The sequence below is a fragment of the Stenotrophomonas sp. GD04024 genome, from assembly GCF_029837545.1.
Classification (GTDB): domain Bacteria; phylum Pseudomonadota; class Gammaproteobacteria; order Xanthomonadales; family Xanthomonadaceae; genus Stenotrophomonas; species Stenotrophomonas forensis.
Genome location: NZ_JAOEDV010000001.1, coordinates 108,234 through 151,861 on the forward strand (window position 1 = coordinate 108,234; position 43,628 = coordinate 151,861).

General features: G+C 66.9%; 45 protein-coding genes (1 of these 45 only partly in view). 32 read left to right on the forward strand and 13 right to left on the reverse strand.

All coding sequences use genetic code 11. The features are described 5' to 3' along the window. Positions 1-821, forward strand: the 3' portion of a protein-coding gene (locus N7590_RS00625) for an FMN-binding glutamate synthase family protein (RefSeq protein ID WP_164240764.1). Its footprint begins 802 nt before the window's first position; 821 of the gene's 1,623 nt are visible here — the last part of the coding sequence; its start codon lies off the left edge, out of view; it ends in the stop codon at positions 819-821. A gap of 102 nt (positions 822-923) precedes the next feature. Continuing rightward, positions 924-1,385, forward strand: coding sequence for a GNAT family N-acetyltransferase (locus N7590_RS00630; RefSeq protein WP_164240765.1), 462 nt, complete (start codon positions 924-926; stop codon positions 1,383-1,385). 92 nt (positions 1,386-1,477) lie between these two features. Here the strand turns inward: N7590_RS00630 and N7590_RS00635 are convergent, their stop codons facing one another. Further along, positions 1,478-2,725 carry a TIGR03862 family flavoprotein gene (locus tag N7590_RS00635; RefSeq protein ID WP_164240766.1) on the reverse strand — a complete coding sequence of 416 codons (1,248 nt, stop codon included), beginning with the start codon at positions 2,723-2,725 and terminating at the stop codon, positions 1,478-1,480. Then, a complete protein-coding gene (locus N7590_RS00640; RefSeq protein WP_053449332.1) occupies positions 2,712-3,146 on the reverse strand; it encodes an FKBP-type peptidyl-prolyl cis-trans isomerase in 435 nt (144 codons plus the stop codon). The genes N7590_RS00635 and N7590_RS00640 overlap by 14 nt, the downstream gene beginning before the upstream one ends. Positions 3,147-3,216: 70 nt before the next feature. Between N7590_RS00640 and N7590_RS00645 the strand changes: the two genes are divergently transcribed. The 4 genes from N7590_RS00645 (at position 3,217) to N7590_RS00660 (ending at position 6,420) form a co-directional block, all read left to right on the forward strand. Then, positions 3,217-3,582: a DUF6164 family protein gene (locus N7590_RS00645; protein WP_164240767.1), complete on the forward strand. Its 366-nt coding sequence runs from the start codon at positions 3,217-3,219 to the stop codon at positions 3,580-3,582. A gap of 300 nt (positions 3,583-3,882) precedes the next feature. Further along, entirely contained in the window at positions 3,883-4,650 is a 768-nt protein-coding gene (locus N7590_RS00650; protein WP_053449333.1) for a sulfurtransferase, read from the forward strand. Between the two features lie 208 nt (positions 4,651-4,858). Continuing rightward, a complete protein-coding gene (locus tag N7590_RS00655; protein WP_164240768.1) occupies positions 4,859-5,854 on the forward strand; it encodes an LLM class flavin-dependent oxidoreductase in 996 nt (331 codons plus the stop codon). 68 nt (positions 5,855-5,922) lie between these two features. Further along, positions 5,923-6,420 (forward strand): pyridoxamine 5'-phosphate oxidase family protein, encoded by a 498-nt coding sequence (locus N7590_RS00660; protein ID WP_053511135.1) that lies wholly within the window; start codon positions 5,923-5,925, stop codon positions 6,418-6,420. 92 nt (positions 6,421-6,512) lie between these two features. On the opposite strand, the gene N7590_RS00665 is transcribed toward N7590_RS00660, so the two are convergent. Together N7590_RS00665 and N7590_RS00670 are read right to left on the reverse strand one after the other, a co-directional pair. Next, on the reverse strand, positions 6,513-7,172 hold the full coding sequence (locus N7590_RS00665; protein ID WP_053511133.1) for an exopolysaccharide biosynthesis protein: 660 nt from the start codon (positions 7,170-7,172) through the stop codon (positions 6,513-6,515). After that, positions 7,156-8,460 (reverse strand): hemolysin family protein, encoded by a 1,305-nt coding sequence (locus N7590_RS00670; RefSeq protein WP_053449337.1) that lies wholly within the window; start codon positions 8,458-8,460, stop codon positions 7,156-7,158. Before N7590_RS00670 ends, N7590_RS00665 begins: the two co-directional genes overlap by 17 nt. Before the next feature lie 292 nt (positions 8,461-8,752). Between N7590_RS00670 and N7590_RS00675 the strand changes: the two genes are divergently transcribed. After that, complete coding sequence (locus N7590_RS00675) at positions 8,753-9,379, forward strand: DUF47 family protein (RefSeq protein ID WP_006431321.1); 627 nt, start codon at positions 8,753-8,755, stop codon at positions 9,377-9,379. 13 nt (positions 9,380-9,392) lie between these two features. After that, positions 9,393-10,514: an inorganic phosphate transporter gene (locus N7590_RS00680; protein ID WP_006431323.1), complete on the forward strand. Its 1,122-nt coding sequence runs from the start codon at positions 9,393-9,395 to the stop codon at positions 10,512-10,514. Between the two features lie 335 nt (positions 10,515-10,849). Here the strand turns inward: N7590_RS00680 and N7590_RS00685 are convergent, their stop codons facing one another. The 3 genes from N7590_RS00685 to parE form a co-directional block, all read right to left on the reverse strand. After that, positions 10,850-12,346, reverse strand: a complete 1,497-nt coding sequence (locus N7590_RS00685; protein WP_164242670.1) for a S10 family peptidase — start codon at positions 12,344-12,346, stop codon at positions 10,850-10,852. A 109-nt stretch (positions 12,347-12,455) separates the two neighbouring features. After that, positions 12,456-13,034 carry a GNAT family N-acetyltransferase gene (locus N7590_RS00690; RefSeq protein WP_164242671.1) on the reverse strand — a complete coding sequence of 193 codons (579 nt, stop codon included), beginning with the start codon at positions 13,032-13,034 and terminating at the stop codon, positions 12,456-12,458. Positions 13,035-13,202: 168 nt separating this feature from the next. Beyond that, positions 13,203-15,092 carry a DNA topoisomerase IV subunit B gene (gene parE, locus N7590_RS00695; protein ID WP_006431439.1) on the reverse strand — a complete coding sequence of 630 codons (1,890 nt, stop codon included), beginning with the start codon at positions 15,090-15,092 and terminating at the stop codon, positions 13,203-13,205. A 171-nt stretch (positions 15,093-15,263) separates the two neighbouring features. Between parE and N7590_RS00700 the strand changes: the two genes are divergently transcribed. The 10 genes from N7590_RS00700 to truD all read left to right on the forward strand — a co-directional run bounded on the left by N7590_RS00700 (position 15,264) and on the right by truD (position 23,157). After that, positions 15,264-15,497: a hypothetical protein gene (locus tag N7590_RS00700; protein ID WP_053511464.1), complete on the forward strand. Its 234-nt coding sequence runs from the start codon at positions 15,264-15,266 to the stop codon at positions 15,495-15,497. Positions 15,498-15,897: 400 nt separating this feature from the next. Then, the gene (locus N7590_RS00705; RefSeq protein ID WP_053449340.1) at positions 15,898-17,562 is read left to right on the forward strand and encodes a CTP synthase; all 1,665 of its coding nucleotides are present in this window, start codon (positions 15,898-15,900) and stop codon (positions 17,560-17,562) included. 89 nt (positions 17,563-17,651) lie between these two features. Next, the gene (kdsA, locus tag N7590_RS00710; protein ID WP_006431480.1) at positions 17,652-18,482 is read left to right on the forward strand and encodes a 3-deoxy-8-phosphooctulonate synthase; all 831 of its coding nucleotides are present in this window, start codon (positions 17,652-17,654) and stop codon (positions 18,480-18,482) included. After that, on the forward strand, positions 18,479-18,826 hold the full coding sequence (locus tag N7590_RS00715) for a hypothetical protein (RefSeq protein WP_164242672.1): 348 nt from the start codon (positions 18,479-18,481) through the stop codon (positions 18,824-18,826). Before kdsA ends, N7590_RS00715 begins: the two co-directional genes overlap by 4 nt. Continuing rightward, positions 18,826-19,155 (forward strand): hypothetical protein, encoded by a 330-nt coding sequence (locus N7590_RS00720; RefSeq protein WP_053511463.1) that lies wholly within the window; start codon positions 18,826-18,828, stop codon positions 19,153-19,155. Before N7590_RS00715 ends, N7590_RS00720 begins: the two co-directional genes overlap by 1 nt. A gap of 96 nt (positions 19,156-19,251) precedes the next feature. Continuing rightward, a complete protein-coding gene (gene eno, locus N7590_RS00725; protein ID WP_164242673.1) occupies positions 19,252-20,544 on the forward strand; it encodes a phosphopyruvate hydratase in 1,293 nt (430 codons plus the stop codon). Positions 20,545-20,548: 4 nt separating this feature from the next. After that, positions 20,549-20,902: a cell division protein FtsB gene (gene ftsB / locus N7590_RS00730; RefSeq protein ID WP_006431483.1), complete on the forward strand. Its 354-nt coding sequence runs from the start codon at positions 20,549-20,551 to the stop codon at positions 20,900-20,902. Next, the gene (gene ispD / locus N7590_RS00735) at positions 20,899-21,597 is read left to right on the forward strand and encodes a 2-C-methyl-D-erythritol 4-phosphate cytidylyltransferase (RefSeq protein ID WP_053449344.1); all 699 of its coding nucleotides are present in this window, start codon (positions 20,899-20,901) and stop codon (positions 21,595-21,597) included. The genes ftsB and ispD overlap by 4 nt, the downstream gene beginning before the upstream one ends. A gap of 34 nt (positions 21,598-21,631) precedes the next feature. Further along, positions 21,632-22,129 (forward strand): 2-C-methyl-D-erythritol 2,4-cyclodiphosphate synthase, encoded by a 498-nt coding sequence (gene ispF / locus N7590_RS00740; protein WP_014646702.1) that lies wholly within the window; start codon positions 21,632-21,634, stop codon positions 22,127-22,129. Next, positions 22,126-23,157, forward strand: a complete 1,032-nt coding sequence (gene truD, locus N7590_RS00745) for a tRNA pseudouridine(13) synthase TruD (RefSeq protein WP_053511462.1) — start codon at positions 22,126-22,128, stop codon at positions 23,155-23,157. Before ispF ends, truD begins: the two co-directional genes overlap by 4 nt. Before the next feature lie 70 nt (positions 23,158-23,227). Here truD and N7590_RS00750 read toward each other — a convergent pair whose 3' ends face one another. Next, positions 23,228-23,767 (reverse strand): Smr/MutS family protein, encoded by a 540-nt coding sequence (locus N7590_RS00750; RefSeq protein WP_049458012.1) that lies wholly within the window; start codon positions 23,765-23,767, stop codon positions 23,228-23,230. 209 nt (positions 23,768-23,976) lie between these two features. On the opposite strand from N7590_RS00750, the gene surE reads away from it, so the two are divergent. The 5 genes from surE (at position 23,977) to N7590_RS00775 (ending at position 27,514) form a co-directional block, all read left to right on the forward strand. Next, complete coding sequence (gene surE, locus N7590_RS00755) at positions 23,977-24,756, forward strand: 5'/3'-nucleotidase SurE (protein WP_008266466.1); 780 nt, start codon at positions 23,977-23,979, stop codon at positions 24,754-24,756. Next, the gene (locus tag N7590_RS00760; protein WP_164242674.1) at positions 24,753-25,430 is read left to right on the forward strand and encodes a protein-L-isoaspartate(D-aspartate) O-methyltransferase; all 678 of its coding nucleotides are present in this window, start codon (positions 24,753-24,755) and stop codon (positions 25,428-25,430) included. Before surE ends, N7590_RS00760 begins: the two co-directional genes overlap by 4 nt. Before the next feature lie 18 nt (positions 25,431-25,448). After that, the gene (locus N7590_RS00765) at positions 25,449-26,063 is read left to right on the forward strand and encodes a YqaA family protein (protein WP_008268526.1); all 615 of its coding nucleotides are present in this window, start codon (positions 25,449-25,451) and stop codon (positions 26,061-26,063) included. Beyond that, positions 26,060-26,845, forward strand: coding sequence for a peptidoglycan DD-metalloendopeptidase family protein (locus N7590_RS00770; RefSeq protein ID WP_164242675.1), 786 nt, complete (start codon positions 26,060-26,062; stop codon positions 26,843-26,845). The genes N7590_RS00765 and N7590_RS00770 overlap by 4 nt, the downstream gene beginning before the upstream one ends. 180 nt (positions 26,846-27,025) lie before the next feature. Beyond that, positions 27,026-27,514, forward strand: coding sequence for a hypothetical protein (locus tag N7590_RS00775; protein WP_164242676.1), 489 nt, complete (start codon positions 27,026-27,028; stop codon positions 27,512-27,514). Positions 27,515-27,541: 27 nt separating this feature from the next. Here N7590_RS00775 and N7590_RS00780 read toward each other — a convergent pair whose 3' ends face one another. Further along, a complete protein-coding gene (locus N7590_RS00780) occupies positions 27,542-27,916 on the reverse strand; it encodes an Mth938-like domain-containing protein (RefSeq protein WP_053449348.1) in 375 nt (124 codons plus the stop codon). Positions 27,917-27,928: 12 nt separating this feature from the next. Continuing rightward, positions 27,929-28,234 (reverse strand): ribosome assembly RNA-binding protein YhbY, encoded by a 306-nt coding sequence (yhbY, locus tag N7590_RS00785; RefSeq protein WP_164242677.1) that lies wholly within the window; start codon positions 28,232-28,234, stop codon positions 27,929-27,931. Positions 28,235-28,299: 65 nt separating this feature from the next. Here yhbY and rlmE point away from each other — a divergent pair, with 65 nt between their 5' ends. The 9 genes from rlmE to N7590_RS00830 all read left to right on the forward strand — a co-directional run bounded on the left by rlmE (position 28,300) and on the right by N7590_RS00830 (position 41,868). Next, positions 28,300-28,932, forward strand: a complete 633-nt coding sequence (gene rlmE, locus N7590_RS00790) for a 23S rRNA (uridine(2552)-2'-O)-methyltransferase RlmE (protein WP_006431652.1) — start codon at positions 28,300-28,302, stop codon at positions 28,930-28,932. Between the two features lie 69 nt (positions 28,933-29,001). Further along, the gene (gene ftsH / locus N7590_RS00795; protein ID WP_014036751.1) at positions 29,002-30,936 is read left to right on the forward strand and encodes an ATP-dependent zinc metalloprotease FtsH; all 1,935 of its coding nucleotides are present in this window, start codon (positions 29,002-29,004) and stop codon (positions 30,934-30,936) included. A gap of 102 nt (positions 30,937-31,038) precedes the next feature. Further along, positions 31,039-31,224, forward strand: coding sequence for a hypothetical protein (locus N7590_RS00800; RefSeq protein ID WP_164242678.1), 186 nt, complete (start codon positions 31,039-31,041; stop codon positions 31,222-31,224). A 752-nt stretch (positions 31,225-31,976) separates the two neighbouring features. After that, positions 31,977-34,442 (forward strand): GH92 family glycosyl hydrolase, encoded by a 2,466-nt coding sequence (locus N7590_RS00805; protein ID WP_279934969.1) that lies wholly within the window; start codon positions 31,977-31,979, stop codon positions 34,440-34,442. A 96-nt stretch (positions 34,443-34,538) separates the two neighbouring features. After that, positions 34,539-35,588: a LacI family DNA-binding transcriptional regulator gene (locus N7590_RS00810; protein WP_049434977.1), complete on the forward strand. Its 1,050-nt coding sequence runs from the start codon at positions 34,539-34,541 to the stop codon at positions 35,586-35,588. A gap of 60 nt (positions 35,589-35,648) precedes the next feature. Then, on the forward strand, positions 35,649-36,962 hold the full coding sequence (gene fucP / locus N7590_RS00815; protein ID WP_006439404.1) for an L-fucose:H+ symporter permease: 1,314 nt from the start codon (positions 35,649-35,651) through the stop codon (positions 36,960-36,962). 7 nt (positions 36,963-36,969) lie between these two features. Continuing rightward, positions 36,970-37,965 carry a carbohydrate kinase gene (locus tag N7590_RS00820; protein ID WP_279934971.1) on the forward strand — a complete coding sequence of 332 codons (996 nt, stop codon included), beginning with the start codon at positions 36,970-36,972 and terminating at the stop codon, positions 37,963-37,965. After that, a complete protein-coding gene (locus N7590_RS00825; protein ID WP_164242874.1) occupies positions 37,962-39,188 on the forward strand; it encodes an AGE family epimerase/isomerase in 1,227 nt (408 codons plus the stop codon). Before N7590_RS00820 ends, N7590_RS00825 begins: the two co-directional genes overlap by 4 nt. A 61-nt stretch (positions 39,189-39,249) precedes the next feature. After that, positions 39,250-41,868, forward strand: a complete 2,619-nt coding sequence (locus tag N7590_RS00830) for a glycoside hydrolase family 2 protein (RefSeq protein ID WP_164242875.1) — start codon at positions 39,250-39,252, stop codon at positions 41,866-41,868. A 51-nt stretch (positions 41,869-41,919) separates the two neighbouring features. On the opposite strand, the gene mtnC is transcribed toward N7590_RS00830, so the two are convergent. From mtnC to mtnB, 3 genes are all read right to left on the reverse strand, one after another. Beyond that, positions 41,920-42,615 carry an acireductone synthase gene (gene mtnC, locus N7590_RS00835; RefSeq protein WP_164242876.1) on the reverse strand — a complete coding sequence of 232 codons (696 nt, stop codon included), beginning with the start codon at positions 42,613-42,615 and terminating at the stop codon, positions 41,920-41,922. 3 nt (positions 42,616-42,618) lie between these two features. Beyond that, positions 42,619-43,176, reverse strand: a complete 558-nt coding sequence (locus N7590_RS00840; RefSeq protein ID WP_164242877.1) for an acireductone dioxygenase — start codon at positions 43,174-43,176, stop codon at positions 42,619-42,621. Between the two features lie 92 nt (positions 43,177-43,268). Next, positions 43,269-43,628 (reverse strand): methylthioribulose 1-phosphate dehydratase (gene mtnB / locus N7590_RS00845; protein ID WP_279934974.1); only part of this gene is annotated, 360 nt, incomplete at its 5' end.

Here is a 43,628-nt window from a genome sequence, read left to right on the forward strand (position 1 = left end):
TGGGCGTGGACTGCGTGTCGCCTTCGCGTCACTCGGCGTTCTCGACGCCTGTCGAGCTGCTGCAGTTCGTCGCGCGGCTGCGCGAGTTGTCCGGTGGCAAACCGGTGGGTTTCAAGCTGGCCATCGGCCACCCCTGGGAATGGTTCGGTATCGCCAAGGCGATGCAGGAAACCGGTCTGCTTCCCGACTTCATCGTGGTCGACGGTGCCGAGGGCGGCACCGGTGCGGCGCCGGCCGAGTTCGTCGACCACGTCGGCGTGCCGATGCACGAAGCGCTGCTGCTGGTGCACAACACGCTGGTTGGCCTGGATCTGCGTGAGCGCATCCGCATCGGCGCGGCCGGCAAGATCATCAGTGCATTCGACATCGCGCGCACCATCGCACTGGGCGCCGACTGGTGCAATGCCGGGCGTGGCTTCATGTTCGCGCTGGGTTGCATCCAGTCGTTGAGCTGCCACACCGACAAGTGCCCGACCGGTATTGCCACCCAGAACCCGGCGCGCTGGAAGCATCTGGACGCACCAGACAAGGCCACGCGCGTGCACAGCTACCACGAGCACACACTGCATGCCTTGAAGGAACTGCTGTGCGCGGCCGGCCTGAACGATCCGGCCGAACTGGGGCCTGAGCACATCCTGCGTCGCGTTTCGCCGGTCGAGATCCGTTCGCTTGCCTCCTTGTACCGCTACCTGGAACCGGGCGAGCTGCTGCACAAGGTGCCCGACCACGCGGTGTTCCATGCGTTCTGGGCCGATGCGCGCAGCGACTCGTTCCAGCCGCCGCCGAAGATCCAGGCACTGCGCGCCAGCAAGTCGCGGTAGCTGCCGTTGTAGAGTCGAGCCATGCTCGACTGCACTTTGGTGAGAGATCCCGATGTCGGATGGAACCGCAGTCGAGCAAGCTCGACTCTACGAGGAGATGTCATGCAGTTCAGAACAGGCACGGCCGATGATGTAGCCACGCTGTGGGCGCTGCGCACGCGGTGCGTGCGCGAGACCTGCAGCAGCCATTACCCGCCGGAGGTGATCGCGCCCTGGTCGGCCTCGCCACCGCCGTCGCAGTACGCGCGGCTGCTGGGGCAGGGCGGTTGCGTGGTGGCCGAAGATGCGCAGGGCGCGCTGCTCGGCTTCGGCGTGTTCGATACCGATGCCAATGAAGTCGATGCGTTGTTCGTTGATCCGGACCGGGGCGGCAAGGGAATCGGCCAGGCCCTGATGCAGCGCCTGCTGGCGATGGCCGACCGTGAGCGTGACGTGGTGCTGTCGGCCTCGCTCAATGCCGTGCCGTTCTATCAACGGCAGGGCTTCATTACCGTGCGCGAGGAAGCCTACCCGCATCCCAGCGGCGTGGCGCTGGCCTCGGTGAGCATGCGCCGGCCATGGTGAGCGCCCGGCAATTGCAGAGTCGAGCCATGCTCGACTGCTTTATCGCCTGAATCAAATGCAGTCGAGCATGGCTCGGCTCTACAGTTCGGGCGTCACCGCCCGGCCAACCATCCGATCACACCTTCCGCCGCACGCAGGCCGCTGGCGTAACAGGCAGTAAGAAGATAGCCGCCGGTCGGGGCCTCCCAATCGAGCATCTCGCCGGCACAGAACGCGCCAGGCAAGGCCCGCAGCATCAGGCCATCATCCAGTGCATCCAGGCGTACGCCGCCGGCCGTGCTGATCACTTCGGCCATCGGTCGTGGCCGCAGCAGGCGCAGCGGCAGGCGCTTGAGCGTGGAGGCCACGGCAGGCAGATCGTTGCCGGCCTCCTTGCCGAGGATCTCGAACACCAGCGCCGCCTTCACCGCATCCAGGCCGGCCTGCCGGCGCAGGTGCTCGCCGAAGCTGCGGCCCTTGCGCGGGCGAGACAGGTCGGCCAGCAGCCGTGCCTCGTCGCGGCCCGGCGCAAGGTCCAGCCAGAGCATGGCGTGGCCATCGCGGTTGATGGTCTCGCGCAGGTCAGCCGCCAGCGCGTAGATCAGGCTGCCTTCGATACCGTACTCGCTGGCCACGCATTCGCCCTGCAGCGACTGCGGCTGTCCGGCCAGGTCGATCCAGTGCGCGACCACCGGCTTCAACGGTGCGCCGGCATTGCGCTGGGCGAAGAACGGGGTCCAGTCCACGTCGAAACCGCAATTGGCCGACTGCAGAGGCGCAATGTCCACGCCACGCGCCTGCAGAGGCGCGACCCAGGCGCCATCACTGCCCAGCTGCGGCCAGCTGCCGCCGCCCATTGCCAGTACGGTGGCATCGGCGTGTACATCGATCTCGCCTGCTTCGGTGGCGAAGCGCAGCGCGCCGTCGTCGTTCCAGCCGATCCAGCGATGGTTGGCATGCAGGCGTACGCCTTGTTCCTTCAGCCGGCGCACCCAGCCGCGCAGCAGTGGCGCGGCCTTGCGGTCGACCGGGAACACGCGGCCGGAGCTGCCCACGTAGGTCTCCACACCGAAACTGGCGGCCCACTCACGCAGCGCCTGCGCGTCGAAGCCGTCCAGCCACTGGCCGACGGCAGCCGCCTGCTCGCGGTAACGGCTGTCGAACAGCGGCCGCGGATCGGAATGGGTGAGGTTGAGCCCGCCCTTGCCGGCAATCAGGAACTTGCGGCCGGGCGAACCCTTGGCCTCGTACAGGTCGACGTCCAGCCCGGCCGCACGCAGGCGCTCGGCGGCGAACAGGCCGGCCGGGCCACCGCCGATCACGGCGACCCGACACTGCGCTGCGGTATTACGGTTTGACATCGAGCAGCTCGACGTCGAACACCAGCGACGAGCCGGCCGGAATCGGACCGACCCGGCGGTCGCCGTAGCCGTAGTCCGGGGGGATCATCAACGTGCGCTTGCCGCCGACCTTCATGCCGGCCACGCCTTCATCCCAGCCGCGGATGACCTGGCCGGCGCCGAGTGCGAAAGTGAACGGTTCGCCACGGCTGACCGAGCTGTCGAAGGTCTTGCCGTGCTTGGTCTCGGTGCGGTTGTCGTAGATCCAGCCAGTGTAGTGCACGGTGACCTTGCTGCCGGCGACAGCCTCGGCACCGGTGCCGGGCACGCTGTCGATGCGCTCGAAGGTGGTCAGGGTGCCGCCCGGCGGCGGGCCGGAGGGCCCGGTCGAGCAGCCAGCGGCGGCGAGGGACAGCAGCAGGGGAAGCAGCAGGCGGCGCATCGGGCGTCTCCGGAAGGGCGCAGGGCGAGGGCGGCAAGGGTAGCGCATCGGTGCCGGGTATCATGGGGGCATGGCAAAATTCCTGCTCAATCTGCGCAACGTCGGCGACGACGAATATGCCGATGTCTGCACCCTGCTGGATCAGCATGGCATCGCGTGGTATCGCACCGAACCCAGCCCCTGGGGCATCTCCAACGGCGGCCTGTGGCTGCGCGAGGATGCCGATCATCCGCGTGCGAAGGCGCTGATGGCCGAGTACCAGGCCGCGCGCGGCGAGCGCGTGCGTGCAGAACGCGAGCAGGCGCTGCGTGATGGCACGGCGGAGACCTTCGGCAGCCTGTTGCGGCGGCGCCCGGTGTTCGTGGTGCTGGTGCTGCTGGGGATGGCGGGCGCGGCGGCGCTGGTGCTGCTGCCGTTCATGCTGTTGCGGGGGTAAAGGGGGCTTCCGGCCGGGTTGCACCCGGCACCCGGTGCCCGGTATCCGGTAGTGCCGGCCGCTGGCCGGCAACAGCAAAAGCAAAAGCTGGATTCCGTGGGATGGTGCGGCGGTGTGGGCAGGCGGGGGACGGCAAAAACTGCTCCTGCGTGCCTCGTAGAGCGCCATCCATGGCGCTCTGCGCCCCCGCCTGCCCACACCGCCCCGCCCCTGACAGGTTCATGAGCTTTGTAGATCCACGCGGTGCGTGGATGAACGGGCAAGTCTGCTCCTGGGATGGTCTGGCGCTAAAATGGCGGGATGATCGCCAATACCGCCGCCTACCATTTCGCCGTCATCGACGCTCCCCAGGTCCTGTGCGACCAGCTGCTGGCGCGGGCCGAGGCGGCTGGGCTGCGGGGCACGATCCTGGTGGCGGGCGAGGGGCTGAACCTGTTCCTGGCCGGTGCGCCGAAGTCGGTCGAGGGCTTCTATGCGGCGCTGCACGCCGATGCGCGTTTTGCCGATATGCGGGTCAAGACCAGCCTCAGCGAGCACCAGCCATTTGCGCGGCTGAAGGCCAAGGTGAAGGACGAGATCATCAGCTTCCGCCGCGATGACGGCCAGCCGCTGGAGTACCCGCGCGCTCCGGCGGTCGATCCGGCCACGGTGCAGCGCTGGCTGCGGCAGGGCCACGATGACGTCGGCAAGCCGGTGGTGATGCTCGACACCCGCAACCTGCAGGAAGTGGAGTACGGCACCTTCAAGGATGCGCTGGTGCTGCCCATCCACAAGTTCACCGACCTGCCCGAGGCGCTGGCGCCGCACCGCGAGGCGTTGAAGGGCAGCACCGTGGTCAGCTTCTGCACCGGCGGTATCCGCTGCGAGAAGGCCGCACTGTGGATGGTCAACGACGGCATGGACAACGTGCTGCAGCTCGACGGCGGCATCCTCGGCTATTTCGAGGACGTCGGTGGCGAGGGCTACGAAGGCCGCTGTTTCGTGTTCGACGAGCGCGTGGCGCTGGATGCCGAGCTGAAGCCGATGGTCGACCAGCCACTGCCCGAGCCGCGCCCCAGCGCGTTCTGACTACACATTGGTAGAGCCGGCCGCTGGCCGGCTGCAAGGGCTGTCTGTCTGCCGGCCAGCGGCCGGCACTACCCGACACGCGTGGCGCCCCGGGCCATGTCCGGCGGGCTCTGAACCCATTCCGCAGGAATCAGCATCCCGCCACCGTCACTGGCCGCCGCGCCTGGCCGACCCCATGCATGGGAAATCCTGTGACGGAAAACCGCTGATGATCCCGTTGTCGATTCTCGACCTGGCCCCGGTCTGCGAGGGCAGTGACACCACCGCCGCCTTCGCCAACATGCTGGAACTGGCCCAGCACGCCGATGCGCTGGGCTACCGCCGCTACTGGCTGGCCGAACATCACAACATGCCCGGCATCGCCAGCGCGGCCACGGCCGTGCTGATCGGCCACGTCGCCGGTGGCACCAAGCGCATCCGCGTCGGTGCCGGCGGCATCATGCTGCCCAATCACGCGCCGCTGCAGGTGGCCGAACAGTTCGGCACGCTGGCCTCGCTGTATCCCGACCGCATCGACCTCGGCCTGGGTCGGGCGCCCGGCACCGACCAGCCCACCGCACGCGCCCTGCGCCGCTACTTCGACAGTGCCGACCAGTTCCCGCAGGACGTGCGCGAGCTGCTGCACTACTTCGAGCCGGTGCAACCCGGCCAGGCCGTGCAGGCGGTTCCCGGCGGCGGCCTGCGCGTACCGACCTGGATACTGGGTTCGAGCCTGTTCGGTGCGCGCATGGCCGCCTCGATGGGCCTGCCGTACGCGTTCGCCTCGCATTTCGCCCCTGACGTGATGGACGAAGCGCTGGCGGTCTATCGCCGCGAGTTCCGCCCCTCGGCCACGCTGAAGCAGCCGCACGCGATGCTGGCGCTGAACGTCGTTGCCAGCGACAGCGAAGCCGAGTCGCGCCGCCTGTTCACCAGCCAGCAGCAGAGTTTCGTCAACCTGCGGCGTGGTCGCCCCGGCAAGATCCCGGCACCGATCGATGACATCGAATCCTTCTGGGAGCCGCACGAAAAGCTCGGCGTTGAGCGCGCGCTGGCCTGCACCGTGCTGGGTGATCCGCAGCAGGTGGCCGAGGGCATCGCAGCGTTTGTCGAGCGCCACAGGCCCGACGAACTGATGCTCACCGCCAACCTGTATGACCACCGCGCACGCCTGCGTTCATTCGAACTGGCGATGCACGCCTGGCATGCCCGCCACGCGGGCTGAACACTTGCGTCACGGGCTGTTGCAGCCACACCGCGTCTGATGGGGGCTCATCCCAATGGAGCTCCCCCATGGCCGATTCCCGCGCCGAACACATCGCCCAGCTGGCCGAACTGATCAAGGACGTGGAGGTGGCGATGTTCACCACCACCGGGGTCGATGGCCGCCTCTACAGCCGGCCGCTGGCCACCCAGCAGGTCGCCTTCGAGGGTGCCCTGTGGTTCGTCATCACCGCCGACAGCCCGAAGGTGGCCGAGATCGCGCTCGATCCGCGGGTGAACGTGGCCTATGCCTCGCCTTCCAAAAACACATATGTGTCGGTGTCCGGCCGCGCTCGCGTGGTGGATGATCGCGCGAAGATCGAGGAACTGTGGTCGCCTGCAATGAAGCTGTTCTTCCCTGGCGGCAAGGAGGATCCCAACCTGCGCCTGATCCATGTGCGGGCCGATTCGGCCGAGTACTGGGATGGCCCGGGTACGCTGCTGGGCAAGGCGCTGACGTTCGTGTTGTCGGCGGTGCAGGACGAACCGGGACAGTTGGCCGACAACGGATTCATCGACCTGCGCTGATGACCGATGCCCGGTACCGGTAGTGCCGGCCGTTGGCCGGCAATCCAGCAAACGTGGCAGCCGGCCAGCGGCCGGCTCTACCGGGTTCCGGTTCAGAACCAGCGCTGGAACAGCTCCACCGTGTAGCCCACCAGTTGCCCGGAACTGAAACCAAAGAACGCGATGGCCGCCAGCGCGGCAATCCAGTTGAACAGCATCAGCGCGCCATCGCGTTCCAGCAATGCCAGCGCGAACAGCAGCAGCTGGAAGCCGAACAGGAAGTTGGTGAACGGGATCGGCAGCGAAAGCAGAACGCCCAGCAGCACCAGCAGCAGGCCGGTGAACGCGTGCGCCGGCAGCGGGGTCAGCAGCTGCGGCAAGCGCGGTTTCAGCATCTTGTCCAGGCGCCGCAGCGGGCGGTCGATGCGGTCGAGGAAGCGGTGCATGGTGCCGCGCTTCGGCCCGCGGCGGGCGATGAAGCCGGGCAGCCAGGGGCGGCGCAGGCAGCACAGCATCTGCAGGCCGATCAGGATCACCAGCGGGCCGCTGACCGCGCCGCCCATGCCCGGGATCGGGATGAACGACGGCAGGATCGCCACGAACAGGAATACGCCGAACGCGCTCTGTTGCAGGTTGCACAGGATCTGGCCGAGCGGCATGTGCTCGGCCGGGTCGCCGGAGGCGAACATTTCCAGCAGGGTGCGGATGCCCTCGTTGCGGTAGGCCGGGCGCTCGGCGCCCGGACCCTGGCCGGCCTCAGGCGGTAAGCTCATCGGCCTGCTCGTCGGACAGCGTGCGCAGCAGCAGTTTGTCCACCCGCGCACCGTCCAGGTCGACGACCTCGAAGCGCCAGCCGGCCCAGTCGAAGTATTCGCCGGCGTGTGGGATGCGGCCGAAGTAGTGGATGCACATGCCGGCCAGCGTGTAGTAGTCGCCGTCCTCGGCATCGGGCAGGTCGTTGCTGCCGATCAGCTCGCGCAGGTCCTCGATCGGCAGCGAGCCATCCACCAGCAGCGAGCCGTCCTCGCGGGTCACGACCAGCGCATCCTCGTCGGCGTTCTCCACCGCCTGCAGGCGACCGACCACGGCCCCCATCAGGTCGCTGATGGTCACCAGGCCCTGGATCTCGCCGTACTCGTCCACCACCAGCGCCATCGACTGCTGTTCCTCGCGGAAGATCTCCAGCAGCTTCATCGCATGGGTCGATTCGGAAACGTACAGCGGCTCGCGCAGGGTCTGGAACAGCGCGGTGTCGCCGCGCGCCATGCGCGTGGCCAGCGACTTCAGCTCAAGCACGCCGACCACGTCCATGTCGTTGTCGCGGTACACCGGGTACCGCGAGAACTCATGCTCGGCCATGATTTCCAGGTTGCGCTCCAGCCCGGCCTGGGTGTCGAGCCAGGCAATGCGGTTGCGCGGGGTCATCAGGCTGTCGGCGGTGCGGTCGCCCAGGCGCATGACACGGTTCATCATGTCGCGCTCGTGGGCATCGATCACGCCGGCCTCATGGCTTTCGGCCACCAGCATGCGGATCTCTTCTTCGGTCACCGAGGCGACTTCATCCTTGCCCAGGCCGAACAGCCGCAGCACCAGCTGGGTGGTCCTGGACAGCAGCCACACGAAGGGAAGGGCCAGTTTGGCCAGCCAGCTCATCGGCATCGCCACCAGGCCGGCAATGGCCTCCGAACGGGTCAGCGCTAGGCGCTTGGGAACCAGTTCGCCGAAGATCAGGGTGATGAAGGTGATCAGGCTGACCGCCAGCGCAGTGCCGACGTTGCCAGCGTAGGCAAAGCCCGGCATCAGGCCCTGGATCCAGCCGGCGAAGGCCTCGCCCAGCGCTTCACCGCCGAGGTAGCCGGTCAGCACGCCGATCACGGTGATGCCGATCTGCACGGTGGACAGGAAGCTCTCCGGCTTTTCCGACAGCTCCAGTGCCTTGGCGGCCCGCTTGGAGGTGGCGGCCATCTGCTTCAGGCGGCTCTTGCGCGAGGTCATGACCGACATCTCGGACATGGCGAAGAAGCCGTTCAGCAGAACAAGCGCGAAGACAATCAGGATCATTTCAAACACGGGCGTCGTCCCCGGTTGGTGGCAGGGAGGGCGGGTGCTTGCGATGGCGGCTGGCGCTCAGGAGCGGGGTCCGGCGCGGCGCTGGGGGATAAGGGTCGTCGTCCATAAGGTGCGCCCGAAGGCGCGCTGGCATCTTAGCAAAGGGGCGTGGCAGGGTGGCAACTGCCTGTTCAGGTTGGGCGGGCCAAGGCCCGGAAAGGGGGCAGGGATACCCGAGATGGTCATCTAGCCGTCATAATTCCATCTGGTGCCGTCCTTCCCGCGACGGCTGACAGGTTTCTCAATGTTCTCTCTGCAGACCATTTTCGGTTCCGGCAAACAGTTCTACACCCTGCTCGATGAGGCTGCCGTCGCGGCTTCCGACGCCGCCAAGGCGCTGCATTCCATGCTGCGCGAGGCCGACCGCCAGCCGGCGCTGGACGCTTTCAAGCTGGCCCGCCTGCGCGAACGCGCGGCCTCGGACAAGATCAGCCAGGCGCTGGTGGACAGCTTCATGACCCCGATCGAGCGCGAAGACATCGAAGCGCTGGGTTCGGCGCTGTACAAGATTCCCAAGCAGATCGAGAAGTTCGCCGATCGCTATTCGCTGGCCACGACCCACCTGGAGCACATCGACTTCGCGCCGCGCGCGGCGATGCTGGAGCAGGCTGCCAGTGTGGTGGTGGAGATGGTGGCGGACCTGCGCCACATGAACCTGGACCGGATGACCGCGCTCAACGAGAAGCTGCGCTCGCTGGAGAACGAGGCCGACCGGCTGATGCTCGAGCTGTACCGCGACATCTATTCCGGCCGCCTGGACAACCTGCAGATGTTCCTGCTGAAGGAATTCTTCGAGATCCTGGAAAAGGCCATCGACCGCTGCCGCGAGGCGGGTGTGGTGGCATACCAGATCGTGTTGAAGAACAGCTGACGGACGCCGCCGCATGTTGACCCTTGTCCTGGTGGTGATCCTGGCCGCGCTCGTCTTCGAGTTCATCAACGGCTTCCACGACACTGCCAACTCCATTGCCACCGTGGTGGCGACCAAGGTGCTCTCGCCCGGCTGGGCGGTGATGCTGGCCGCCTTCATGAACCTCATCGGTGCACTGACCGGTACCGCGGTGGCGCTGACCATTGCTTCGGGCCTGCTCAACACCAACGTGGTCGACGTCACCCCGCAGGTGATCCTGTGCGCCCTGCTGGGCGGCATCATCTGGAACCTGATCACCTGGTGGAAGGGACTGCCGTCCTCGTCCTCGCACGCGCTGATCGGCGGCCTCTGCGGCGCTGGCCTGGCCGCTGCGCACAACAACTGGGACGCGCTGATCTGGTCCGAGCGCCTGGGCAGCTGGGCGCAGAACAAGGGCCTGCTGTGGAAGGTCTTCGTGCCGATGATCACCTCGCCGATCGCCGGCTTCCTGCTTGGCATCGTGGTGATGGTGCTGCTGTGGGGGCTGATCGCCGGCCTGGCCAAGATCGGTGGTGCCATCGGCCGCCTGGCCCGTCCACGCATCGTCAACGCGTTCTTCGGCAAGGCACAGATTGCCTCGGCGGCCTACATGGGCTTTGCCCACGGCCACAACGACGCGCAGAAGACCATGGGCATCATCGCGATGACCCTGATCGGTGCCGAAGCGACCGGCGCACTGAACGACCTGCCGTCGTGGCTGGCCTTCATGCACCCGGACGCCCATGCCGGTGACGGCATCGCGATGTGGATCGTGCTGACCTGCGCCGTGGTGATGGCCGCCGGTACCGCTTCGGGCGGCTGGAAGATCATCAAGACCCTGGGCCACAAGATGGTCAAGCTGCATCCGATCCACGGCTTCGCCGCGGAAACCAGCTCGGCCACCATCCTGACCCTGGCCGCCCACTTCGGCATGCCGGTCTCGACCACCCACAGCATCTCCACCGCGATCATGGGCGTCGGCTTCGCCAAGAACCCGCGTTCGCTGAAGTTCGGCGTGATCGAGCGCATCGTCTGGGCCTGGATCCTGACCATCCCGGCCGCCGGTGGCTGTGCCTACCTGATCCTGAAGCTGTTCGAGCTGTTCGGCTGGACCTGAGGCCAGCAGCCCGATAAACGAAAAAGCCCGCCGGCATCCGGCGGGCTTTTTTCATGGGCGGAGAATTTTTCCGCTTCCATCGTGTCGACCAAGGTCGACACCCACCAGCAACAGACGATCAACCACCCACCGACAGCTGCAGCAATCTGTCAGCGGCGGGGTGGGGTGGGGTTGCAGGACCGTTGGCGCCATGGATGGCGCCATCGAGCCCCCATGGATGGGTTCACGGCGTGTCCTGCAACCCCACCCCACCTCGCCAATCCACGGAAACCCAGCTTTTGCCGTTGCCGTTGCCGTCAGCGGGTGCCGGGCCGCAGGCCCGGCCGGGAACTCCCTCAGTTACGCTGGAACAGCGCCTGCACATCCCTGCGGAACGCCGCCTGGCTGTCCGTCCGGCTGTAGAACATGTGCCCGCCCGGATAGCTGCGCACCTGCACGCGATCCGGGTTGCTGCCCATCGCCGGCATCTGGTCCACGGTCAGGATCGATCCCATGAACGGGCACGACAGGTCGTTCCAGCCATGCACGATCAGCACCTGCAGATGCGGATCGATCGCCACCGCCTGCCGCAGCTGGGTCACCGCACCCTGGCGCAGCTCGCCATTGCGGTCCCACAGCCGGTTCACGTCGTAGTTCAGAGCCTGGTAGCGCGCATCCACCTTCCAGCCGACCACGCGGGTCACGAAGTCGACCATCGCCGTGGTGGTTGGCGCGATGATGCTGTCCAGCAGCGGATCATTGGCGCGCTGCTCCGGATCGTTCGGGAACGGATCGAATGCGGTCACGTTGGAATCGTAGCGACTGCCGAGCGTGCCCTTGTCGCGGAACACTTCGCGCAGGTAGGCCTGGGTCTCCAGGCGGCCGCCGGCGCGACGCACGAACTGTGGGTCGAGCCCGGTCAGCTCGGTCACCCGGCGCAGCATCGCTTCGGTCGCCTGCGGATCGCTGCGGCCCTTCATCAATGCGGTCGCGTAGTCGCCACGCGTGTACTCGACCACTTGGCGCATCGCTGCATCGGTCAGCCTGCCCTGGCGTTCAAGGTGCGCGGCGGCAATCGACGGCAGCGTCTGCATCCAGGCCATCGGCGAGACATCGGCGTTGTCTTCCAGGGTCGGGCTCAGATAGGGCGAGACCAGCACCAGGCCGTTCATCGCCACGCCCAGCCGGGTCTGCAGGAAGTGGGTGATGCGCGGACCGCGATAACCGCCATAGCTCTCGCCGGTCAGGTACTTGCGTGAGGCCATGCGCTGGTTGCGCAGCAGCCAGTCGTAGATCGAGCGCGACAGGTACTCGATGTCGGCGCTGGGGTTGTACAGCGCTTTCTTGGCTTCGTCATCGCCGATGCGTGCACGGCTGAAGCCGGTGCCGACCGGATCGATGAACACCAGGTCGGTGAAGTCCAGCCAGGTACCCGGATTGTCATGCAGGGTAGCCGGCGCCGAGGCGCTGTCGCCCTCCGAACCGAAGGTCACCACCTTGGGCCCGATCGCGCCCATGTTGAGGTAGACCGACGACGCGCCGGGCCCGCCATTGAGCGCGAAGGTCACCGGCCGGTCCTTGCCCGGCATCGTGTAGGCGGTGAACACCACGTCGGCGATCACCTTGCCCTTGGCATCGCGCACCGGCAGGGTGCCGACGGTGGCGGTGTAGTCCAGGGTGCGGCCGGCCAGGTGCATGCTCTGGCGTGCCGACGCATCGGCCGGCAGGGCGGGCGCTTCGGTCTTGTCGTCTTTCGGATCGGGCTTGGCCTCGGCGTCGGGCGCGGCCAGCACGCTGGCCGGGGCGATGAGCAGGCCGACGCAGAGCGCGGCGATATGCAGCAGGGACTTCATGGCACCGTTTCGGCAGCGGAAGGGGGTTCCGATGCTAGGCCGGGGAGGGCCGCGCCGTATGTGTCCAAAGGCATGTCCGCAGGCTGCAGACTCCAGCAGCCAGATTGGGTCAAGCGGGCAGGGCGGCAGCCGCGTCGTCGTCGGCCAGCAGGCCATAGACGGCCGAGTCGGCCAGTTTGCCCTGGATGCGCCAGCGCTGCCGCAGCACGCCCTCGCGGTGGAAGCCCAGCCGCTCCAGCACGTGTGCCGAGGGCGCATTGCGCGGGTCTATCTCGGCTTCGACCCGATGCAGGCGCAGCGTGCGGAACAGATAGGCCAGCACCTGCTGCAGCGCCTCGTGCATGTAGCCCTGGCCCTGCTGGTCGGGCGCCAGCAGGTAACCGATCTCGGCGCGCGCGGCGTCACGGTCCACGGCGAACACCACGCAGATGCCGAGCAGCGGGCCGTCCATGGATTCGCGCACGGCCAGCTTCAATTGGGTGCCGATGGCATGGGCGGCAAGATCGTCATCGATCTGTTCGCGCGCCTCGGCCGGTCGTGTCCAGGCCGGGTGGTTCCACCAGCGCATCACGTCCGGGTCCGACTGCAGCACGAACAACGCGGCAGCGTCGTCGCGGCGGATCGGGCTCAGGACCAGTCGCGCGCTGTGCAGCGGCAGGCCGGGGAACAGCAGCGAGTGGCTGGCCAATACGGTGGTCCACGCGGATGGACGCGCATTATGGCGCCGCCGGGTTTGCCGATGGGGGCGGGATGAGTCCGGCCGCCAACCGGTAGTGCCTGCCTCCAACTGGTAGTGCCGGCCGCTGGCCGGCAACCTCGACTGCCGGCCAGCGGCCGGCACTACCAGAGGATGGCGTCAGACTTCCAGCGAAGCCAGGTCGCCCTTGGTCTCCAGCCAGCCCTTGCGGTCAGACGCGCGCTTCTTGGCCAGCAGCATGTCCATCAACGAGCGGGTCTGCTCGCCATCGTCCACGGTCAGCTGCACCAGGCGGCGCGTATCCGGGTGGATGGTGGATTCACGCAGCTGCGGCGGGTTCATCTCGCCCAGGCCCTTGAAGCGGGTCACGTTGATGGCGCCCTTGATCTTCTCGCGTTCGATCTTGTCCAGCATCGAGCGCTTTTCTTCCTCGTCCAGGGCGTAGAACACCTGCTTGCCCACGTCGATGCGGAACAGCGGCGGCATCGCCACGAATACGTGGCCGGCATCGACCAGCGCCGGGAAGTGCTTCAGGAACAGCGCGGTGAGCAGGGTGGCGATGTGCAGGCCGTCGGAGTCCGCGTCGGCCAGGATGATGACCTTGCCGTAGCGCAGCCCGCTGATGTCATCCTTGCCCGGGTCGCAACCGATGGCGATGGCCAGGTTGTGCACTTCTTCCGAGGCCAGCACGCTGTTGGAGGAAACTTCCCAGGTATTCAGGATCTTGCCGCGCAACGGCATGATCGCCTGGAAGTCCTTGTCGCGGGCCTGCTTCGCGCTACCGCCTGCCGAGTCACCTTCCACCAGGAACAGCTCGGTGCGCGACAGGTCCTGGCTGATGCAGTCGGCCAGCTTGCCGGGCAGCGCCGGGCCCTGGGTGACCTTCTTGCGGACGACCAGCTTCTCGGTCTTCAGGCGCGCGCTGGCGCGTTCGATGGCGATCTGCGCGATCTTCTCGCCCAGCTCCACGTTCTGGTTCAGCAGCAGGCTGAAGGCATCGTGGGCCGCGCCCTCGACGAAGCCGGCGGCCTGGCGCGAAGACAGGCGTTCCTTGGTCTGTCCGCTGAACTGCGGGTCGGTCATCTTCAGCGACAGCACGAACGACACGCGGTCCCACACGTCTTCCGGGGCCAGCTTGACGCCGCGCGGCAGCAGGTTGCGGAAGTCGCAGAACTCGCGCAGCGCCTCGGTCAGGCCGGTACGCAGGCCGTTGACGTGGGTGCCGTGCTGCGCGGTGGGAATCAGGTTGACGTAGCTTTCCTGTACCAGTTCACCTTCCGGCAGCCAGGCCACGGCCCAGTCCACCACCTCGGTGTCCTTCTTCAGGTTGCCGACGAACAGGTCGGCCGGCAGTGATTCGCGTTCGCCCAGTTCCAGTTTCAGGTAATCGCGCAGGCCGTCCTCGTAGTACCAGGTATCGACTTCACCGGTGGCTTCGTCGGTCAGCTTGACGGTCAGGCCGGGGCACAGCACCGCCTTGGCGCGCAGCAGGTGCTTGAGTGCGCGCACCGCGAACTTGGGCGTATCGAAGTACTTCGGGTCCGGCCAGAAGCGCACGCGGGTACCGGTGTTCTTCTTGCCGACGCTGCCGACCACTTCCAGCGGGGTGGCGCGGTCGCCATTGCGGAAGGTGATGCGGTGTTCGGCGCCTTCGCGCTTGATGTGCACTTCCACCAGGGTCGACAGCGCGTTGACCACGCTGACGCCGACGCCGTGTAGGCCGCCGGAGAAGGTGTAGTTGTTGTTGCTGAACTTGCCGCCCGCATGCAGGCGGGTGAGGATCAGTTCGACGCCCGGGATCTTCTCTTCCGGGTGGATGTCCACCGGCATGCCGCGGCCGTCATCGCTGACCTCCACGCTGCCGTCCTTGTACAGGGTGATCTCGATCGAGCGGGCGTGGCCGGCCAGGGCCTCGTCCACCGAGTTGTCGATCACTTCCTGCGCCAGGTGGTTCGGGCGCGCGGTGTCGGTATACATGCCAGGACGGCGCTTGACCGGGTCAAGGCCGGACAGGACTTCAATATCGGCGGCGTTATAGCGGGCGTTCATCTATCTTCAAAGCGCGGAGCGACGCGCAAGTGTGCGGTCTGGACGGCGATTTTGCACGCCTGCGGTTCAGCCTCGGCGCCGGGGAGGGGGTAAAATGGCAGCCGCTGGAATCTGAACGCCGGCGACCCCGGTTGGGTCGAAACGTCCAAGCCATACCGCGAGGAGGACCTCATGAAGAAGTTGCTGACCATTGCGATCCTGGCCGCTGCCGCCGTTGCAGTGCCGCTGGTGGTGGCGCAGAATGCCGGCCAGCCGGCGCCGCAGCAGGGTGACCAGGCCGACAAGGCGCAGGCCGAGGCAGATGCCAAGGCCAAGCGTCGCGCGCAGGCCACTGCCGAAATGAAGGCGCAGGGCCAGCCGGCCCCGCAGAAGGAAGAGGAAGAAGAGGCGAGGAAGAAGAAGTAATCCTTCCACCCTCCGAAGCCCTTGCCGCAAGGGATTCGCCCCCCGACGCCCCGCTCAGCGGGGCGTTTCTTTTGGGTGATGGCCGCAACTGCCTCTTGGGTTGGCGGCCATCAATCTGTAAACTACGGCTTTCCGGGAGTAAGTGCGTGTCCACCCTTTGCGAATGGGCTGGCGCGACCATGCGTGGTCGCCAGCAATGCGGGTCGCAGGTGACGGTCGATAGGGCCGGCACGGCCGCCCCGACCTCGCACGGTGGTCCCCGTCCGGCGCCTGCCGCCGCACGGTTCCGCACCTCCCTCGCTGCCCCAGCGAACCGGAAAACCCCCTTCAGGCTCCATGCCCGCCCCCAGGGCGCGCGTGGTGCTGCCGTTTTCCATTTCCAGACAGGATGCTTGCAGCCATGACTCCCTTGATTTTCGTAACCGGCGGCGTGGTGTCCTCGCTCGGCAAAGGCATTGCCGCGGCGTCACTGGCCGCCATTCTCGAAGCCCGTGGCCTGAAGGTCACGATGATGAAGCTCGACCCGTACATCAACGTGGACCCGGGCACCATGAGCCCGTTCCAGCACGGTGAGGTGTACGTCACCGACGACGGCGCCGAGACCGACCTCGACCTGGGCCACTACGAACGCTTCGTGCGCACCCGCCTGAGCCGCAAGAACTCGGTCACCACCGGCCGCATCTACGAGAACGTGATCCGCAAGGAGCGCCGCGGCGACTACCTGGGCGCCACCGTACAGGTCATTCCGCACATCACCGACGAGATCCGCCGCTGCATCGACGAAGCCACCGAAGGCTATGACGTGGCGCTGGTCGAGATCGGCGGCACCGTGGGCGACATCGAATCGCTGCCGTTCCTGGAGGCGATCCGCCAGGTGCGCACCGAGCGCGGCCCGGAGAAGGCGCTGTTCATGCACCTCACCCTGGTGCCGTACATCGGCGCCGCCGGCGAGCTGAAGACCAAGCCGACCCAGCACTCGGTGAAGGAACTGCGCTCGATCGGCATCCAGCCGGACGTGCTGCTGTGCCGTTCCGAGCAGGCTGTGCCGGATTCGGAGCGCCGCAAGATCGCGCAGTTCACCAACGTCTCCGAACGCGCCGTCATCAGCGTGCCTGACGTGGACGTGCTGTACCGCATTCCGTCCGGCCTGCACGCGCAGGGCCTGGACGAGATCGTGGTCAACCAGCTGAAGCTGGCCGACAAGGCCGGTCCGGTCGACCTGTCGATGTGGGAGGACGCGGTCGACGCGACCCTGCACCCGCTGGACGAAGTGACCATCGCCGTGGTCGGCAAGTATGTCGACCACCAGGATGCCTACAAGTCGGTGGGCGAAGCGCTCAAGCACGGTGGCCTGCGCCAGCGCACCAAGGTCAATCTGAAGTGGCTGGAAGCCCAGGACCTGGAAGGCACCGACATGGCTGCACTGGCCGATGTCGACGGCATCCTGGTGCCGGGTGGCTTCGGCGACCGTGGTTTTGAAGGCAAGGTGCTGACCTCGAAGTTCGCGCGCGAGCAGCAGGTGCCGTACTTCGGCATCTGCTACGGCATGCAGGCGGCGGTGGTTGATTACGCCCGCAACGTGGTCGGCCTGGAAGGCGCCAACAGCACCGAGAACGATCGCCAGTCGCCGAACCCGGTGATCGGCCTGATCACCGAATGGCGCACCGCTACCGGCGATGTCGAGAAGCGTGACGACAAGAGCGACCTGGGCGGCACCATGCGCCTGGGCCTGCAGGAACAGCGCCTGAAGCCGGGCACGCTGGCCCGTGAGCTGTACGGCAAGGATGTGGTCGCCGAGCGCCATCGCCACCGTTACGAGTTCAACAACCGCTACCGCACCCAGCTGGAAGACGCGGGCCTGGTGATCGCCGGCAAGTCGATGGACGACACCCTGGTGGAAGTGGTCGAGCTGGCGCGCGATGTGCACCCGTGGTTCCTGGCCTGCCAGGCGCACCCGGAATTCCTGTCCACGCCGCGTGACGGCCACCCGCTGTTCATCGGTTTCATCCGTGCCGCGCGCGAGCGCAAGGCGGGCGGAAAGCTGCTTTCCGAAGTGCGCGCCTGACTTGTGAATGGGGGCTTCGGCCCCCATCCTGCATGCTTCAACCCCCAGCGCACCGGCATGACCGGTGCTGCGGACAACAAGGAAACGCCATGAAACTGTGTGGATTCGAGGTCGGGCTGGACCAGCCCCTGTTCCTGATCGCGGGCCCCTGCGTGATCGAGTCGATGCAGCTGCAGCTCGATACCGCCGGCAAGCTGAAGGAGATCACCGACCGCCTCGGCGTCAACTTCATCTTCAAGTCCAGCTTCGACAAGGCCAACCGCACTTCGGGCACCGCCTTCCGCGGCCCGGGAATGGAAGAGGGCCTGAAGGTGCTGGCCGAGGTCAAGAAGCAGATCGGCGTGCCGGTGCTGACCGACGTCCACGAATACACCCCGATGGACGAAGTGGCTTCGGTGGTGGACGTGCTGCAGACCCCGGCGTTCCTGGTCCGCCAGACCGACTTCATCCGCAAGGTGTGCTCGGCCGGCAAGCCGGTCAACATCAAGAAGGGCCAGTTCCTGGCGCCGTGGGACATGAAGCCGGTCGTGGAAAAGGCCAAGGCTACCGGCAACGAGCAGATCATGGTCTGCGAGCGCGGCGCCAGCTTCGGCTACAACAACCTGGTCAGCGACATGCGTTCGCTGGCGGTGATGCGCGACACCGGTTGCCCGGTGGTGTTCGATGCCACCCATTCGGTGCAGCTGCCCGGCGGCCAGGGCACCAGTTCGGGCGGCCAGCGCGAGCACGTGCCGGTGCTGGCCCGTGCCGCAGTAGCGGTGGGTATCTCCGGCCTGTTCGCCGAGACCCATCCGGATCCGTCCAAGGCCCTGTCCGATGGCCCCAATGCGTGGCCGCTGGATCAGATGGAAGCCCTGCTCGAGACCCTGATGGAGCTCGATGCGGTGACCAAGAAGCATGGCTTCTCGCGCTTCGCGTGAGTCGCGACCCGTGGGTGGCGCTGGACGCCCAGCGTCACCGTCGGCACTGGAAGCAATGGCCGTGGGGCTTGATCGCGCTCGGCCTGGCCGTGCTGTTCACGATGGGCATGTTCGGCCAGGTGCTGATCGGCGCCGCGTCGGTGCGGCCGCCCGGTGATGGCGGCAGCGCAATCAATCTGCGCGCATATTTCATGGCATTGCTGGCGGCAGAGCTGCTGGCTGCCGTGGGCTGCGCCGTGTCCGCCGTACTGGCCTGGCGGCTGAATCGCGGCAAGGTGGCGGCGGGCCTGGCGGTCATCCTGCTGTCGCTGTGGCTGGGCGCCCTGTTCTACGGTCTTCTTTGATGAATACGAGCGCGTCGGCCCGCGGTTGGCCCTGGGGCCTGATCGCGCTGGGGTTGTCCGTGCTCGCCTGGGCGTCCCTGCTGCTGGGTGTAATGGCCTTTGCGGCCAGTTTCGGCTCGCCGGGTGACGGCAACCACGGCATGCGGGCCATGCAGTACTGGATTCTGGCCGCTCTGGTCATGCTCGGCCTGTCGTTCGTCGGCAGTCTGGTGGCGATGGTGCTGGCCTGGCGACGGCAGCGTGGACCCATCTGGGCAGCCATTGCCGGTGCGCTGCTGGTGATGCTGCTGTCGCTGGTCCTGATCGTGATCGGGTCCAGCTGGGGCTGATGCCGATCAGGCCATTTGGCAAGTGGCGGGCAGCCGGGGATAATCACGCGGCATTCGTTTTGTCGCCCCCTCTCCATACAGGTAACCGGCCCGACCATGAGTACGATCCGCAGCATCCACGCCCGTGAAATCCTCGACAGCCGTGGCAATCCCACGCTGGAAGCCGAAGTCATCCTGGAGGACGGTTCGTTCGGTCGTGCCGCGGTTCCCTCCGGCGCCTCGACCGGCACCAAGGAAGCGGTCGAGCTGCGTGACGGCGACAAGACCCGTTACCTGGGCAAGGGCGTGCGCAAGGCCGTCGACAACGTCAACGGCGCCATTGCCAACGCGCTGAAGGGTTTTGAAGCCACCGACCAGGCCGGCCTCGACCGTCGCCTGATCGACCTCGACGGCACCGAGAACAAGGGTCGCCTGGGTGCGAACGCGCTGCTGGGTGTTTCGATGGCTGCCGCGCACGCTGCCGCCGCTTCGAACAAGCAGGCGCTGTGGCAGTACCTCGCCGCCAAGACCGGCGTGACCCCGTCGCTGCCGGTGCCGATGATGAACATCATCAACGGCGGCGCGCATGCCGACAACAACGTCGACTTCCAGGAATTCATGGTGCTGCCGGTGGGCTTCACCTCGTTCTCCGAAGCGCTGCGTGCCGGCACCGAGATCTTCCATTCGCTGAAGTCGGTGCTGAAGGGCCACGGCCTGAGCACGGCGGTCGGCGATGAAGGCGGCTTCGCACCGGACTTCCGCAGCAACGTCGAAGCGCTCGACACCATCCTCGAAGCGATCGGCAAGGCCGGCTATACCGCCGGTGAAGACGTGCTGCTGGGCCTGGACGTGGCCTCCAGCGAATTCTTCGAGAACGGCAAGTACAACATGGTTGGCGAGAACAAGCGACTGACCTCCGAGCAGTTCGTCGACTTCCTCGCCGACTGGGCCGCGCAGTACCCGATCATCACCATCGAAGATGGCCTGGCCGAAAACGACTGGGCCGGCTGGAAGCTGCTGACCGATCGCATCGGCAAGAAGGTGCAGCTGGTCGGTGACGACCTGTTCGTGACCAACCCGAAGATTTTCCAGGAAGGCATCGACTCAGGCACCGCCAACGCGATCCTGATCAAGGTCAACCAGATCGGCACCCTCAGCGAAACCCTGGAAGCGATCGCCATGGCCGACCGTGCCGGCTATGCCGCCGTGGTCTCGCACCGTTCGGGCGAAACCGAAGACACCACCATCGCCGACATCTCGGTTGCCACCACCGCAACCCAGATCAAGACCGGCTCGCTGTGCCGCAGCGATCGCGTGGCCAAGTACAACCAGCTGCTGCGCATCGAGGAAGCCCTTGGTGCCGGCGCGCGTTACGCCGGTCGTGACGCGTTCGTTTCGCTGAAGCGCTGAGCCGATGCGCGACTGGCGCTGGATGCTGCTGGTGCTGGCCCTGCTGCTGGGCTGGCTGCAGTACCGCTTCTGGTTCGGTCCGGGCAATTCGGGTGAAGTGATGATGCTCGAAGCGCAGGTCGCAAACCAGGAGCGGGACAATGAGGGCCTGCAGCAGCGCAACGATGCGCTTGCTGCCGAAGTGAAGGACCTCAAGGAAGGCCAGTCCGCCATTGAGGAACGCGCGCGTAGCGAGCTGGGCATGATCAAGCCCGGCGAGAAGTTCTACCGCGTGGTCGAAGATGCGCCGGTTGCACCGGCGCAGTCTGCGGCAGGTGCCAATGCCCAGGCCGCCGAACATCCGGCGGACGTGCCGTGAGCGCGGCGATCTGGGTGGTGGTTCCGGCCGCCGGCCGAGGCACCCGCTTTGGCGCGCCACTACCCAAGCAGTACCTGCAGGCGGGCGGGCAGATCCTGCTCGCCCACACCCTGGACGCGCTGCTGGCGCATCCGGCCGTGGCCGGGGCGATGGTGGTGGTCGGGCAGGACGATGCCGACTGGCCGGGCTGGACCGAGTGGGCGGGAAAGCCGGTGCTGACCTGCATCGGCGGCGCGACCCGTGCCGCTTCGGTGCTGGCCGGGTTGCAGGCGCTGCCGGAGTCGGTGCGCGCCGATGAGTTCGTGCTGGTCCACGACGCCGCGCGGCCGAACCTGTCGCTGGCCGATCTCGGTCGCCTGCTTGAGGTGGGCCGTGCCGATCCGGTCGGCGCGATCCTGGCCGCGCCGGTGCGCGACACGCTGAAGCGTGCGGGCGACGATGGTGGCATCGATGGCACCGAGCCGCGCGAACGGCTGTGGCGTGCGTTGACCCCGCAGCTGTTCCGTCGCCACCAGCTCAGCCGTGCGCTGTCCGAGGCTGCGGCCGCCGGTGTCGAGGTCACCGACGAGGCCATGGCGATGGAGCGCCAGGGCCAGCGCCCGCTGCTTGTGGAAGGCAGCGAGGACAACTTCAAGGTCACCACCCCGGCCGATCTGGACCGGTTCGAATTCGTACTTTCCCGCCGCGCCGGCTGATTGCCCGCGCGGCCCTGCTGCAAGGGTTGCATCCATGAGCACCGCACCGTTCCCGCCCGTCCGCATCGGCCAGGGCTACGACGTCCATGCCTTCGGTGAAGGCGATCACATCATGCTCGGCGGCGTGAACGTACCGCACAGCTGTGGCGTGCTCGCGCACAGCGACGGCGACGTGATCCTGCATGCCCTGTGCGATGCCATGCTCGGCGCGCTGGCGCTGGGTGACATCGGCCAGCACTTCCCCCCGAGTGATGATCGCTGGAAGGGCGCCGACAGCAGTGAGTTCGTGCGCCACTGCGACAGCCTGCTGCGCGAGCGCGGCTGGCGCGTCGGCAACACCGACATCACCGTGATCTGTGAGCGACCCAAGGTTGGACCGCATGCGCTGGCGATGCGCGAGCGCATCGGCGGGCTGCTGCAGCTGCCGCTGGACGCGGTCAGCGTCAAGGCCACCACCTCGGAAAAGCTCGGCTTCACCGGCCGCGGTGAGGGCATCGCTGCTCAGGCGGTGGTGCTGCTGGTGGCGGCATGATTCCGGTACCGCTGGCGTTCGGTGCGCCGCTGCTCACCGCACGCATCCGCACCACGCCGGACGATTTCCAGGTCGACGAACTGCCGGCCTTCGAGGCCACGGGTGAAGGCGAGCACCTGCTGCTGCACATCCGCAAGCGCGGTGCCAATACCGTGCACGTGGCCAAGCTGCTGGCGGCGTGGGCTGGCCTGCCGGAAATGGCGGTCAGCTATGCCGGCATGAAGGATCGCCACGCCGTCACCACCCAGCGCTTCAGCGTGCACCTGCCCAAACGCATCGCGCCGGATCTCGCCGCGCTGGCCAGTGATGAGATTGAAGTGCTCGACGCCACCTGGCACAACCGCAAGCTGCAGCGCGGCGCACTGGCCGGCAACCGCTTCAAGCTGGTGCTGCGCGACGTGAAGGGGGATCGTGCAGCGATCAGCGAACGCCTGCAGCAGATTGCCGAGCGCGGCCTGCCGAACTGGTTCGGTGAGCAGCGCTTCGGCCGCGACGGCGGCAACGTGCCTGCGGCCCTGGCGATGTTCGGTGGCCGTCGCATGCGCAAGGACCAGCGTTCGCTGCTGCTGTCGGCTGCCCGTTCCGCACTGTTCAACCGCGTGCTGGCCGCGCGCGTGGAGCAGGGCAGCTGGGACCAGCCGCTGGACGGCGAAGTGTGGATGCTGGACGGCAGCCGCAGCGTGTTCGGCCCCGAGCCCTATACCGATGTACTGGCCGAACGCCTGGCGCGCTTCGACATCCATCCCAGCGCACCGCTGTGGGGCGAGGGCGAGCTGCGCAGCACCGACGCTGCACGTGAGCTCGAATTGGCAGCGCTGGACGACGAGGAATCGAAAGCGCTGCGGGCCGGCCTGGAAGACGCACGCCTGAAGCAGGAGCGCCGAGCGCTGCGCCTGCGTCCGGCGCTGCTGCAGCACCAGTGGCTGGCCGATGACGTGCTGGAGCTGTCGTTCGCACTGCCGCCGGGCTGCTACGCCACCGCAGTGCTGCACGAACTCGGCCCGGTCGAAGACGCCTCGCAGGCCTGACCGAAAAAAGGGGACGGAGGGAATTAAGTCGTTTGTGCCTCAAACGACTTAATCCCCTCCGTCCCATTTTTCATCTGCGCGCCAGCAGCACCAGCACCGCGCCGGTACCGCCTTGCCCGGTCGGCGCCGAATGGAACGCCAGCACATCGTTGCGCAGGCGCAGATGGCGATCGACCAGGTTCTTCAGCACCGGCGCGCCGCCATCGGACTGCAGGCCCTTGCCGTGGATGATGCGCACGCAGCCATATTCGTGAGCATGCGCCTCCAGCAGGAACTGGCGCAGCAGCGACTCGGCCTGCGCGGCGGTGGCGCCATGCAGGTCCAGTTCGTCCTGCACCGAATACTGGCCACGCTTCAGCCGCTGGAACAAGCGCGGCGGCAGGTTGTCGCGCCGATAGCTGGCCACATCGCCGGCTTCCAGTGGCGAGCTGTCGCGCAGCAGCCGGGCGAATTCGCCAGCCGCTTCGGCCTCGTCACGTTCGGCCATGCGCGCGCGCGGCTTGGGCCGCGGCGCGGCCGGGGCCGGTTCGGCATCCTTGCGCAGCGGCGTCACTTCGCCGATGGCCGCACGGAACAGGGCGGCCGGATCTTCGTCTTCAGGGTGCGACATGCGCACAGGGTAAACCGCCGGCGCAGGTCTGCCTATGACGGTTCGATGTCGGCCCTGACTGCCGGCAGGGTAGGACCCGCGGCTCGCATGCGGCACAATAGACGATGCCCTTGCAGGGTCGACGGCTTCCGCAGGGGAGTACGGCGGTCCCGCCCACACTGCACGGTGACGGAATCGAATTCTTGGAAAATCAAGCGGTTAAATCGAAGATGCGAATCCTGGTCAGTAACGACGACGGCGTCGACGCCGCAGGCATCCGGATGCTGGCCTCGGTCCTGCGCGAGGCAGGCCACGAAGTCACGGTGGTCGCACCCGACCGCGATCGCTCCGGCGCCAGCAACTCGCTCACCCTGGACCTGCCGATCCGCCTCAAGCGCATCGACCATTACACCGTTTCGGTGGCCGGTACGCCGACCGACTGCGTGCACCTGGCGCTGACCGGCCTGCTGGAGTTCGAGCCCGACATTGTCGTGTCCGGCATCAACAACGCCGCCAACCTGGGCGATGACGTGATCTATTCCGGCACCGTCTCGGCGGCAATGGAAGGTCGCTTCCTCGGCCTGCCGGCAGTGGCGGTCTCGCTGGTCAGCCGCAACCACGATCCGAAGCACTTCGAGACCGCCGCGCGTGCCGCGGTGGAAATCGTCGCCCGGCTCAAGGCCGATCCGCTGCCGGCCGACACCATCCTCAACGTCAATGTGCCTGACCTGCCGTGGAACGAGGTCAAGGGCTTTGAAGTCACCCGGCTCGGCAACCGCCATCGCGCCGAAGGCTGCATCGCGCAGAAGGACCCGCGCGGCAACGAGGTGTACTGGATCGGCCCGGCTGGTCGCGAGCAGGACTCCGGCCCTGGCACCGACTTCCATGCGGTGCGCACCGGGCATATCTCGATCACCCCTATCCAGGTCGACCTGACCCGCTACCAGGCGCTGGAGAAGGTGGCCAGCTGGGTCGGCGGCCTCAGTGCCGCGCTGGACCGGCCGGCATGAGTCCGCGCCTGCGATTGCAGCCGGAAGCTGTCGGCATCGGCATGACCTCGCAGCGCGTGCGTGATCGCCTGGTCGATCGCCTGCGCGAGGCCGGCATCGTCGACGAGCCCACCTTGAATGCGATCCGGGTGGTGCCGCGCCATCTGTTCATCGACGAGGCGCTGGCCTCGCGCGCCTACGAAGACACCGCGCTGCCGATCGGCCACGGGCAGACCATTTCGCAGCCGTGGGTCGTGGCGCGGATGACCGAGGCGGTGCTGCAGGGTGCACCGAAGCGGGTGCTGGAGGTCGGTACGGGTTCCGGCTACCAGGCGGCCATCCTCGGCGCGCTGGGCCTGGAGGTCTACACCGTGGAGCGCATCGGAGACCTGCTGCGGCAGGCGCGCAAGCGCTTCCGGGCGCTGGGCATGAACATCCGCACCAAGCATGACGACGGCCGCGTCGGCTGGGCCGAGCACGGCCCGTTCGATGCCATCGTGGTCACTGCTGCGGCGCCGGCATTGGTTGACGCACTGGTCGAACAGCTGGCCGAGGGCGGCCGGTTGGTGGCACCGGTCGGCGGCCCCGGAGTGCAGTCGCTGGTACAGCTGGACCGCAAGGCTGACGGCAGCATCGAACAACGCGTGCTGGCGCCGGTCACCTTCGTGCCGCTGCTGTCTGGCATGCTCGACTAATCCACGGAGCAGGGTTGCATGAAGATTTTCGGGCCGCTGTACGAGCGGGCGATGAAGTGGGCGGCGCACGAACGCGCGCCGACCTACCTGACGGTGTTGAGTTTCTTCGAGGCGATCATCTTCCCGGTGATGCCGGAGGTGATGCTGGCGCCGATGTGCGTGGCCCAGCCCAAACGCGGCTGGTGGTTTGCCACCCTCAGCCTGGCCGGCTCGATGGTCGGCGCACTGATCGGCTATGCACTGGGCCATTTCGCCTTCGAGGCGATCAAGCCGCTGTTCGAGGCGATGGGCATGCTGCCAGCGATCGAGCAGGGCATCACCACCGTGCAGGCAAAGATGGCCGAATCGCCGTGGGCGGTGTTCACCTTCCTGGTGCTGGGCGGCTTCATGCCGATCCCGATGAAGGTCTTCACGTGGGCATCGGGTATCGTCGGCGTACCGATGCCGCAGTACCTGCTGAGCATGCTGATCGGTCGTGGCAAGCGCGTGTACGTGCTGGCCGCGGTCATCCGGATCGGTGGCGCGCGTGCCGAAGCGGCGCTGCGCCGCTGGATTGAACCGCTGGGCTGGATCGCCACCGCGTTGGTGGTGGTGCTGATCGCCTGGCTTGTATGGAGGTCGAAGTTCGCATGAGTCCTGATCGTCTGAGCAAGGGAGTGCGCATAGGCGCGCTGGCGTTGCTGGTTTCCACCCTGGCCGCCTGTGGCACCGCGACTGTGGTCCGCCCCGGTGGCGGCGGCAGCAGCGGGGGCGTGACCACGCCAAAGACCTCGGTGCCCAAGCCGGGGCAGACCGTGGTCGTGCGAAAGGGTGACACCATCTATGCGCTGGCCCGCATCCACGACATCACTCCGGCCGACCTGATCGCCTGGAACAGCCTGGACAACCCCTCGACGATCCATCCGGGCCAGGTGATCCGGCTGTATCCGGCTGGTGTCAGTGGCGGCCGCGCGCCGACCACGGTGGTCACCGCCCCGCGTTCCGGTGGCAGCAGTGCCGGCAGCACCGCGCCGACCACCGCACCGGCGGGTCCGGTGAAGAGCAACATCGCCTGGCGCTGGCCGGCCGATGGCGCGATCGTTGGCCGTTACGTGGCCGGCGACGCGACCAAGCAGGGCGTCGACATCGCCGGCACCAGCGGCCAACCGGTGAAGGCCACGGCCAATGGCGTGGTGGTGTATTCCGGCGCCGGCCTGGTCGGCTACGGCGAGCTGATCATCATCAAGCACAGCGACCAATGGCTGTCGGCCTATGGCCACAACCGCAAGCGCCTGGTGAATGAAGGCCAGAGCGTGAAGGCGGGTGAACAGATCGCCGAGATGGGCCGCACCGGCGCGAACCGCGACATGGTCCACTTCGAGATTCGCTACAACGGCAAGCCGGTCGACCCGCAGCAGTACCTGCCGGCGCGCTGATCGCCGTTGGATCGGGTAGCGCCGGGCAATGCCCGGCCTTCCTGACCTGTAGCGTCGAGCCATGCTCGACTCGGGTAGCGTAGAGATGCGGTCACTTGCGATCTTGTGTGTTGCAGGCTCGCCTTCACGACGGATGGAATACCCGGCATTCTTGAGTGGTCCCATTCGCCCCGGTGCCCCATGTTCCGCTTTGCTTCCGCTCTCGTGCTGCTCATCGTCGCGCCATTGGCGACCGCCGCCAGCGATCCGCGTGACGTGGTTACCCGTCTCTACGACGCCATCCAGGCACCGGAGTCGAACGAAACGGCCATTCCGCCGCTGCTGGGCGATGCCCTGCGTTCAGCGATTGATGCTCAGCGCGCTTACGAGCGGGCCTGCAGCGCGCTGGCCGCGCGCGACGAAAAGCCGCACATGCTCGACCAGAGCCCGTATCTGCTGGCACCGGATCGGCCGGAAACGATATCCGTAGGAATGCCCGCATCGAGCGGTGACGCCACCTGGATCCGCGTTGACATGGCCGTAGGCGACTATCGCTGGACCGACCGGGTCCTGCTGCAGCGGCAGGACCGCGACTGGAAGGTCATGGATATCCGCTGGGGGCAGGGTGGCAACCTGATTGGCCGGCTCAAGGAGTTCTCGGCCTTCCGCTGCACAGCTTCGGGCAGCTAGCGCCGGGGCGCACCCGGCGACTCGAACTCAGCCTTCCAGGATGAAGGCGGCGGCGACCTTGCGGCCTTCAGCGGCCAGGATGTTGAAGGTGCGTGCGGCGGCCGGATTGTTCATCACTTCCAGGCCAATGCCGCGCGACAGGCAGGCGGCCATCACCACGGCCGGCGGGAACACCTGGCGGTCGCCGGTGCCAAGCACGATCAGTGCCGGGTTCAGTGCCAGGATCGGCTCCAGGTCGGCCAGCTGCAGTTCGGCGGCCTGCTTCACCGGCCAGTGCTCGACCAGCTGGTCCGGGGTCAGGAAGAAGCTGCTGCCCAGCGCCTGGTCGTTGACCCGCGCCGAGCGGCCGTCGGCGGCGCGCAGGCTGTAGGCGTAATCAGGCGGTTCGTGGTTCAGCTGCATGGCAGTGGGCGATCAGCCGCGCGGCAGCACGATCTGGCGCTGTTCCTTGCTCGGGCGGTACAGCACGGCAACGTGGCCGATGCGCTGCACCAGCGCGCTTTCGGTGGCTGCGACAATCTCGCCGATCATCACGTCACGGGCGTCGCGGTCCTCGGCAGCGACCTTCACCTTGACCAGCTCATGGCGCTCCAGCACTTCGTTCAGCTCAGAGATGAAGGCCGGGGTCACGCCCTTGCCGCCGGTCTGCAGCAGGGCCTTCAGGTCGTGGGCTTGGCCGCGCAGGAAACGGGTCTGGGAGGCGGTCAGGGCGATGGACATGCAGGAAAAGACGGTTGAATGGGGCGATCAGGGTATCATGAGGACCCCATCAGCCCCTATTTTCAATGGCAACCCGCAGCAAAAGCAGCCAGCGCTGGCTCAAGGAACACTTCTCCGACCCCTTCGTGAAGAAGGCGCAGGCCGAAGGCATGCGCTCGCGCGCCGCCTACAAGCTCGAAGAACTGCTCGAACGTGACCGGTTGCTGAAGCCGCACATGGTCGTGGTCGACCTGGGGGCGGCCCCGGGGGGCTGGTCTCAGCAGGTCAGGAGACAGATCGGCGACACCGGCCGCGTGCTGGCGCTGGACATCCTGGACATGCCGCCGCTGGCCGGCGTGGAGTTCCTTCATGGTGACTTCAGGGAAGAAGCCGTCCTATCTCAGTTTGAAGCCATGCTCGGGGATCAGCCGGTAGACCTTGTGCTGTCGGACATGGCCCCCAATAAGAGTGGTGTGGGCGCGGTCGACCAGCCGCGGATGATGCACCTGGCGGAGCTGGCCCTGGATTTTGCCGACAACCACCTGAAGACCGGTGGGGCATTCCTGATCAAGCTGTTCCAGGGCGAAGGCTTTGACGACTATGTGCGCGAAATGCGCCGCAGGTACGACAAGGTCTCCATCCGCAAGCCGGAAGCCTCGCGCAAGCGCTCTCCCGAGGTGTATGCCTTGGGTCAGGGAAAACGCGCCCACATGAAGTAAGCTCGCAACGTACGCAAGTTCGACCCCAACGCAACGCCAGCACTAAGAGGAACACCGGAGCCAATGAGGATGAACGACTTGACCAAGAACCTCCTGCTATGGGTGGTCGTCGCCGTCGTGCTGATGGTGGTCTTCCAGAGCTTCTCGCCCAAGACCTCCGGGGCCGGGGCGCAGGGTGCGTCGTACTCGCAGTTCCTGGACCAGGTGGACAGCGGCAACGTGCAGAAGGTCGCCTTCGGCGGCGACATGCGCGGCGGCACCAGCCAGCTGACCTACACCACCCGCGGTGGGCAGTCGTCCACCATCACCGCACCGTTCGATCGTGACCTGATCAACGTGCTGCGCACCAAGAACGTGGAGATCGTGCAGGAAGAGCCGTCCAGCGGCATCTCCCTGGGCGCGATCCTGATGAATTTCCTGCCGGTCATCCTGATCATCGGCTTCTGGCTGTTCATCATGCGCCAGATGCAGGGCGGTGGCGGTGGTGCCAAGGGCGCGATGTCCTTCGGCAAGTCGCGCGCCAAGCTGCAGGGCGAAGACCAGATCAAGGTCACCTTCGCCGACGTCGCCGGCTGCGACGAGGCCAAGGAAGAAGTGGGCGAGCTGGTCGACTTCCTGCGCGACCCGTCCAAGTTCACCAAGCTGGGCGGCAAGATTCCGCGCGGCGTGCTGATGGTGGGCCCGCCCGGTACCGGCAAGACGCTGCTGGCCAAGGCCATCGCCGGCGAAGCCAAGGTGCCGTTCTTCTCGATCTCCGGTTCGGACTTTGTGGAAATGTTCGTCGGCGTCGGCGCCAGCCGCGTGCGCGACATGTTCGAGCAGGCCAAGAAGCACGCCCCGTGCATCATCTTCATCGACGAAATCGACGCCGTCGGTCGCCACCGTGGTGCCGGCCTGGGCGGCGGTCATGACGAGCGCGAGCAGACCCTGAACCAGCTGCTGGTCGAAATGGACGGCTTCGAGGGTGGCGAGGGCGTGATCGTGATCGCCGCGACCAACCGTCCGGACGTGCTGGACCCGGCGTTGCTGCGTCCGGGCCGTTTCGACCGCCAGGTCGTGGTGGGCCTGCCGGACGTGAAGGGCCGCGAGCACATCCTGAAGGTTCACATGCGCAAGCTGCCGCTGGCCGACGACGTCGAGCCGATGGTGATCGCGCGCGGTACCCCGGGCTTCTCCGGTGCCGATCTGGCCAACCTCTGCAACGAGGCGGCGCTGTTCGCCGCGCGTGGCAACGAGAAGGAAGTCCGCATGGACCACTTCGACCGTGCCCGCGACAAGATCCTGATGGGTGCCGAGCGCCGCTCGATGGCCATGAGCGAGGAGGAGAAGACCCTCACCGCCTACCACGAAGCGGGCCACGCCATCGTCGGCCGCCTGGTGCCCGAGCATGACCCGGTCTACAAGGTCACCATCATTCCGCGCGGTCGCGCGCTGGGCGTGACCATGTACCTGCCGGAGGGCGACAAGTACTCGATGAACCGCGTGGCGATCAAGTCGCAGCTGTGCTCGCTGTACGGTGGCCGCGTTGCCGAGGAACTGATCTTCGGTGCCGACAAGGTCACCACGGGCGCCTCCAACGATATCGAGCGCGCCACCAAGATGGCCCGCAACATGGTCACCAAGTGGGGCCTGTCCGACCAGCTCGGTCCGATCGCCTATGGCGAAGAGGACGACGAGGTGTTCCTGGGCCGCTCGGTCACCCAGCACAAGAGCGTGTCCAACGACACCGCGCGCCGCATCGACGAAGAAGTGCGCAACATCCTCGATGAGGCCTACGCACGCACCACCGAGCTGATGACGGCCAACCTGGACAAGCTGCACGCCATGTCGCAGCTGCTGCTGCAGTACGAGACCATCGACGCGCCGCAGATCGACGCCATCATGGAAGGCCGCGATCCGCCGCCGCCGGCCGGCTGGAACAAGTCGAACAAGGATGGTGGCAACGACAAGGGCGGCGACGCCCGTCCGCTGCCGCCGATCGCAGGCCCGGCCGAATCGCACTGACGGCCCGCTGCACGTGACACCAGACGAGGCCGGGGCAACCCGGCTTCGTCGTTTCCGGGCCATCGGCACCTTCCGAAGCACAGAACTGACGCTGGAGCCCGCATGTCCGCCCCGAAGCCCGAACCGATGTCCCACACCGTCGAGATGGTCATCGCCACCGTGGTGGGCGTGGGGGTAGGCCTGGGCGCCGACAACCTGCTGCTGGGCTGCGTGGTGGGCATCGCGGTTGGTATCGTGCTGAGCATCGCCAAGACCCTGTACGTGGACCGCAAGCGCCGCCGCCGTTGAGGGGGCGGCAGGGCTGCGCCCTGCACCCGTGGTAGTGCCGGCCGTTGGCCGGCAACCTCAGCGGCAACAGCAACAGCGGCATTCCGTGGGATGGCGGGGCGGTGTCGGAGTGCGGGGACGCCGTGAACCCGTCCATGGGGGCTTGGCAGCCGCATCCATGCGGCTGACACCCCGCAGTCCGGCACCGCCCCACCTCTGACCGATTCCGGTCGCTGTTGGTAGGTGTCGACCTTGGTCGACACGTAGATCCACGCCATGCGTGGATGACTTTCCATCTAAATCGAATATCTCGATATCTGTGAGATTTGAGCCGAGCATGGCTCGGCTCTACAGAAGCGCGGGCAGATCGCGGAAATCTGTCGAAGGCGGGGTGGGTCCGGTTGCGGGGGCGTGAGCCGCATGGATGCGGCGACCGAGCTTACATGGACGTACTTGCAGCGGCCCCCGCAACCGGACCCACCCCGCCATTCCTCAGGAAACCCGCTTCTGCTCTTGCCGTTGAGGTTGCCGGCCAGCGGCCGGCACTACCAGGGGTGCAGGGCGCAGCCCTGCCAAACACCCCCCTCATGCTGCGGCGCAGAATGCATTCGGCGGAATCGGCATGCTCTACTTGAATCGATCTAAATCCACGGTTCAACGGGTCGCGCGTCATTCCAGGGGAAGCTGTCTGCCGGTCAAAGGCGGAGCTCGGTGGAACGATGCCGGACGGCCCGCACCGTCTGCCTCCGTGTCATCGACTACAGGAACCCGACATGCGTCCAGTGCCGTCCGCTCCCGCCGTCCCATCGTCTTCGCGCCCGCTGGTGCGCCTGGCCTGCCTGCTCGCCCTGTCGGCCACGCCGATGCTGCTGCAGGCCGCGCCGGCGGCGCTGGAGCGTGAGGTCAATACCTTCATCGGCAGCAAGGACGACGGCAACACCTTCCCGGGCGCGTCCGCACCGTTCGGCCTGATTCAGGTCAGCCCGATCGGCAGTCATTATTCGGGCTGGCGCTATGACGATGACAAGATCCGCGGCTTCGGCCATTCGTTCATCTCCGGCGCCGGCTGCTGGGAACAGGGCGGCCAGGTGTCGGTGCTGCCGGTGACCGGCTCGATCGGCCCCGGTGGCGATTTCGATACCGCCAACCCCAAGCAGTTCGACCACAAGGCCTACGCCGCGTCCTATAGCCACGACGGCGAGGTCGGCCAGGCCGGCTACTACAAGGTGCGCCTGACCAGCTACGGCGGCATCGATGCCGAGACCACCGCACGTACCCGCGCCGCCGCCGAGCGCTATACCTTCAGCCAGCGCCAGGGCGACGGCCATGTGCTGGTCAATGTCGGCCAGGCCAACGAGCGCCATTCGGTGATCGGCAGCGTGGTTGATGTGGTGGGCGACCGCGTGGTCGAGGGCAAGCTGGTCACCAAGAGCTTCTGTGGTGGCCATCAGTACACCACATGGTTCCGCATCGAGTTCGATCGCCCGTTCAAGGCGCATGGCACCTGGGGCGAGGGCGGTGGCCTGCCGGGTGCGCGCCACAGCATGGAAGGCGAGCAGAAGCCGAATGGTGCCTGGCTCAGCTTCGACCTGGCCAAGGGCCAGTCGGTGACCGCAGTCAGTGCGATCTCGCACGTGGACGCCGAGGGCGCGCGCATCAACCTGCGCGCCGACGGCATGCAGGGTGGGGCGCTGCTCGGTTTCGACCGCATGCGCGCGCTGTCGCAGCAGGCGTGGCGCGAGCAGCTGGGACGGGTGCGCGTGCAGGGCGGCAATGCTGACGACCGCGCGGTGTTCTACAGCGCGGTCTACCACGCGCTGCTGCAGCCGATGACCGGCAACGATGCCGACGGCCGCTACCGTGGCTATGACGATGGCATCCATCGCGCCGATGGCTGGACCTACTACGAGTACTTCTCGCTGTGGGATACCTACCGTGCGCAGAACCAGTGGCTGGCACTGACCCGCCCGGACGTGGCACGCGATATCGGCCGCACGCTGCTGGCGATCGATGAGCAGGGTGGCTGGCTGCCGCGCTGGGGCTATGCCAACTTCGAGACCAACATCATGACCGGCGATCCGGTCACGCCGTTCATGGTCGACCTGTGGCGCTTCGGTGCGCTCAAGGGCCGTGAATCGCAGGCGTGGGATGCGCTGCGCCGCAATGCCTTCGGTACGCCGCCGTTGAACTCGCGCATGGCCGGCCGCTCCGGCAACCCGACCTACCTGGACAAGGGCTATGTGGTCTACGACCGTGCGTTCCCGTCCAAGGGAATGGACGTTGATCCGCATCACGGCGGTTCGGCAACGCTGGAGTACGCGCTGGCCGACTGTGCGCTTTCGCAGATGGCCGATGGCCTCGGCCATGCGCAGGACGCGGCGACGCTGCGCGAGCGCGGCCGCAACTGGCGCAAGGTGTGGGATCCGCAGGTGCGCGACGCCGAGACCGGCTTCACCGGTTTCCCGCGCCCGCGCACCGAGGATGGCCAGTGGTACACGCCGGCCGATGGCCACTACAGCCCGCGTTCGCACCACGGCTTCCATGAAGGTACGGCATGGCAGTACCAGTGGCTGGCGCAGCAGGACGTGCCGGGCCTGGTCGAAGCGATGGACGGCCGCGAGCAGGCCGGCCGCCGCCTCGACGCGTTCTTCGCGATGGATGCGCTGCAGGCCGACCCGCTCAACGCCGCCCGCAAGGCGTGGGTGGTCGGTCCGTACAGCTACTACAACCAGTTCCGCTACAACCCGAACAACGAGCCGGACCTGCACTCGCCGTGGCTGTACACGCTGATCGGCCAGCCGTGGAAGACCGCTGCGGTGGTGCGTGCCGCGCAGCAGTTGTTCACCAATGCGCCGAACGGCGTGACCGGCAACGATGACCTGGGCACGATGTCGGCCTGGTACCTGTTCAGTGCCATCGGCGTGTACCCGGCGGTGCCGGGTAGCGGCCAGTTCCTGCTGCACACCCCGCGCTTCAGCAAGGTGGAAGTGGACATGGGCAATGGCCGTACCCTGCGCATCGACGCGCCGGGTGCGGATGGCCGGCGCCTGCAGTACGTGCAGGGCGTGAAGGTCGATGGCCAGGCGCATGCGCCGGTATGGCTGGACTGGAACCGCCTGCAGCAGGGCCCGCGCCTGCAGTTCGCGCTGGATGCGAAGGCGCCGGAGCAGGGCTGGGGCACGGCGGTGAAGGACCTGCCGGTGTCCTGGTGCGCGGCACCGGGCAGCCAGCTGCGCTGAGCCGGACTGTGCCGTTCGCGGTGACCCAGCGAACGGCACGGCACGACACGGCCCTGATCCATTAGGCTTGAGCCTCCAGCGGAGTCCGGGAAGACGATGAACGACAACGGCAGCAGTTCCAGCAAGCGCGCCGGCAAGGCGGTGACGGTGACCGACATCGCGCGTGCCATCGGCGTGTCGCGGGCCACCGTGTCGTTGGTGCTGCGCGGCAGCCCGCTGGTCAACGTCGATACCCGGGCCAAGGTCGAGGCCGAACTGCGCCGCCAGCGCTATGTCTACAACCGCGCGGCGGCCAACCTGCGCCGTCGTACCTCGTCGAGCATCGCGCTGGTGATCAACGATCTGTCCAACCCGTTCTTCGCCGAATTCGCGTCCGGCGTGGACGAGGCGCTGGGTGGCCGCGGTTATGTGACCCTGCTCGGCAGTACCGGTGAATCGCCCGAGCGCCAGCAGGCGGTGCTGTCCACGTTGATGGAGCACACCCCGGCCGGCCTGATCCTGTCGCCGGCCGAAGGAAGTGATACCGCGCAGTTGCGCCAGGCATTGGGTGCCAACGCCAACGTGCTGCTGTTCAACCGCGAACTGGAAGGTGCCGACTGGGACTTCCTGACCCTGGACAACCAGCACGGTGCCTACCTGGCCACGCGCCACCTGATCGAGCGCGGCCATCGCCAGATCGCGTTCTTTGGTGGCCATGCCGCCTCCAGTTCATGCCATCAGCGCCGCGCCGGTTTCCAGCAGGCGCTGGCCGAGGCCGGTCTGTCGCTGCCGCCGGGCTGGATGATCGAGTCGGCACCGAACCGCCTGGAAGCCGCGGCGCGCACCGATGAGCTGTTTGCCGATGGCCATCGACCCAGTGCGGCGGTCTGCTACAACGACACCGTGGCGCTGGGCCTGATGCTGGGCCTGAACTCGCGCGGCATCCGCCCGGGTGGCGACTTCGCCGTTACCGGTTTCGATGATATTTCCGAGGCGTCGGTGGCGGTGCCGCCGTTGACCACGCTCACTGCCGATCCGCGCGAGCGGGGCCGGCAAGCTGCCGCTCTGCTGCTGCAACGGCTGGACGAACCGGACGCGCCGCCACGGCGCACGGTCGCGCCGGTGCAGCTGCGCATCCGCGAAAGCAGTGCCGCACGACCGAACTGATTCCTTCCATACACCCCTTCCACGCAACAACGACCTTCCGCGCATCGAGGCGCGTACCGCATGCCGATTTCCGCAACGCCCCGTCCATCGGGTTCTTCGGGCAACGCACCCGCCGTCACCAACGGCAAGGCGCTGGCCGTGGTCACCACGATCTTCTTCATGTGGGGCTTCCTGACCTGCCTCAATGACATCCTGATCCCGCACCTGAAGGCGGTGTTCGAGTTGAACTACGCCAAGGCGATGCTGGTGCAGTTCACCTTCTTCGGCACCTATTTCCTGATGTCGCTGCCGGCGGGCCGGTTGGTCGCCGCGCTGGGTTACAAGAAGGGCATCGTGGCCGGCCTGGTGATCGCCGGCATCGGTGCGCTGGGCTTCTGGCCGGCGGCCGAGCTGCGCGTGTATGGCGCCTTCCTCGGCGCGCTGTTCGTGCTGGCCAGCGGCATCACCGTGCTGCAGGTCGCTGCCAATCCTTACGTGGCGCTGCTGGGCCCGGAACAGACCAGCTCCAGCCGCCTGACCCTGGCGCAGGCGCTGAACTCGCTGGGCACGGCCATCGCGCCGATCTTCGGCGGCATGCTGATCCTGTCCAACACGGTGAAGAGTGCCGATGACATCGCGGCACTGCCGGCCGCCGAGCAGCTGGCCTACCGTGCCGCCGAGGCGCAGGCCGTGCAGGGCCCGTACGTGGGCCTGGCGGTGGCGCTGGTGCTGCTGGCGCTGTTCGTGTTCCTGTTCCGACTGCCGGCGTTGAGCGATGCCACCGAGCAGGCCGACCAGGGCCACCACCACAGCTACCTGGATGCGCTGCGCAAGCGCCACCTGTTGCTGGGCGTGCTGGGCATCTTCTTCTACGTGGGTGCCGAAGTGTCGATCGGCAGCTTCCTGGTCAACTACCTGTCGATGCCGAACATCGGCGGCTTCAGCGAGCAGCAGGCCACGCACTACGTGTCGGCCTACTGGACGATGGCGATGATCGGCCGCTTCGCCGGTTCGGCGCTGCTGGCGCGCTTCTCGCCCAGCCGCCTGCTGGCGATCTTCGCGCTGGTCAACGTGGGGCTGCTGGTCACGACCATGCTGAGCTCCGGCAGTGTCGCGCTGTATTCGGTGGTGGCGATCGGCCTGTTCAACTCGATCATGTTCCCGACCATCTTCGCGCTGAGCATCGAGCGCCTCGGCCCGCTGACCAACAAGGGCTCCAGCCTGCTGATCATGGCCATCGTCGGCGGTGCCGTGGTGCCGTACCTGCAGGGCGTGCTGGCCGACCACATCGGTGTGCAGGCCAGCTTCATCCTGCCGCTGCTGTGCTACGGCTACATCATTTTCTACGGACTGGTCGGCGCGCGTACGCCGGCCTCCGCAACGCAGGGAGGCTGAGTCCGGTATGGGTGCCATCGTTTGCTTCGGCGAAATTTTGATCGATCTACTAGCGCAGCCGCCGGCCTCGGCCGATACCCCGCGCGCGTTCCTGCAGTACGCCGGCGGTGCGCCGGCCAACGTCGCCGTGGCCGCCGCGCGGCTGGGTGCGAAGACGCAGTTCGTCGGCATGCTCGGCCGTGACATGTTCGGCGACTTCCTGGCCGACAGCCTGGTCGAGCACGGCGTGGGCACGGATTACATCGTGCGTACCGATGCGGCGAAGACCGCACTGGCCTTCGTTGCCCTCGACGCCAGCGGCGAGCGCAGCTTCAGTTTCTACCGCCCGCCGGCGGCCGACCTGCTGTTCCGTGACAGTGACTTCCAGGCGGAGTGCCTCGACAGCGCACAGTGCTTCCACGTCTGCTCCAACAGCCTGACCGAGCCGGCCATCGCCGAGGCGACCTTCGCCGGCATGGACCGGGCCCGTAAGGCCGGCGCGGTGGTCAGTCTCGATCTGAATCTGCGTCCGGCCCTGTGGCCTGCCGACGTCGATCCGACGCCGCGCCTGTGGCAGGCGCTGGAGCGCGCCGACCTGGTCAAGCTGTCGCGCGAGGAACTGGATTACCTGGCAGCTCCGCTGGGCGCCGATGGCGAGGCGGCGGTGCTGCGGCGCCTGCTGGCCGCGCAGGCACGCTGGGTCATCGTCACCGATGGTGCAGCCACGCTGCACTGGTACACCCGCGACAACCACGGCACGGTCACCAGCTTCCGCGTGGCCACCGTCGACACTACCGCGGCCGGTGATGCCTTCGTCGGTGGCGTGCTGGTCGGCCTGCTGGAGCGGGGTGGGGCGGGCGCAGGTTTCGCCGCCTTCTGCAAGGACCCGGAGGCGATCACCGCCACGCTGCGCTTCGGCGCTGCAGTCGGTGCGCTGGCGGTTACCCGCAAGGGCGCGTTCGCCGCGATGCCCTCGCTTGATGAAGTGCAGCAGCTGCTGCAGCCCCAGGACATTACCGCATGAGCACCTCGCCCGACTTCCGTTCACCCGCGTTCCTGCGTGCGCACATCGCCGACACGATGGCGTTCTACCACCCGCGCTGCATCGATCCGAACGGTGGCTTCTTCCACTACTTCCGTGACGACGGCAGCATCTACGATGCCAGCCATCGCCACCTGGTGAGCAGCACGCGCTTCGTCTTCAACTACGCGATGGCCTACCGCGAGTTCGGCAATGCCGAATATCGCGAGGCGGTCGAGCACGGCGTGCGCTACCTGCGTGAGGTGCACCGCAACCCGGCCACCGGCGGCTATGCCTGGACCCTGCGCGATGGCAAGGTCGAGGACGACATGAACCACTGCTATGGCGTGGCCTTCGTGCTGCTGGCCTACAGCTGCGCGCTGAAGGCCGGCATCGAGCAGGCCCGCGAGTGGATGGACGAGACCTGGCAGCTGCTGGAAGCGCGCTTCTGGGAGCCGCAGCACGGCCTGTACAAGGACGAGGCTGATGGCCATTGGAACTTCACCGGCTATCGCGGCCAGAACGCCAACATGCACATGTGCGAGGCGATGCTGGCCGCATTCGAGGCCAGTGGCGAACAGCGCTATGTCGAGCGCGCGCTGCTGCTGGCCGACAACATGACCCGCCGCCAGGCCGCCAAGGCCGGTGGGCTGGTCTGGGAACACTACGACGTGAACTGGGAGATCGACTGGGATTACAATCTGGACGACCCCAAGCACCTGTTCCGCCCGTGGGGCTTCCAGCCCGGCCACCAGACCGAGTGGGCCAAGCTGCTGCTGATCCTCGATCGCCACGTGCAGGCCGATTGGCTGGTTCCGACCGCGCAGCACCTGTTCGACGTGGCCGTGGCGCGCAGCTGGGACGACGCCCGCGGTGGCCTGTACTACGGCTTCGCACCGGAATCGCGCCGGCAGCCGGGCATGGACGGCGCACCGATCGGTGGCGACAGCTTCGTCTGCGATGACGACAAATACTTCTGGGTGCAGGCCGAGACCCTGGCCACCGCCGCACTGATGGCCAGGCGCACCGGCGATGACCGCTACTGGCAGTGGTACGACCGCCTCTGGGCGTATTCGTGGGAGCACTTCGTCGACCACCGGTACGGCGCCTGGTTCCGCATCCTCGATGCCGACAACCGCAAGTACAGCGACGAGAAGAGCCCGGCCGGCAAGGTGGATTACCACACCATGGGTGCCTGCTACGAAGTGTTGAACGTCGTGCGCTGAGGCGCGATGTATTGGAATCGGTAGCGCCGGGCCGCACCCGGCGGCAGAACAGGAGCATCACGTGCATCGCCTTTCCCTCGTTGTCCGTCTGCTCCTGCTGCTGATCGCAGCCTCCGTGTTTCCGGCAACTGCAGCCCCGCTGCAGGCGCAGTGGGAGTTCCGCATGCTGCCCGGCGACGCGCAGGGTGCGGCGCATCCGGGCCTGCAGCAGTGGCGCGCGGCAACGGTGCCGGGCAGCGTGCACACCGATCTGCTGGCCCATGCGTTGATCCGCGATCCCTACGTCGGTGCAGCCGAGGCCGAGCTGCAATGGATCGGCCTGGCCGACTGGGAATACCGCGCCCGTTTCGACGTGGATACCGCGACGCTTGCCAAGCCCAATGCCGAGCTGCGCTTCGATGGGCTCGATACCTATGCGGAGGTCCGCCTCAACGGCAAACCGCTGCTGCGTGCAGACAATGCACATCGTACCTGGCGCGCGCGCGTGGAGGGCCGGCTGCGGGCCAAGGGCAATGAGCTGCAGATCGTGTTCCGTTCGCCGATCCGCACGCTGCTGCCGGGCGTGCAGGCCATGCCGCACAAGATTGCTGGCAACTATCCGTCGCCCTATGGTGATGAGCCGAAGGAGGCGATGGTCGGCAACTTCGCGCGCAAGCCGGCCTACCACTTCGGCTGGGACTGGGGCCCGCGTTATGTCACCGCCGGGGTCTGGCGTGGCGTCGACCTGCAGGCCTGGGATGCGCACCGCCTGGCCGATCTGGCCGTGCGTACGGATGCACTGGACGCCCAGCAGGCGAAGCTGGCGGTGCTGCTGCAGGTGGAGCAGGGGGCGGTGTCGGGCTCGGCCGTGGTGCATGTGGAGGTGCGCGATCCGCAGGGCCGCAGCGTGGCCCAGGTGCAACGCACGGTGCCGCTGATGCCCGGCCAGAACACCGTTGAGCTGCCGGTTGAGCTGACCAAGCCGCAGCGCTGGTGGCCGGTGGGTCATGGTGCGCAGGACCGTTACACCGTGCAGGCACGCCTTGACGACGGCAGCACAGCGGAACTGGCGCGCGAGCAGCGCATCGGCCTGCGCACGGTCGAACTGCGCCGCGAGCAAGACGGCAAGGGCGGGCAGGGCTTCGCCTTCGTCATCAATGGCGTGCCGATATTCGCCAAGGGTGCCAACGTGATCCCGTTCGACGCGTTCCCTGCGCGCGTCGATGCGGCGCGACTGCGCCAGGTGCTGACGGCGGCCCGCGATGCCAACATGAACATGCTGCGCAACTGGGGCGGTGGCTATTACGAGGACGATGCGTTCTTCGACATCGCCGATGAGCTCGGCCTGCTGGTGTGGCAGGACTTCATGTTCGGCGGTGGCATGCAGCCGGGCTACGATCCGGCGTTCCGCACCAGCGTGGTGGCCGAAGCACGCGACAACGTGCGCCGCCTGCGGCATCACCCCAGCATCGTCCTGTGGTGTGGCAACAACGAAGAAGAGACCGCGTGGAAGGACTGGGGCCATGGCCGTGATTTGAAGGCGGCCGACCCGGCATTTGCGGCGAAGGTCTGGCAGGGCTATGTCGACCTGTTCGGCAACGACCTGCGCCAGGTGGTCGGCGAGGAAGGGCTGGGCGTACCGTACTGGTCCAGCTCGCCCAGCAATGACCTTGACGAGAAGGCCAACGACTCGACCCGTGGTGACAAGCACTACTGGCAGGTCTGGGGCAATCCGGCATTGCCGGTGCAGGCCTACCTGCGCGAGACCCCACGCTTCATGTCCGAGTACGGACTGCAGGCGTGGCCGTCGGTGGCGACCGTGGACCAGATCGCCACCCGCGCCGAGCAGCGCATCGACAGCCCGGTGATCCGCGCGCACCAGAAATTCATGGCCGGCGAGGGCAACAGCCGCCTGCTGCACTACATCGAGCTGGGCTACGGTACGCCGAAGGACTTCGAGGATTTCGTCTACCTGAGCCAGGTGATGCAGGCCGATGGCATTGCACTGGCGGCGTTGCATCATCGCGCCTCGCGGCCGTACACGATGGGTTCGCTGTACTGGCAACTCAACGATGTCTGGCCGGGGGCTTCGTGGTCCAGCGTGGACTACTTCGGCCGCTGGAAGGCGCTGCATTTCGCCGCGCGGCGATTCTTCGCGCCGGTCACCGTGGCCGCGCTGCGCGACGAGGGCCGTACGCGGGTGCGGCTGCTCAATGATGGCGCCGCGCTGGATGCGCGCTGGCGGCTGCGGGTGATGGACGTGGACGGCAAGGTGCTGCGCCGTCGCGAGCAGGCGGTGACGCTTGCCGCTGCCGGCGTCACCGACATCGGCACCTACAGCGATGCCGAGCTGCTGGCTGGCGCCGATTCGAAGCGGACGGTCGCGGTGTTCGAGCTGCTGCAGGACGGCAGGGTGAGTGCGCGGCAGGTGTTTGGTTTCGTCGAAGCCAAGGACCAGCAGTTACCGCGGCAGAAGCTGAAGGCCGCCCTGAGCATCGAGGGCGACCACTATCGGCTGCGGCTGGAAAGCGCGGCGTATGTGCGGGCGGCGTGGATCGACTTCGGTGCGCTGGACGTGCAGGTCGAAGACAACCTGCTGGACCTGTTGCCGGGGGAAACCCGCGATATCGCCGTACGCGGCCCAGTGGATCTGGCTGCCCTGCGCGAAGCGCTGAAGGTAAGGACCCTCAACGATCGTTGAGGGGCGCTCTGGCTCTGGTAGGTGCCAACCAAGGTTGGCATCCCCCGTTGATTACAGCTGGATCTGCTGGAAGTTCTCGACCCGCTCGTGGCCGTTGGCGGCCTGGCCGGTGCGCGGCAGCGGGTAGTCGTCAAGGCGGTCGATCAGGCGGGTCTGCAGGCCGGCTTCGCGGGCTGCGTCGAGTTCTTCGACCACGTCGGACAGGAACAGGATCTCACCCGCCGGCACGCCGATCGCCTGCACGATGTGGCGATAGCTGTCGGCCTCACGCTTGCCGCCCACTTCGGTGTCGAACCAGCCTGACACCAGCGGGCTGAGGTCACCGGCATCGCTGAAGCCGAAGAACAGTTTCTGCGCCGGTACCGAGCCGGAGGAGTACACGTACAGCGGCAGGCCGGAGGCGTGCCAGCCGTTCAGCACCGGCGCCACTTCCGGATAGAAGTGCGCGGTGTAGTCGCCGCGGCGGTAGCCTTCGTCCCAGATCATGCCCTGCAGCGCCTTCAGCGGGGTGTGCTTGCGGTCCTGGTCGATCCAGCCCTGCAGCGTCTCGGCCACCAGGCTGTCCTGGCAGGCGCCGCCGATCTCGCTGGCCACCGCATCCAGCCAGCGGCGGACCTCCGGCTGCTGGCCATGCTCGGCCACGAACGCGGGCAACGCCTTGCGGGCATAAGGGAACAGCACGTTCTTGACGAACGAGATGCTGCTGGTGGTGCCTTCGATGTCGGTCAGGATGACGCGGGGCTGCATGGATCAGGACGCCTGGGTGGGTACGTAACGGGGGAACTTCTGCGCGATGTCGGTGCCGGTGAAGTGACCGACCCAGCCATCCGGCTCGGTGAAGAAGCGGATCGCCACGAAGCTCGGCTCGTCGCCCATGTCGAACCAGTGGGTGGTGCCATCGGGCACGGCGATCAGGTCATCCTTCACACACTCGATCTCGTAGACCTTGTCACCCACGTGCAGGGTGAACAGGCCCGAGCCGGCCACGAAGAAGCGCACCTCGTCTTCCTTGTGGAAGTGTTCGTCGAGGAACTTCTTGCGCAGTTCCGCCCGGTTCGGGTTGTCCGGGGCGATCGAGGCCACGTCCACGCTCTTGAAGCCACGCTCGGCGACCAGGCGGTCGATGTCGGCGCGGTAGGCGGCGAACACTTCATCCTGGCTGGCACCCGGCGCGACCGGCGCGGTGGCCTGCCAGCGCTCGAAGGTGACACCGATCTTATGCAGTTCGGCAGCGATGATCGCGCCGTCCTGGGTGTCCAGCAGTGGCGATTCGGGGCGGGTGTCGTCGTAGATGCGCAGTCGGCTCATGGCGGCAGCTTGAACGTCTCGGGGGGAAGACAGGGTAGCAGGGTGGGGGCGCGGCGCAGATTCCTGATCGGCATCTGCACCTGCGCGCGGGTTCAGCCGCGCAGCTTGCGCAGTTCCAGCTCGCAGTGGAACAGGAACTCGAAGGCTTCCAGGTGGCGGCGCGCCTCGGCCATGTCGCGGCCCCAGGCGTACAGGCCGTGGCCGTCGATCAGGTAACCCCACAGGTTCTGCCGGTCCAGCAGGTCGTCGACCTGTTTCGAGAGCACATTCATGTCCTGGGTGTTGGCGAATACGGGCACGTCCACGGCCATTTCATGGGTGCTGTTTCCGGCGAAGGCCTTCAGCAGCTCGTAGCCTTCCAGGTGCACATGGCCCTGCGGCGCATACAGGCGCGAGGCGATGGTCTGCACCGGGGAATGGGTGTGCAGGACGCAGCCGATCTCAGGAAAGCG

What these genes read in the sequence shown, in the direction of transcription:
- N7590_RS00630 (WP_164240765.1), top strand. Translation starts at nt 924, where the DNA reads ATGCAGTTCAGAACAGGCACGGCCGATGATGTAGCCACGCTGTGGGCG.
- N7590_RS00635 (WP_164240766.1), bottom strand. Translation starts at nt 2,725, where the DNA reads ATGTCAAACCGTAATACCGCAGCGCAGTGTCGGGTCGCCGTGATCGGC.
- N7590_RS00640 (WP_053449332.1), bottom strand. Translation starts at nt 3,146, where the DNA reads ATGCGCCGCCTGCTGCTTCCCCTGCTGCTGTCCCTCGCCGCCGCTGGC.
- N7590_RS00645 (WP_164240767.1), top strand. Translation starts at nt 3,217, where the DNA reads ATGGCAAAATTCCTGCTCAATCTGCGCAACGTCGGCGACGACGAATAT.
- N7590_RS00650 (WP_053449333.1), top strand. Translation starts at nt 3,883, where the DNA reads ATGATCGCCAATACCGCCGCCTACCATTTCGCCGTCATCGACGCTCCC.
- N7590_RS00655 (WP_164240768.1), top strand. Translation starts at nt 4,859, where the DNA reads ATGATCCCGTTGTCGATTCTCGACCTGGCCCCGGTCTGCGAGGGCAGT.
- N7590_RS00660 (WP_053511135.1), top strand. Translation starts at nt 5,923, where the DNA reads ATGGCCGATTCCCGCGCCGAACACATCGCCCAGCTGGCCGAACTGATC.
- N7590_RS00665 (WP_053511133.1), bottom strand. Translation starts at nt 7,172, where the DNA reads ATGAGCTTACCGCCTGAGGCCGGCCAGGGTCCGGGCGCCGAGCGCCCG.
- N7590_RS00670 (WP_053449337.1), bottom strand. Translation starts at nt 8,460, where the DNA reads ATGATCCTGATTGTCTTCGCGCTTGTTCTGCTGAACGGCTTCTTCGCC.
- N7590_RS00675 (WP_006431321.1), top strand. Translation starts at nt 8,753, where the DNA reads ATGTTCTCTCTGCAGACCATTTTCGGTTCCGGCAAACAGTTCTACACC.
- N7590_RS00680 (WP_006431323.1), top strand. Translation starts at nt 9,393, where the DNA reads ATGTTGACCCTTGTCCTGGTGGTGATCCTGGCCGCGCTCGTCTTCGAG.
- N7590_RS00685 (WP_164242670.1), bottom strand. Translation starts at nt 12,346, where the DNA reads ATGAAGTCCCTGCTGCATATCGCCGCGCTCTGCGTCGGCCTGCTCATC.
- parE (WP_006431439.1), bottom strand. Translation starts at nt 15,092, where the DNA reads ATGAACGCCCGCTATAACGCCGCCGATATTGAAGTCCTGTCCGGCCTT.
- N7590_RS00700 (WP_053511464.1), top strand. Translation starts at nt 15,264, where the DNA reads ATGAAGAAGTTGCTGACCATTGCGATCCTGGCCGCTGCCGCCGTTGCA.
- N7590_RS00705 (WP_053449340.1), top strand. Translation starts at nt 15,898, where the DNA reads ATGACTCCCTTGATTTTCGTAACCGGCGGCGTGGTGTCCTCGCTCGGC.
- kdsA (WP_006431480.1), top strand. Translation starts at nt 17,652, where the DNA reads ATGAAACTGTGTGGATTCGAGGTCGGGCTGGACCAGCCCCTGTTCCTG.
- N7590_RS00720 (WP_053511463.1), top strand. Translation starts at nt 18,826, where the DNA reads ATGAATACGAGCGCGTCGGCCCGCGGTTGGCCCTGGGGCCTGATCGCG.
- eno (WP_164242673.1), top strand. Translation starts at nt 19,252, where the DNA reads ATGAGTACGATCCGCAGCATCCACGCCCGTGAAATCCTCGACAGCCGT.
- ftsB (WP_006431483.1), top strand. Translation starts at nt 20,549, where the DNA reads ATGCGCGACTGGCGCTGGATGCTGCTGGTGCTGGCCCTGCTGCTGGGC.
- ispF (WP_014646702.1), top strand. Translation starts at nt 21,632, where the DNA reads ATGAGCACCGCACCGTTCCCGCCCGTCCGCATCGGCCAGGGCTACGAC.
- truD (WP_053511462.1), top strand. Translation starts at nt 22,126, where the DNA reads ATGATTCCGGTACCGCTGGCGTTCGGTGCGCCGCTGCTCACCGCACGC.
- N7590_RS00750 (WP_049458012.1), bottom strand. Translation starts at nt 23,767, where the DNA reads ATGTCGCACCCTGAAGACGAAGATCCGGCCGCCCTGTTCCGTGCGGCC.
- surE (WP_008266466.1), top strand. Translation starts at nt 23,977, where the DNA reads ATGCGAATCCTGGTCAGTAACGACGACGGCGTCGACGCCGCAGGCATC.
- N7590_RS00760 (WP_164242674.1), top strand. Translation starts at nt 24,753, where the DNA reads ATGAGTCCGCGCCTGCGATTGCAGCCGGAAGCTGTCGGCATCGGCATG.
- N7590_RS00765 (WP_008268526.1), top strand. Translation starts at nt 25,449, where the DNA reads ATGAAGATTTTCGGGCCGCTGTACGAGCGGGCGATGAAGTGGGCGGCG.
- N7590_RS00770 (WP_164242675.1), top strand. Translation starts at nt 26,060, where the DNA reads ATGAGTCCTGATCGTCTGAGCAAGGGAGTGCGCATAGGCGCGCTGGCG.
- N7590_RS00775 (WP_164242676.1), top strand. Translation starts at nt 27,026, where the DNA reads ATGTTCCGCTTTGCTTCCGCTCTCGTGCTGCTCATCGTCGCGCCATTG.
- N7590_RS00780 (WP_053449348.1), bottom strand. Translation starts at nt 27,916, where the DNA reads ATGCAGCTGAACCACGAACCGCCTGATTACGCCTACAGCCTGCGCGCC.
- yhbY (WP_164242677.1), bottom strand. Translation starts at nt 28,234, where the DNA reads ATGTCCATCGCCCTGACCGCCTCCCAGACCCGTTTCCTGCGCGGCCAA.
- rlmE (WP_006431652.1), top strand. Translation starts at nt 28,300, where the DNA reads ATGGCAACCCGCAGCAAAAGCAGCCAGCGCTGGCTCAAGGAACACTTC.
- ftsH (WP_014036751.1), top strand. Translation starts at nt 29,002, where the DNA reads ATGAACGACTTGACCAAGAACCTCCTGCTATGGGTGGTCGTCGCCGTC.
- N7590_RS00800 (WP_164242678.1), top strand. Translation starts at nt 31,039, where the DNA reads ATGTCCGCCCCGAAGCCCGAACCGATGTCCCACACCGTCGAGATGGTC.
- N7590_RS00805 (WP_279934969.1), top strand. Translation starts at nt 31,977, where the DNA reads ATGCGTCCAGTGCCGTCCGCTCCCGCCGTCCCATCGTCTTCGCGCCCG.
- N7590_RS00810 (WP_049434977.1), top strand. Translation starts at nt 34,539, where the DNA reads ATGAACGACAACGGCAGCAGTTCCAGCAAGCGCGCCGGCAAGGCGGTG.
- fucP (WP_006439404.1), top strand. Translation starts at nt 35,649, where the DNA reads ATGCCGATTTCCGCAACGCCCCGTCCATCGGGTTCTTCGGGCAACGCA.
- N7590_RS00820 (WP_279934971.1), top strand. Translation starts at nt 36,970, where the DNA reads ATGGGTGCCATCGTTTGCTTCGGCGAAATTTTGATCGATCTACTAGCG.
- N7590_RS00825 (WP_164242874.1), top strand. Translation starts at nt 37,962, where the DNA reads ATGAGCACCTCGCCCGACTTCCGTTCACCCGCGTTCCTGCGTGCGCAC.
- mtnC (WP_164242876.1), bottom strand. Translation starts at nt 42,615, where the DNA reads ATGCAGCCCCGCGTCATCCTGACCGACATCGAAGGCACCACCAGCAGC.
- N7590_RS00840 (WP_164242877.1), bottom strand. Translation starts at nt 43,176, where the DNA reads ATGAGCCGACTGCGCATCTACGACGACACCCGCCCCGAATCGCCACTG.